48 protein-coding genes (1 of these 48 running past the window's edge) are annotated in these 57,671 nt (G+C 55.6%); 21 read left to right on the top strand and 27 right to left on the bottom strand.

Annotated elements, in window-relative coordinates:
- The 7 genes from BLR44_RS24135 to BLR44_RS24105 all read left to right on the top strand — a co-directional run.
- Positions 1-22, top strand: the 3' end of a protein-coding gene (locus BLR44_RS24135) for a ribulokinase (RefSeq protein WP_089687048.1). Its footprint begins 1,613 nt before the window's first position; the window shows 22 of its 1,635 coding nt (coding positions 1,614-1,635); its start codon lies off the left edge, out of view; it ends in the stop codon at positions 20-22.
- A 250-nt stretch (positions 23-272) separates the two neighbouring features.
- Complete coding sequence (gene araA / locus BLR44_RS24130; protein ID WP_089687046.1) at positions 273-1,763, top strand: L-arabinose isomerase; 1,491 nt, start codon at positions 273-275, stop codon at positions 1,761-1,763.
- 123 nt (positions 1,764-1,886) lie between these two features.
- Positions 1,887-3,422, top strand: a complete 1,536-nt coding sequence (locus BLR44_RS24125; protein WP_089687044.1) for an alpha-N-arabinofuranosidase — start codon at positions 1,887-1,889, stop codon at positions 3,420-3,422.
- Positions 3,423-3,522: 100 nt separating this feature from the next.
- Positions 3,523-4,224: an L-ribulose-5-phosphate 4-epimerase gene (locus BLR44_RS24120; protein WP_089687042.1), complete on the top strand. Its 702-nt coding sequence runs from the start codon at positions 3,523-3,525 to the stop codon at positions 4,222-4,224.
- Between the two features lie 39 nt (positions 4,225-4,263).
- Complete coding sequence (locus tag BLR44_RS24115) at positions 4,264-5,880, top strand: sodium:solute symporter (RefSeq protein WP_089687040.1); 1,617 nt, start codon at positions 4,264-4,266, stop codon at positions 5,878-5,880.
- A 311-nt stretch (positions 5,881-6,191) separates the two neighbouring features.
- Entirely contained in the window at positions 6,192-7,037 is an 846-nt protein-coding gene (locus tag BLR44_RS24110; RefSeq protein ID WP_089687038.1) for a glycosyltransferase family 32 protein, read from the top strand.
- A 77-nt stretch (positions 7,038-7,114) separates the two neighbouring features.
- Positions 7,115-7,768, top strand: coding sequence for an HAD family hydrolase (locus tag BLR44_RS24105; RefSeq protein ID WP_218127173.1), 654 nt, complete (start codon positions 7,115-7,117; stop codon positions 7,766-7,768).
- Positions 7,769-8,095: 327 nt separating this feature from the next.
- On the opposite strand, the gene BLR44_RS24100 is transcribed toward BLR44_RS24105, so the two are convergent.
- Complete coding sequence (locus BLR44_RS24100; RefSeq protein ID WP_089687034.1) at positions 8,096-8,512, bottom strand: DUF2116 family Zn-ribbon domain-containing protein; 417 nt, start codon at positions 8,510-8,512, stop codon at positions 8,096-8,098.
- 523 nt (positions 8,513-9,035) lie between these two features.
- Between BLR44_RS24100 and BLR44_RS24095 the strand changes: the two genes are divergently transcribed.
- Entirely contained in the window at positions 9,036-10,430 is a 1,395-nt protein-coding gene (locus tag BLR44_RS24095) for a sialate O-acetylesterase (RefSeq protein ID WP_089687032.1), read from the top strand.
- 16 nt (positions 10,431-10,446) lie between these two features.
- Entirely contained in the window at positions 10,447-10,944 is a 498-nt protein-coding gene (locus tag BLR44_RS24090) for a GNAT family N-acetyltransferase (RefSeq protein WP_176956190.1), read from the top strand.
- On the opposite strand, the gene BLR44_RS24085 is transcribed toward BLR44_RS24090, so the two are convergent.
- The 4 genes from BLR44_RS24085 to BLR44_RS24070 all read right to left on the bottom strand — a co-directional run bounded on the left by BLR44_RS24085 (position 10,936) and on the right by BLR44_RS24070 (position 15,198).
- Positions 10,936-11,844, bottom strand: coding sequence for a sterol desaturase family protein (locus tag BLR44_RS24085; RefSeq protein WP_089687028.1), 909 nt, complete (start codon positions 11,842-11,844; stop codon positions 10,936-10,938). The genes BLR44_RS24090 and BLR44_RS24085 overlap by 9 nt on opposite strands.
- 63 nt (positions 11,845-11,907) lie before the next feature.
- Complete coding sequence (locus tag BLR44_RS24080; protein WP_089687026.1) at positions 11,908-13,038, bottom strand: glycoside hydrolase family 18 protein; 1,131 nt, start codon at positions 13,036-13,038, stop codon at positions 11,908-11,910.
- Positions 13,039-13,230: 192 nt separating this feature from the next.
- Entirely contained in the window at positions 13,231-13,848 is a 618-nt protein-coding gene (locus tag BLR44_RS28960; RefSeq protein ID WP_089687024.1) for a DUF4190 domain-containing protein, read from the bottom strand.
- A gap of 159 nt (positions 13,849-14,007) precedes the next feature.
- On the bottom strand, positions 14,008-15,198 hold the full coding sequence (locus BLR44_RS24070; RefSeq protein WP_089687022.1) for an MFS transporter: 1,191 nt from the start codon (positions 15,196-15,198) through the stop codon (positions 14,008-14,010).
- A gap of 970 nt (positions 15,199-16,168) precedes the next feature.
- Between BLR44_RS24070 and BLR44_RS24065 the strand changes: the two genes are divergently transcribed.
- A complete protein-coding gene (locus BLR44_RS24065) occupies positions 16,169-17,239 on the top strand; it encodes a PAS domain-containing sensor histidine kinase (RefSeq protein ID WP_089687020.1) in 1,071 nt (356 codons plus the stop codon).
- A gap of 4 nt (positions 17,240-17,243) precedes the next feature.
- On the opposite strand, the gene BLR44_RS24060 is transcribed toward BLR44_RS24065, so the two are convergent.
- Positions 17,244-17,675, bottom strand: a complete 432-nt coding sequence (locus BLR44_RS24060; RefSeq protein ID WP_089687018.1) for a GNAT family N-acetyltransferase — start codon at positions 17,673-17,675, stop codon at positions 17,244-17,246.
- A 265-nt stretch (positions 17,676-17,940) separates the two neighbouring features.
- Here BLR44_RS24060 and BLR44_RS24055 point away from each other — a divergent pair, with 265 nt between their 5' ends.
- The 7 genes from BLR44_RS24055 to rplT all read left to right on the top strand — a co-directional run bounded on the left by BLR44_RS24055 (position 17,941) and on the right by rplT (position 25,773).
- A complete protein-coding gene (locus BLR44_RS24055; RefSeq protein ID WP_089687016.1) occupies positions 17,941-18,591 on the top strand; it encodes a SanA/YdcF family protein in 651 nt (216 codons plus the stop codon).
- A gap of 114 nt (positions 18,592-18,705) precedes the next feature.
- A complete protein-coding gene (locus BLR44_RS24050; protein ID WP_245706157.1) occupies positions 18,706-21,216 on the top strand; it encodes a DUF5686 and carboxypeptidase-like regulatory domain-containing protein in 2,511 nt (836 codons plus the stop codon).
- A gap of 99 nt (positions 21,217-21,315) precedes the next feature.
- Entirely contained in the window at positions 21,316-22,470 is a 1,155-nt protein-coding gene (locus BLR44_RS24045; protein WP_089687013.1) for a tetratricopeptide repeat protein, read from the top strand.
- A gap of 9 nt (positions 22,471-22,479) precedes the next feature.
- Complete coding sequence (gene thrS / locus BLR44_RS24040; protein WP_089687011.1) at positions 22,480-24,441, top strand: threonine--tRNA ligase; 1,962 nt, start codon at positions 22,480-22,482, stop codon at positions 24,439-24,441.
- A gap of 87 nt (positions 24,442-24,528) precedes the next feature.
- Positions 24,529-25,080 carry a translation initiation factor IF-3 gene (gene infC, locus BLR44_RS24035; protein WP_089687009.1) on the top strand — a complete coding sequence of 184 codons (552 nt, stop codon included), beginning with the start codon at positions 24,529-24,531 and terminating at the stop codon, positions 25,078-25,080.
- Positions 25,081-25,112: 32 nt separating this feature from the next.
- A complete protein-coding gene (rpmI, locus tag BLR44_RS24030) occupies positions 25,113-25,307 on the top strand; it encodes a 50S ribosomal protein L35 (protein WP_089687007.1) in 195 nt (64 codons plus the stop codon).
- A gap of 121 nt (positions 25,308-25,428) precedes the next feature.
- Positions 25,429-25,773 carry a 50S ribosomal protein L20 gene (rplT, locus tag BLR44_RS24025; RefSeq protein WP_089687005.1) on the top strand — a complete coding sequence of 115 codons (345 nt, stop codon included), beginning with the start codon at positions 25,429-25,431 and terminating at the stop codon, positions 25,771-25,773.
- Between the two features lie 104 nt (positions 25,774-25,877).
- On the opposite strand, the gene BLR44_RS28705 is transcribed toward rplT, so the two are convergent.
- The 12 genes from BLR44_RS28705 to BLR44_RS23970 form a co-directional block, all read right to left on the bottom strand.
- Positions 25,878-26,117 carry a hypothetical protein gene (locus tag BLR44_RS28705; RefSeq protein WP_143017445.1) on the bottom strand — a complete coding sequence of 80 codons (240 nt, stop codon included), beginning with the start codon at positions 26,115-26,117 and terminating at the stop codon, positions 25,878-25,880.
- A 160-nt stretch (positions 26,118-26,277) separates the two neighbouring features.
- Positions 26,278-27,357 carry a glycosyltransferase family 4 protein gene (locus BLR44_RS24020; RefSeq protein ID WP_089687003.1) on the bottom strand — a complete coding sequence of 360 codons (1,080 nt, stop codon included), beginning with the start codon at positions 27,355-27,357 and terminating at the stop codon, positions 26,278-26,280.
- A complete protein-coding gene (locus BLR44_RS24015) occupies positions 27,354-28,139 on the bottom strand; it encodes an FkbM family methyltransferase (RefSeq protein WP_089687001.1) in 786 nt (261 codons plus the stop codon). Before BLR44_RS24015 ends, BLR44_RS24020 begins: the two co-directional genes overlap by 4 nt.
- 36 nt (positions 28,140-28,175) lie before the next feature.
- On the bottom strand, positions 28,176-28,832 hold the full coding sequence (trmB, locus tag BLR44_RS24010; protein WP_089686999.1) for a tRNA (guanosine(46)-N7)-methyltransferase TrmB: 657 nt from the start codon (positions 28,830-28,832) through the stop codon (positions 28,176-28,178).
- Between the two features lie 71 nt (positions 28,833-28,903).
- Entirely contained in the window at positions 28,904-30,196 is a 1,293-nt protein-coding gene (locus tag BLR44_RS24005) for a bifunctional folylpolyglutamate synthase/dihydrofolate synthase (protein ID WP_089686997.1), read from the bottom strand.
- Entirely contained in the window at positions 30,197-31,162 is a 966-nt protein-coding gene (locus tag BLR44_RS24000) for a hypothetical protein (protein ID WP_089686995.1), read from the bottom strand.
- Between the two features lie 52 nt (positions 31,163-31,214).
- Entirely contained in the window at positions 31,215-31,607 is a 393-nt protein-coding gene (locus BLR44_RS23995; protein ID WP_089686992.1) for an ExbD/TolR family protein, read from the bottom strand.
- A 42-nt stretch (positions 31,608-31,649) separates the two neighbouring features.
- Positions 31,650-32,345, bottom strand: coding sequence for a MotA/TolQ/ExbB proton channel family protein (locus tag BLR44_RS23990; RefSeq protein ID WP_089686989.1), 696 nt, complete (start codon positions 32,343-32,345; stop codon positions 31,650-31,652).
- Between the two features lie 2 nt (positions 32,346-32,347).
- On the bottom strand, positions 32,348-33,463 hold the full coding sequence (locus tag BLR44_RS23985) for an HU domain-containing protein (protein ID WP_089686987.1): 1,116 nt from the start codon (positions 33,461-33,463) through the stop codon (positions 32,348-32,350).
- Between the two features lie 6 nt (positions 33,464-33,469).
- On the bottom strand, positions 33,470-35,203 hold the full coding sequence (locus tag BLR44_RS23980; protein WP_143017444.1) for a TonB-dependent receptor: 1,734 nt from the start codon (positions 35,201-35,203) through the stop codon (positions 33,470-33,472).
- A gap of 35 nt (positions 35,204-35,238) precedes the next feature.
- A complete protein-coding gene (locus BLR44_RS23975) occupies positions 35,239-38,268 on the bottom strand; it encodes a tetratricopeptide repeat protein (protein ID WP_089686983.1) in 3,030 nt (1,009 codons plus the stop codon).
- Between the two features lie 238 nt (positions 38,269-38,506).
- A complete protein-coding gene (locus tag BLR44_RS23970) occupies positions 38,507-39,184 on the bottom strand; it encodes a DUF1003 domain-containing protein (RefSeq protein WP_218127172.1) in 678 nt (225 codons plus the stop codon).
- Positions 39,185-39,388: 204 nt separating this feature from the next.
- On the opposite strand from BLR44_RS23970, the gene BLR44_RS23965 reads away from it, so the two are divergent.
- Both BLR44_RS23965 and BLR44_RS23960 read left to right on the top strand, forming a co-directional pair.
- A complete protein-coding gene (locus BLR44_RS23965; RefSeq protein WP_089686978.1) occupies positions 39,389-42,022 on the top strand; it encodes a phosphatidylglycerol lysyltransferase domain-containing protein in 2,634 nt (877 codons plus the stop codon).
- A gap of 1 nt (position 42,023) precedes the next feature.
- Positions 42,024-42,710 (top strand): DUF998 domain-containing protein, encoded by a 687-nt coding sequence (locus BLR44_RS23960; RefSeq protein WP_089686976.1) that lies wholly within the window; start codon positions 42,024-42,026, stop codon positions 42,708-42,710.
- 4 nt (positions 42,711-42,714) lie between these two features.
- On the opposite strand, the gene BLR44_RS23955 is transcribed toward BLR44_RS23960, so the two are convergent.
- The 8 genes from BLR44_RS23955 to BLR44_RS23920 form a co-directional block, all read right to left on the bottom strand.
- The gene (locus tag BLR44_RS23955; protein WP_089686974.1) at positions 42,715-43,683 is read right to left on the bottom strand and encodes a pectinesterase family protein; all 969 of its coding nucleotides are present in this window, start codon (positions 43,681-43,683) and stop codon (positions 42,715-42,717) included.
- A 16-nt stretch (positions 43,684-43,699) separates the two neighbouring features.
- Positions 43,700-46,024: a TonB-dependent receptor gene (locus tag BLR44_RS23950; RefSeq protein ID WP_089686972.1), complete on the bottom strand. Its 2,325-nt coding sequence runs from the start codon at positions 46,022-46,024 to the stop codon at positions 43,700-43,702.
- Positions 46,025-46,178: 154 nt separating this feature from the next.
- Positions 46,179-47,243: a signal peptidase I gene (gene lepB / locus BLR44_RS23945; RefSeq protein ID WP_089687342.1), complete on the bottom strand. Its 1,065-nt coding sequence runs from the start codon at positions 47,241-47,243 to the stop codon at positions 46,179-46,181.
- A gap of 137 nt (positions 47,244-47,380) precedes the next feature.
- Positions 47,381-48,652, bottom strand: coding sequence for an aminodeoxychorismate synthase component I (gene pabB, locus BLR44_RS23940; RefSeq protein ID WP_089686970.1), 1,272 nt, complete (start codon positions 48,650-48,652; stop codon positions 47,381-47,383).
- Positions 48,653-48,655: 3 nt separating this feature from the next.
- Entirely contained in the window at positions 48,656-50,179 is a 1,524-nt protein-coding gene (locus tag BLR44_RS23935; protein ID WP_218127171.1) for a tetratricopeptide repeat protein, read from the bottom strand.
- 3 nt (positions 50,180-50,182) lie between these two features.
- Positions 50,183-50,914, bottom strand: a complete 732-nt coding sequence (locus tag BLR44_RS23930; RefSeq protein ID WP_089686967.1) for a zinc ribbon domain-containing protein — start codon at positions 50,912-50,914, stop codon at positions 50,183-50,185.
- Between the two features lie 3 nt (positions 50,915-50,917).
- Positions 50,918-52,015: a Nif3-like dinuclear metal center hexameric protein gene (locus BLR44_RS23925; RefSeq protein ID WP_089686964.1), complete on the bottom strand. Its 1,098-nt coding sequence runs from the start codon at positions 52,013-52,015 to the stop codon at positions 50,918-50,920.
- A gap of 90 nt (positions 52,016-52,105) precedes the next feature.
- A complete protein-coding gene (locus BLR44_RS23920) occupies positions 52,106-53,002 on the bottom strand; it encodes a Ppx/GppA phosphatase family protein (protein ID WP_089686961.1) in 897 nt (298 codons plus the stop codon).
- 318 nt (positions 53,003-53,320) lie between these two features.
- Here BLR44_RS23920 and BLR44_RS23915 point away from each other — a divergent pair, with 318 nt between their 5' ends.
- The gene (locus BLR44_RS23915) at positions 53,321-55,246 is read left to right on the top strand and encodes a DUF3857 domain-containing protein (RefSeq protein WP_176956189.1); all 1,926 of its coding nucleotides are present in this window, start codon (positions 53,321-53,323) and stop codon (positions 55,244-55,246) included.
- An 11-nt stretch (positions 55,247-55,257) separates the two neighbouring features.
- Positions 55,258-57,225: a DUF3857 domain-containing transglutaminase family protein gene (locus tag BLR44_RS23910; RefSeq protein ID WP_089686958.1), complete on the top strand. Its 1,968-nt coding sequence runs from the start codon at positions 55,258-55,260 to the stop codon at positions 57,223-57,225.
- A gap of 256 nt (positions 57,226-57,481) precedes the next feature.
- On the opposite strand, the gene BLR44_RS29080 is transcribed toward BLR44_RS23910, so the two are convergent.
- A partial coding sequence (locus tag BLR44_RS29080) for a hypothetical protein (protein ID WP_218127170.1) occupies positions 57,482-57,671 on the bottom strand: 190 nt, incomplete at its 5' end.

Raw genomic sequence — 57,671 nt, 5'->3', positions numbered from 1 at the left:
CGGCGCATTTGTGGAGGGCTGATGCGCTCGGGAGGCCGGAGACGCAGCTATGTCACCTCGAATGCCAGTGAGTTGCTTCAGCATACCGGATTGCTTCCCGCCGTGGTGCGAGATCTGGTCACGAAACAAAGCATCCTTTTTTCTAGAAGTCAGAAGATCCTGGACAGAATGAGCCCGCCGGTTGGCTTTTGAACCTGCGACTTGAACGCTGCCTCTTGAGATCTTAATTCTGTTCAACGATAACGTATCAACCGATAACTTTTCCCTTATCCATGCTTGATCTAAAGCAATTTGAAGTCTGGTTTGTCACGGGCAGCCAGCATTTGTACGGCGAAGAGACCCTGCGTCAGGTCGCCGAGCATTCGCAGACCATCGCGCAATCGTTCGATCGGTCCGAGCACCTGCCGGTGCGGGTGGTGTTCAAACCCGTGGTCAAAACGCCCGACGAAATCACGAAACTGTGTCAGGAGGCCAACGTGGCCCCGAACTGCATCGGCCTGATCGCCTGGATGCACACGTTTTCGCCCGCTAAAATGTGGATCTCCGGCCTGAAATTTTTGCAGAAGCCGTTGCTCCACCTGCACACGCAATTCAACCGCGACATTCCGTGGGACAGCATCGACATGGACTTCATGAACCTGAACCAGTCGGCGCACGGCGACCGCGAATTCGGGTTTATGATGTCGCGCATGCGCCTGGAACGCAAGGTGATCGTCGGCCACTGGCAGGAAGAACACGTGCTGAAGGGCATCGCGATCTGGATGCGCGTGGCCGCGGCCCGGTTCGACATGCAAGGGGCCAAGTTTGTGCGCTTCGGCGACAACATGCGGCAGGTGGCCGTGACCGATGGCGATAAAGTGGAAGCCGAACTGAAGTTTGGGTTCTCGGTCAACACCCACGGCATCGGCGATCTGGTGCAGGTCATCAATGCGGTGTCGGAAGCCGACGTCGACCGCCTCTGCGAAGAATACGGCGACCGCTATACGCTGATGGACGTGCTCCTGAAAGGAGGCGAGCGGCACGAGTCGCTGCGCGACGCCGCCCGGATCGAGCTGGGCATGAAGCAATTCCTGGAAGAGGGCCATTTCAAAGGTTACACCGATACGTTCGAAGACCTGCACGGCATGAAACAACTGCCGGGGATCGCGTCCCAGCGCCTGATGGGCATGGGCTACGGCTTCGGAGGTGAAGGCGACTGGAAAACCGCGGCGATGGTGCGGGCGCTGAAAGTGATGGCGGTCGGGCTGCCGGGCGGCAACTCGTTCATGGAGGATTATACCTACCACTTCGATCCGTCGAACCGGCTGGTGCTCGGCTCGCACATGCTCGAAATCTGCGAATCGATCGCCGACGGCAAACCCAAGTGTGAGATCCATCCGCTGGGCATCGGCGGGAAAGAAGACCCGGTTCGGCTCGTGTTCAACGCGGCGGGCGGTCCGGCTCTGAACGTGTCGCTGATCGACATGGGCAACCGCTTCCGCCTGCTGGTGAACGAAGTCGACGCCGTACCGGCTCAGGAAGAACTGCCCAAACTGCCCGTGGCACGCGTCCTCTGGAAACCCCAACCCGACATGACGACGGCCTGTGCAGCCTGGATCTACGCCGGCGGTGCGCACCATACGGTGTACAGCCAGAACCTCACGACCGAATACATCGCCGACTTCGCCGATATGGTGGGCGTGGAACTGGTCGTGATCGACAAAGACACACAGCTGCGCCGGTTCCGCAACGAATTGCGCTGGAGCGAAGCATATTATCGCTAGGCGCGAAGTGCTTGGCGCAGAGCATCTATAAGGGGGAGCGCAGCGTGCTGTTCTCCCTACTTTTCCTTTTCATCCATCATCTGACTTTATACACATTTATCTAGTCCATTCCATCTTCCAAACATGAAACGCATTTGTTACACCTTGGGCCTGCTGATCGGCGTTTTGTCGTCCGCGTGGGCGCAGAACCGGGTCGTGGTCAACGCCGACCTGGCGAAAGACACCATTAGCCGCCACATCTACGGGCATTTTGCCGAACACCTCGGGCGCTGTATTTACGGCGGTTTTTACGTCGGTGAAGATTCCGACATTCCGAACACGAACGGAATGCGCAACGACGTGGTCGCGGCGCTGAAAAAAATGGGCGTGCCCAACCTGCGCTGGCCAGGAGGCTGTTTTGCCGATACCTACCACTGGAAAGACGGCATCGGGCCGAAAGAAGACCGTCCGTCGATGATCAACATCTTCTGGGGCGGCACGACGGAAGACAACAGCTTCGGGACGCACGAGTTCATGGAGCTATGCCAGCAGCTGGGGGCCGAGCCGTTCATCAACGGTAACCTGGGCAGCGGCACCGTGCAGGAAATGGTCGAGTGGGTCGAGTACCTGAACCATCCGGGCGGCGCACCGATGGCCAAACTGCGGTCTGAAAACGGCCGTGAACAACCCTGGAACGTACAATTTTTTGGCATCGGCAACGAAAACTGGGGCTGTGGTGGCGACATGACCGCCGAGTACTACGCCGACGTCTACAAGCGCTACAACAACTACATCCGCGACTACGGCGGTCCTCGTCTGTTCCGGTTGCCTTCTACGGCCAACTCGGCCGACTACCACTGGACAGAAACCCTCATGAAAAACGTGCCGCTGCACACCATGAGCGGTCTGGGCTTCCACCACTACTCCGTAATCAACTGGAGCGACAAAGGGTCGGCCACGAATTTCTCGACGGAGGAGTACTTCCAAACGATGGAAAAGGCGCTGCAAATGGAAGAACTGATTCAGCGGCACGGGGCGATCATGGACCGGTACGATCCCAAGAAACGCCTGGCCATGGTGGTAGACGAGTGGGGGGGATGGTACGACGTGGAGCCCGGCACGAATCCTGGCTTCCTTTACCAGCAGAACACGATGCGCGATGCGATGATCGCCGGTGCTACGCTCAACATCTTCAACAACCACGCCGACCGCGTTCGGCTTGCCAACATCGCGCAGACCGTCAACGTGTTGCAGGCCGTGGCGCTGACCGATGGCAACAAAATGCTGCTGACGCCGACCTATCACGTATTCGAGATGTACAACGTCCACCACGACGCGCTGATGCTGCCCCTGACCGTGGAAACAGCCAACTTCGAACTGAACGGGCGTGCGCTGCCGGCGGTGTCGGCTTCGGCCTCGAAAGACCAAAGCGGCAAGATCCACATTACGCTGACCAACATCGATCCGACAAAAAAACAGGAGGTACCGATTAACTTACGGGGCATGAAGGCCTCTAAGGTTTCGGGACGGGTGTTGGCTTCGGGCAAAATCCAGGATTACAACACATTCGACCAACCGAACAAAGTGCAGCCCACCGAGTTTAAAGGCGCGAAACTGAAAGGCGAAACCCTGACCGTATCGATGCCCCCGGCCTCGGTTGTGGTGCTGGAATTGCAATAAGTTGAACGTTAGAAGTGGAAAGCGTACGGTTAACGCGTGGTAGAAGTACCTAAAACCTTATGCTTTCCACTTTTAACTCCATCACTCAAAATTAAATCTCATGTCGAAATACCAATCCTTGAAAGAGGAAGTCTACGAAGCCAACCTGGAAATTCCGCGGCAGAAGCTGGCGATCTACACTTTCGGCAATGTCAGCGGCATCGACCGAAAGGAAGGAGTCATCGGCATTAAGCCCAGCGGCGTGGCCTACGACGACCTGAAGCCGGACGATATTGTCATTGTCGACTTCGACAATCAGATTGTGGAAGGAACGATGCGGCCCTCGTCCGATACGAAAACGCACGTACTGCTCTACCAACACTTCGACACCATTGGGGGGATTTGCCATACGCATTCGGCTTATGCGGTGGCGTGGGCGCAGGCGATGCGGTCCATTCCGAACCTCGGCACCACCCACGCCGACCACCTGGTGGCGTCCATTCCGGTGACGGAGGTGATGTCGGACGAGATGATCGAGCGCGACTACGAACTGGAAACCGGCCATCAGATCCTGAACGTGTTCCGCGACCAAGGGCTTTCGCCGCAGGAAGTCGAGATGGTGCTGGTGGCTTGCCACGGTCCGTTTGCCTGGGGGAAAAGCGCCGCCAAGGCCGTGTACAACGCCACGGTGATGGAGGAGCTGGCGCGCATGGCGTACCTGACGCTGACCATCAACCCGAATACGCCCCCCATCAAACAGTCGCTCATCGACAAGCATTATTTCCGCAAACACGGGAAAAATGCCTATTATGGGCAGAATTAATACGAAAACAACTACTTAAACCCTTTTAAGCAATCACTTATGCAGCGATTCGAAACCCTCGATTGGATTATGATCGGGGTGTATTTTATGATCCTACTCGGCGTAGCGGTCTGGGTCATTCGACAAAAAAACGAGAACACTGAAGATTACTTTTTGGCGGGCCGCAACATGGGCTGGTTCGTGATCGGTGCCTCCATTTTTGCTTCCAACATCGGTTCGGAACACGTGGTGGGACTGGCCGGCTCCGGGGCCGGTGGCAAAATTCCGCTACTCATTTACGAACTCCACGCCTGGCTGGTCATTACGCTGGGGTGGGTGTTTTTGCCGTTTTACCTCCGCAGTGGCGTATTCACCATGCCCGAATTTCTGGAGCGGCGGTTTAATGAGCGGGCACGCTGGTTTTTGAGCGTCTTCTCTCTGCTGGCCTATGTGCTGACCAAAGTGTCGGTAACGGTCTATGCCGGGGGCATTGTGATCGCCTCGCTGTTGCAAATCGACTTCTGGACCGGGGCGCTTATTACGGTGATTCTGACCGGGGTCTACACCGTGTTGGGCGGGATGCGTGCGGTGGTCTATACCGAGGCCATTCAGACCGTGATCCTCGTGATCGGAGCCGTAACCCTCACGGTGGTCGGTTTGGATGCCGCCGGGGGATGGGCCAACGTAAAAGCTTCGCTTCCGGAAGGCTACCTGGACATGTGGCGCCCGGCTACCGATCCGGAATTTCCGTGGCCGAGCCTGGTGATTACCAGCACAATCGTCGGGACGTGGTATTGGTGTACAGACCAGTACATCGTGCAGCGTGTGCTGGCAGCCGAAGGCATCAAAGAGGGGCGACGCGGTACAATTTTCGGCGGGTTGCTGAAACTTCTCCCCATCTTCCTGTTCCTGATTCCGGGCGTTATTTCCCTGGCGTTGAAAAACCAGGGCGAGTTGCAGTGGGATTCGGCCGATGAAGCCTTTGTCTCTCTGCTGATGAACAAAATGCCTGCCGGCCTGCGCGGTCTAGTAGCAGCGGGTCTGTTGGCGGCGCTGATGAGTTCGCTGGCGTCGGTCTTCAACTCGTGTTCTACGCTCTTCACCGTCGACATTTACAAGAAACTCTATCCGGATACGCCGGAGAGCAAACTACTGAACATCGGGCGGATCTCGACCGGCGTGGTAGTGGTGCTGGGCATCCTCTGGATTCCCATCATGCAGAACATTTCCGGTGTGCTGTACGAATACCTTCAGTCCGTGCAGTCGTACATTGCGCCGCCCATTACGGCGGTCTTTCTGTTGGGTATTTTCTTCAAGCGGATCAATTCGCAGGGTGCGCTGGCGACTCTGGTCTTCGGGTTGGTAGTGGCCATTTTGCGCATCGGATTGGAATTGATGCGCGATTCGCTGGATCCCGATGGGTTACTGCACGTCTTTGCGGCGACCAACTTCCTGACCTTCGCGGCGTGGTTCTTCCTGGTCTGCGTAACGGTCTGTGTCGTGGTGAGTCTTCTGACACCAGCGCCGGCTCCCGAAAAAATTCAGGGCCTGACGTTCGGTTCCATTTCACCGGAACAAAAAGCAGAAAACCGCAACAGCTACACCGTGTGGGATATTGTCACTTCGTTGATCGTGCTGGCGCTGGTCGCGTATGTTATGATTAGTTTTAATGGGTAACCTGAGCATCAGTACGTTACCTTTTTCTTGTACCCTGAAAGCCGTTTAGGCGAGGGTACGCACAAACGCTTTACCGGGCAGATTTCTTGGCTTATCAAGAAATCTGCCTATTTTTGTTTAGAGACAGTCAGCACAAAGCGGACGATGTAAGGTTATTCCTATTTTGAAAACCCTACTTTTCACCACGACTTGCTTCACCTATTCTCGTATAGCTGACTATCTCGCAAACTTACATTTCCAACGCGTGCTCCCTTATTCCCAACCACACCCTGCGAATATGGAACAGCACCAGCAAAGAGCGATATAAATTTATGGTTAGAAAAGTTCATTATTGCTGGTTCGGAAGTTCGCTTCCGCCCCAAGTGGCCGAAAACATCGCCGATTGGCAGCGGTTGAATCCGGAATTCGAGTTTTGTGAATGGAACGACAAAAATTCGGACATCACCGATTACCCTTATGCTCAACAAGCGTTAGCCGAGCGGCGGTGGAGCTTCCTGTCCGACGTGGTGCGTCTTCAGAAACTGTACGAACAAGGCGGATTTTACCTCGATACCGACGTAGAACTGATCAAGCCGTTTCGCCTGCTGGAGCACGAAAGCGACTGCCTGATCATGGGATATATTCAAAACTGTGCTTTGGGAACCGCCGTGATCTACAGCCCACCCGCTCATCCGGTGATTGGCGATGTGTTGGAAGAATACAAGCACATTCGGTCTGGCTGCTGGCCAGTGAACAACCGGGTGTTTACCCATTACTTCATCAACAACCTGCCTGACTTTTTGCTGAACGGACAACGCTGGAAAAGCGACAAGCACAAGATCTCCATTTATCCCAAGGAGTACTTTGAGAAACCTGCCTGGCAGCGCGAACAGGGGTTTTCCATTCACCATTGCAGCGGCTCCTGGACCAAAAGCAACAGCCAGCCCACCAATTTTACGACGCGCAAGCTGACGGCTTCTTACCGAATTACGTGGCTCACGCGCCAGTTGCGTTCGTTCCGCCGCATCTTCAGTTCCGAGTACCGTGATGTGTACTTCAACGCTTTGTTACTGCGGCGCAGAAAAACCTTGCGGCCCGATTGGCTGGATGAGGCTCGTCGCGTGGCGTTCCGTTCGCCGAAGAGCGCTTCGCCCGTAAGCCTCCAGGCCGGGAAGTAAACATCCCATACGGCTGTTCAGCAAATTCCAACAGAGTGGCGTAGGCGGTGATCTGCGTCAACGCTTCTTCAACATACGTGCACACAGGTCTTATTTTCGATATGGACGGCACCATGGTGGACAACATGATGGTGCACCACCGTGCCTGGCAACAGAAACTGGCGGAAGTGGGGTTATCCCTCTCGTTAGACGAAGTCGTGGCGAAGTGCCACGGAACCAACGACGACATTCTGGTGCGTTTGTTTGGTGATAAATACACGTTCGAGGAGCGCGACGCCATTTCGTATGCCAAAGAGGCGCTTTACCGCGAGGTATTCCTACCCGACCTGAAGCTGGTGGATGGCTTGCACCGTCTTCTGGACGAAGGAAAAAAGCGAGGCCTCAAGATGGGAATCGGCACGGCGGCGCGACCAGAGAATGTTGATTTTGTGGTGGATACCCTCGGCATTCGTGACTATTTTGGGGCTATTGTCACGGCCCACGACGTGACCAAAGGCAAGCCCGATCCGGAAGTGTTCTTGAAGGTAGCCGACCAATTGGGCGTAGCGCCGGAACACTGCTTGGTTTTTGAGGATTCGCCTACCGGCGCAAAAACGGCTTACAATGCGGGCATGAAGTGCATCGTCATTACCACAACCCACCGATCCGAGGAATTTACGTCGATCCCGAGCGTACGCCGATGCGTGCCTGACTATACCTCCGTCCGGTTGGAAGAAGAGCTGATAAGCTGAGCGGCCGGACTCTAGCGCGTGATTCAATTTGATTGGCAACCGAGCCGATGGTACTGCACTGTCGGCTCGGGTTCTTTTTAAAAGCTTCCGATTGCGGATGTCGGTTGCGGTACTTTATGACGTTGAACGGTGACTGCCTCGTCACCAAACGTGTGGAATTGACTTGTAAGAAAGCAGAAGAGAATAGAAAAAAACGGAGAGCCTATTCTTTGAAATATAAAAAAATAAAGGATCTTTGTGTTAAAGCGAGCGCATAAGGTAGCTGGGAATCCCTTATCCGTTTGCCGGGAGTAATTATCTGTCCATAAGCATTTTCTAGCAGTTACACTACTCGGCGGGTGAATCGAACCGGTTTTGGTAGAGTACGTCAGAAACTTCTTTAGGCATATAATCCTGCCAGGTAACCAATTTGACTTTATCGTTCTCCTTGACAAACGTATAGCCATACTCATAGCAGAAGTAGTAGACGCCACCTTTCTGTGTGCGGTACACGTGCGTAAAGAAGTGAAAGTTGTAGCCCATCTTCACCATCACTTCGCGTCGTACTTCTGTTAACCCAATGGGGTTCAACGTTTTAAGGATCGAACGGTTCTTCCGAAGGGCCTGGTTGACATTACCGATGGTGATCTCGCTTTCCCGTTTCTGCCGGTTGTTGTATAAAAAGCGACACTGGTCGGAGCAAAATTTCTTATCGATCCTCCCCACAATGGGGGTTCCGCACTGAGGACATTCTCTGGTGGCCATAGCTTCCGTGTTGAAATACGTGTATATCCGTATCTACTCGAGTTTTAACACGGCTAAGTTATTGTTTTTTCTGATCATTGCTGTACGAAACATCGCGCTTCATACAGCAATCTGAAACGCATAACCGCGGCCCCTGGGTCAGAGATTGGAGCACCTCTTACTCGTCTGCGGTCATACACCAGTCGCTTTTCACTGGACAGATTGTATAAAGCCAGTTCACCTGAGCAATCAGGTGTACACCTTTGGGGCATACCCGATCGGGCATACCCCGCAATTTGAGGCATACCACTCTGAGTGCATACGCAGCGACAGGGGAGATCGTTGGCCTACCGCATACCCTCAGACCGTATCCCTAAAACAGTAAGTCTATGTTGGGAGGCATACCCGCGAGGGCATACCTTTGACATAGGCTTTATTTTTTGCGCAGGTGTGCCCAATTTTCCGCGAGTTGTTAAGTTCGCCGTCAGAGGAAGGCCGTGCCTTTCGACTTTCCGCTATCTTAACGTTTTACTCCCCATCACTTATGAAAATCTTTCTTGCGCTGCTTTTGAGTGCATTTTCGGTTTGTTCCACCTACGCGAACGTAAACCTGCCGGCCATCATCGGCGAGCACATGGTGCTTCAGCAGAACGACACTGTCACCTTGTGGGGGTGGGCCAATCCCTTAGAGGAAATCACCATTACGCCGGGGTGGAAGGCCGCCCCCGTAAAGGTGACCGCCGACCACAATGCCACCTGGCGTGTTCAGGTACCAACACCTGCGGCGGGTGGGCCGTACTCGCTTACGTTTCAAGGGTACAATACCATCAAATTTGAGGATGTCCTGATCGGTGAAGTCTGGCTTTGCTCCGGTCAATCGAACATGGAGTGGACTGCCCGGGCGGGCATAGAAGGGGCCGAAGGGGCCATTCGGGAGGCAAATTACCCGGAAATTCGCTTTTTTAACGTTACGAAACGTACCTCTGCCGTGCCGCAATTGGATCTGGAAGGAGCGTGGGTCGTGTGCACGCCGCAAACCATGCCGGACTTTAGTGCGGTGGGCTACTTTTTCGGGCGACAACTGCACAAAAACTTGCAGAGACCCGTGGGGCTGATCAACAGCAGCTGGGGTGGGACGCCCGCCGAAGTGTGGATCAATCCTGATGCGCTGGCGCAAGATCCATCGCTCGTTGCCGCTGCGCGTCAGTTGCCGAAGGTGCCGTGGGGCCCCGAACAACCCGGACTGGCCTATCATGCGATGATCGCCCCGCTGATTCCGTACCGTCTGGCCGGTGCGCTCTGGTACCAGGGAGAAGCGAACACGGTTGTCCCGGAAAAATACGCCGATTTGTTGCCAGCCATGATCCGAAACTGGCGCACCGAGTGGGGGCAAGAGTTCCCATTTTATTACGTGCAGATTGCCCCTTACAAATACGATCGTCCTCTGGCGGGTGTGTTGCTGCGCGACGCGCAACGGCAAGCCATGGCCACCCCGCGAACCGGTATGGTGGTAATCAGCGACATTGGCAACGCGAACGACATCCATCCCCGCAACAAGCTGGACGTAGGGCTGCGCCTGGCCGGATGGGCATTGAACCAGACGTACGGCCAGGCACAGGTTCCTTATTCAGGACCGCTGTACCGGGACATGAAGGTAGAAGGGCGAAAAATTCGCCTTTACTTCGACCATGCCGAAAAAGGACTGCTGGCGAAAGGGGGGGCGCTCACGCACTTTGAAGTGGCGGGCGAAGACCGGGACTTTGTGCCGGCCCAGGCCAAAATTGATGGCAATACCGTAGTTGTGCGGGCCTCTGGCGTTAAAAAGCCGGTTGCCGTGCGGTTTGCCTGGAGTAATACGGCCGAGCCCAACTTGTTCAACACCGATGGTTTACCCGCTTCGGCGTTTCGTACCGACCACTGGGAAATTGATTCAAAGTAACTATCCGCATTTGACGATGACTGCGTATACCCTTCGCCCCGCAACTCTCACGGACCTGTCGACCATCGGCATGCTGGCCCACGATATCTGGTGGAAAACTTATCCGGGCATTATTTCCGAAGCGCAGATCCACTACATGCTGGACGCCATGTACAGTGAGAAGGCCCTCCAGGTGCAACTGGAGAACGGTTACACATTTTTGCTTTTGTACGAAGGGGCAAAACCCATCGGGTTTGTGGCGTATGCCCCCATGCGCCCGGATCAGACGGTTCGTATCGAAAAAATCTACCTGCATCCTGCCTATCAGGGCAAACGCCTGGGTCGAAAAATGATCGACGAGGTAGCGACCCTCACGCAGCGCCAGGGCGGAAAGGCGCTGGAGTTGAACGTGAACCGGAGCAATCCGGCCAAAGGATTCTACGAACGCTGTGGCTTTGTCATCACGCAGGAGGTTGACCTACCCATCGGGGAGTTCTGGATGAACGACTACATCATGCGCAAAGAATTAGCGTGAGCTAACGGGCTTTGGCGGCGAAGGATTGGCTTGTTGGCGCATCTGCCGGGCCGTCAGGGTAGAGCGGTCGGGGCTCCAACCGGGAGGCATCAGTGCGTAGCGTATTCGGTCGCGCCAGCCTCGGCTTCGCTTCAGGTCGTGCCAGAGTTCCCGGTACGCATGGGTCGCGATGTGCAGCGGATGGTAGGTGTGAATATTGGTCGTCAGGCCGTACACTGGCAATTCGCGCGGATCTTCCGGCTCAAATGTTCCGAACAGACGATCCCAGATGATCAGCATGCCGCCGTGGTTGCGGTCCAGGTACCGGAGGTTGCTGGCGTGGTGCGCCCGGTGGTGAGACGGGGTGTTGAAAAACCACTCCAGAGGCCCCAGCCGCCGTACCACCTCGGTGTGCAGAAAGAATTGATAAATCAGGCTGATCGACATCACGGTCAGGATCATCAAGGGCAGAAAGCCCACCAGCGGCAGCCAGAGCCACCAGAGGTACTTGTGCAGCAGTTCGCCCCACGACTGGCGCAACGCGACGGCCAGGTTGTAATGTTGCGACGAATGATGGTTGACGTGTCCCGCCCAGAACAGCCGGATTTCGTGGCAGGAGCGGTGGTGCCAGTAGAACGTGAAGTCGTCGGCGAAGAAAAGCAGCACCCAACTCCACCAGGTGTACCCCAATTCGAACAGACGAAACGTGTATAGCCAGGAAAAAGCCAGATACGCCCCGGTTTTCATCACCAGATTGATCACCACGCTGCCCAGCCCCATGGCAATACTCGCGGGCGCATCCTGCCGGTGGTACCCCTCGCGTCCTTCCAGATACAAAATCACCATTTCCAGTCCCATGAAAAACAGGAAGAACGGAACGGCGTATCCGATAACAGGATCGAGGGTAAACGGATTGGGCATGGTGGTGGTAGCCGACTCCCTACGAAGATAACGATTTTCGGGGCGGGTGCGAAATGTCCGGGCTTACCGAAGTCCTTGCACAATGGCGTCCAGCAGCGTTTCGGCAGGGTCCAGCGCGTGTTCCCAGTACATGATCCCGCCCAATTGGTGTTTTTTCACAAATGCTGCCTTGGCCTTCAGCGACTCGGGGTCATCGTAGGAAATGAGCGTATGCGTGTCGGGATTCCACAGGTAGGGCGCTTGGGCCGTGGCGTCCCAATGGCGGGTATAGCCCTGTTTGCCAATGAAATCGGCCAAGAGTTGCGGGTACGAGTGCGAGCCCGCGTATTTCTCGAACGGTTGGTTAACGCCTTTTTTCAGATTCTTTATCCCGGTCCATTCCCGGCTGTAAAACGCCGCCCCAATCACCAGCTTGTGCGGTGGAATGCCCGCGGCCAGATGTTCCTGAACCGATGCGTCCGTATGTTGGATGCCCGCTCCCGCCGAAGCGTAAAGCCCTGTATGGTGTCCAGATTGGTCCGTCAGGCTGTTGAACAGATCGTACGTCATGATGTTGATCCAATCCAGGTAGACGTGCAACTTGTCCATCTCCGTATGCTTGAAATATTCACCGTTCGTGCTGGCGATGGTAAGCGTGTAGCGGTCAACACCCGAACGCTGCCGCAGGTCGCTCAGCGAATCCAGTTGATGCCGCATCAATTGTAGGATCAACGTAAAATTCTGCTTGTCTTCCGGACGGAATTTGATGCCCGGTCCCGGTTGTCCAGGATATTCCCAATCCAGGTCGATGCCGTCGAGGGCGTAGTCGTTGAGAAGACGCAACGCACTCTGCGAAAACTTCTGGCGGGCGGCTTCGTCGACCACCGCATCCGAAAAGTGGTCGGCTCCCCAACCCCCGACCGAAAGGATGATTTTGAGCGCCGGGTTGCGGGCTTTGAGCGCTTGCAGTTGCGCTAAATGGGCCGGAGCATGTGGGTTAGCAAAATAGATTTCGCCTTCGGGATTGACCACCCCGAACGCATAGTTGATGTGCGTGAGCTTTTCGGCCCCGATCCGGAAAAAGTCTGTTCCGCCACCCGCATAAGCAATGACCCGATAGGGCGAGACGGCAGTACTGTCCAGTGTAGCGGCGCGGGCGGTGAGCAACGTGGAAAAAAAGAGGCAGCAAAGGGCAACAGCGAAGTAACGAGTCATACAGACAAAATGGGGAATTACAAATGAACTGACGGTATCCTGGCAAGTGAGGTGGGCGTGGCAATCCGGCCAAGTCAGGAAAGCGCGTGCAAGGATAGGCAAAAAGGTCCAGACCCAGGGACCTAAAAAAAGCGATTCGTCCGAACGAATCGCCTGAGGGCAGACCGGGGGCTACGCCCGGCGTCTGACGGACTAGTGGTTTCGGTTAGACATAATAATGAATGTCCCGAACGCATCGACGATGCCCAGAACAATGCCAGCCACCCCCATTCCCCGGCCCTTGAATCGAGTCGGGTCGTTCGAAATTTTATTGAGCGCAATGGCACCGAACAGGATGGCTAGCACGCCGGCCACAATGCCGATCACGAATAGGCCCACCAATCCGAATACCAAGCTGACTATGGCAAAACCTACCATTCTTTTCGGTCGCGAAGCAGCGTGTTGTGTGTGCTGCCGAAGCTGTACTTTCTCTACTTTATCCAACTGCCGTAGGTTTTTGCGGATTTCGCGTTGCATCTGCCGGGGCGATAGGGGCGTAGCCGGTACCGATAGCAATTTTGCCTTGGGTCGCTCGGGGAGCTGTTCCGGGATGGGAGCGAGGGCAACAGGCGCATCAGGCTGCGTGGACGCGGTAAAAACTACCTCCTCTACTTCGGATGCCGGTGGTGTTGCGGGCAGCACGGGGGCTTCGACAGGCTTGGACTGGCTTGTCGTTGCGGCTTGCGTCGCGAATGCGTAATACCTTGGTTTTGAGCATGAGTTCATCGCCATCAGCCCCAGCAGCACAAGCAACCCCATAAACGTCTTCATGAATCAAGTGGTCTTTAGTGAGTCAGGTTAAAGTTAACCCGGCCCTGAATGGAGGCCATCAGCCCGTTCTTCCGGGCACGTTTGCGGATGTAGGGTCGCTACTCTGCGTAGATCAAATAGGGAATGAAGATGGATAAATGTGTGTTTTCAGCCCTTCCGTTACTGGGATTGGGTAGAGCGAAGCCCGCGTTGCTGCCGTTGCCAGAAAACCAGGAAGACAAACGCCAGCGATGCCAGCCCCGCCGCTAGCCAGAAGGCTGGCCGGAAGCCCGTCGCTTCTCCGCCATAGAGCCAGCCCGACACCAGCGCCCCGACACCGATGCCCGCTTCCAGCGCAATGTACATGGTCGCCAGCGCCCGTCCGCGGTGCCGATCGTGTGCACGGTCGATGGTCCAGGCGGTGATGGTCGGGGAGTTCATGCCCAGCCCGGCACCCAGCAGCAGCGATGCCAGCAACAGGGTCATCTTCGTTTCGGCAAGGCCAATGAAAAACATGGCACCGGCGATGGACAGGCCCGCCGCTTTCAGCACAATGACACGTCCCCAGCGATCGGACACTTTTCCCGCCAGAATGCGCACGGCGAGCGAAGCCGCCGTAAACGAGGTAAAAAAGAGTCCTTTGTTTTCGATGCCCACATGGACGCTCAGATCCGGAATGAGCGTGAGCACCACGCCGTAGGAGAACGACGTGAGCAGCAGCACCAGCGCTGGTGGAAGGGCCTGCGGCTCGAACACTTCGTGCCGACCAATCCGCAGCATCCGGAGTCGGAAGGGTTGAGCCTGGGAAAGCGTCTCGCGCATGCCGGCCAGAATCAGTACCGACAGGATGGCAAAGGCCGAAGAAGTATAAAACATGACATTCAGGCCGAAGTGCAGCGCAATCCATCCGCCCACCGCCGGGCCGCAGGCCATGCCGAGGCTGCCGCATAAGCTGGAAATCCCCATGGCTTCGCCCCGGCGGTCGGTCGGTACCAGATCGGCCACGTAGGCCGACGTTCCTGTAGGTTTAAAGCCCGTGGAAAACCCGTGAAAGAACCGCAGGAACAGAAAACCACCGACGGTAGTAAGCAGCGGATAGAGAAAGCCACAAAAGAAACAAACTACCGCCCCCAGCACCATGACGGGAATCCGGCCCCACGTATCGGCCAGCTTTCCGCTGAACGGGCGCGACAAGCCTGCCGTCAGCGTAAACAGGGCGATGATCAGGCCAATGTACTGCTCACCCCCCAGGCGAGCCAGGTACGCGGGAAGCTCAGGAATGATCAGGTTGAACGACGCGAAAAATAGGAATGAACTGGTGCAGAGCAACCAGAACTGAACTGTATAAATGCGGGGTGTGGACGAAGGCATGCGTTGACGCCACCAAAGTGCAGGTTTCAGCCCGATTTTACAAAAACCGTTTTGGTGGAATCTGCTCTGCCCCTCGTCTGGAGCGGGAAAAGAAGAGGAGTCTCGTGAACAGCAGCGTGCTTAGAGGTTAAATGTAATTATTTTGATAAATAGCTGATTTAAAAAGGGTCGAAATTTTGGGTTTAAAATTGTACTAAAACAATTTTATTTTTTGATGTAAGGAAATGGTCAAATTAGGATGCTAGGTGATAAGTTAATTAAAGGTCAAAAAAAAATTGGTAAATTCTTGCTATATAGACCATTATGGCTATATTTATTTTCAATAACGAGGAAAAATTATAATTATAGTAAAGTGATTTTTCAGCGTTCTGGGCTTACGCCTATCTGCAAACAGTTTGCAGCAATGTAATCGAACTTGAATTTTTATTATACTTGTTAACGAAACTCATGGCCCTTACCAATCTTACTTAGGTTCTGTTCATCTGCCAGCCACGCTCTACCGGAAACCTGCGGGACTCCTCCCTATTGTAGGTAACGCATCCGGGACTAGTCAACCAGTATAATTTACCAAGCGCGAGCCTCTTTAGCACAAAGATCTTCCAATACGATTTCGAAGGATTCGTAAGGAACGTCGGTTGCGTATTTTGTGCCTCAGCCAGCGCAATTCGCCAATAAGGCGTTCCGGCTGACCACGCTTAAGTCGTTGTGTGATCGGGAAGGTTCGTGCTCCGGAGTATTACTTTAAACTCATTACCAATTCATCGATAAGCTACCTCAACAGAAGATTGCGGTCCCGTTGTTGACCCTGCCCCGATTCATCCACGCCAACAGAGGTCTTAGTCAGGCACGCCCGGCAGACCTGATGCCACGCAAGGCCGCCTTCCATGCGACCAAGGCGCTGTAACTGGAATTGTAAAAATTGGGTTCGATAACGGTATCTTCTTGAAGTAGAATCAGTTAACAGTACTGTATGGATAAATTAAATCTCTCGGACGAAAGATTTTACCAGATCTTCATGGCCTCTCCCTTTCCCATTACAGTCTCGCGTTTAGCTGATGGCTGTCTTCTTGATGTGAACCAAGCGTTTGTCGAAGCTTCCGGTTACACCTACGAGCAACTGGTGGGAAAAAGCGCCTTCGAGTTGGAGAGCTGGGTTTTTCTGGAAGAGCGACAGCGCATCCGTACACTCCTGGAACAACATGGGGAAGTGGTGCGCTTCCCCATTTCTATGCGTGACGGTCACAACCAGCCCCGCAGCCTGCTGCTGTCAGCACGGTTGCTGGAACTGTTCGACGAGCCGTGCATGCTCGCCATGTTCTACGACGTGACCGAATTTAAAAATACAGAAAGCCGGTTGCTGGAGCAGAATCAGGAACTGGAAACCTTCGTCTACCGGACTTCGCATAACCTGAAGGGGCCGGTTGCTTCGCTAAAAGGCCTGCTGCAACTGGCGGCGTTAGAACTGACAGACGAACCGGCACAGCGTTACCTGGGGCTACTGAACAACCTGACGCAGCACCTGGAAGCGGCACTGAATGAACTGATTGATTTGACGCGCCTGAAGCGCGGGCAGGTGCGGATGGAACCCATCAACTTGCGCGAAATCATTCATCACATCGTCGCCAAATTAAAGTTCCAGCCCATTTGGACGCAGGTAGATCTGAAAATAGAGCTGGAAAGCGAAATGATCTACAGCGACTATGATATGATGAACTCGGTCATGCAGAATTTGATCGAAAACGCCGTCAAATACCGGGCGGCCGATCGGCCCCTGCAGTTGCGCATCACTTCTTCGCGAACGCCTCATCTGACCCTCTGCGTGAAAGACAATGGCGAGGGCATGTCCGATGAAGTGCTGCACAAAGTATTCGAGATGTTTTATCGGGCTTCGGGCAAAACTCAAGGTACCGGTCTGGGGCTTTACATCGTGCAGAATACCGTCGAAAAGCTGGGCGGGAGCATTTCTGTCGAAAGCCAGCTCAACGTCGGAACTACCTTTACGCTGACACTTCCTCAGCCCCCGGAGCAAGCGGCGTCGTAAGCGATTAGTCGGGAAGCGTTTCGCCCGCCCGCAAAAGATAACAGTGCGGGTGGCGGCCCATCCCGATTTTCGGGTAATACCCCTCGGCCGCCGGTGCCGACAGCAACAGCAAGGTCGCCTGAGGCGCAGCCGCCTGCGTCCGGCGAATCAGTTCTTTCCCAATTCCCTGATGCTGGCACGACTGCCGCACCGCCAGATCCGACAGGTACGTGCAGTAGGTAAAGTCGGTGATGGACCGCGCCACTCCCACCAAAAGACCCTGCGCATCGCGGGCCGTGACAATAAGGTTCGCACCGCGCAGCATCTGCGCCAGCCGCGGCAGATCGTCGATCGGGCGGCGCTCTCCGAGCGTCGATGCGATTAGCAACTCACGAAATTCAGCAACCGTCAAATCCGATTCCTGAGCAAACTGTAGTTCCGGCAGCAGCATGGGCATGGGGTAGTTCGCACCAAAAATAGAGTTTTGAGCGCGCTTGCGGAAGGCGCATCCGCCAAAGAAATCTGGCGGTAATAAGCTGCGTCAGAAGGATTTTGTGCGTTATACTTACAGAAACGTGTCCGAAAACAAGGCTGAGCTTTTGGTCGGAAGCCAAAACATCAGGCCAATTCCTGTTGCTGTAAGAAATGCCGCGGGATCGTGACCCGGAATTACCCTAAAAAACGGATTTTTGATACCTTAATTCGTTAGCCCTGAGCGAACTATGAAGCGACCCTTGCAGAAAAAGATTTTACGTTGGACAACCGGCTGCCTGGCGGGCGTGCTGTTGTTCTGTTTGTTCTGCAACCTCTGGGTCGTGATGAGTACGCGTGCGTATGTCTATAACAATCCCGAACACATTCCGGCCAACTCGGTAGGTTTGGTATTAGGCACAAGCCCCTGGTACCGCTCCGGCCACGAAAATCCGTTCTTCAAGCACCGGATCGAAGCCGCGGTCGACCTCTATCGTCGGGGGAAAGTACGCCACCTGATTGTCAGCGGCGACAACGCCACCATTTACTACAACGAACCGGTGTACATGCTCAACGCGCTTTTGCAGGCGGGTGTGCCGCGCGAAGCCATTACCCTTGACTACGCCGGTTTCCGGACCCTCGATTCGGTGGTGCGCTGCAAAGAAGTGTTCGGGCAAGATAGCGTCACCATCATTTCGCAAAGCTTTCACGATTTCCGTGCGCTTTTCATCGGCAAGCATTACCTCAAAGACCCGATTGCCTACGCCGCTCCCGCGCCCGCCGAGGCCTCGCCACGCACCGCCGTTCGCGAGATGTTTGCCCGGGCGCTGGCCGTGCTCGATCTTTACGTGTTTCACCAGCAACCGCGCTTTCTGGGGAAGCCAGAAAAATTGCCTGTTTAGCAATTCAACCGTAAACTTTGCGGATTCAGTTTTGTTCTTTTGCTAACAGGCCATGCCACACCTACCTTCCTTCCCACCTGCCGTACAGTAGTTAGTTCGCAATATGGAGTTACTGTGATACGAATCGTTGGTTTATGCTGCCTGTTGGCGAGCTTCTGGAACACGTGCGTGCTGGCGCAAGCGCTTCCGATGACGGTGATTAATGGGAAAGTGACCGACGCCGAAACGGGCGAGGGTATGCCGTTTGTCAACGTTTATTTCCAGGGAACCCAAATTGGAACCACCAGCGATTTCGAAGGAAATTATACGCTGAAAACCGAGACACCGACCGACTCGGTCGTGGTGTCATACATCGGTTATGTGCCCCGCACGAAGGCCGTGCAAAGAGGCGTGACGCAAACCATCCTGTTTCAGTTGCTGCCCGACGCCAAAACCCTCGACGAAGTGGTGGTGGAAGCGGGCGAAAATCCGGCGTTTGCCATCCTGCGCGACGTGGTGCGGCATAAGAACGACCACGACATCCGTCGCCTGTCGGCGTACGAATACGAGAGCTACAACAAGATCGAAATTGACATCGACAACCTGTCGGACAAGTTGCGCAAGCGGCCAGTCATGCGGCAGATCAGCCGTGTGCTCGACAGCCTCGACCAGATTGCCGGCGACGATGGCAAGCCCATCCTGCCGATTTTCCTGTCCGAATCGGTCTCTACGTTTTATTACCGGGACAGCCCGCAGAAGAAGCGTGAAGAAATTCAGAAAACGAAGGTAACAGGTGTGGGCATGGACGACGGGACGTTACTGGCGCAGGTCACCGGGGCGTCGTTTCAGCAGTACAACTTTTACAAAAACTGGCTCAACATTCTGGGCAAAGATTTCGTCTCGCCCATCGCCGACGGCTGGAATTTGTACTACGATTACCTGCTGGAAGACTCGCTCTACCTGGGAGAGGACTATTGCTACCGCCTCGATTTTGCGCCGAAACAGGTAGGGGATCTGGCCTTTCGTGGGTCGGTCTGGATCACCAAACACGATTTTGCGCTGAAACAGGTCGACGTAACGGTCGGCAAAGACGCCAACCTGAATTACGTCGAGAAAATCAAGATTCAACAGGAATTGGTGCGCACAGAGGCGGGACCGTGGCTGCCGGCCAAGAACCGCGTGGTGGTAGACATCGCCGAACTCACGGAAAACTCCGCGGGGATGATCGCCAAGTTTTACAACTCGAATCGCGCGATGCGCGTCAACCAGCCGCACGACGTGCGATTTTACGATAGCGCCATCGAGCTGGCCCAGGATGCGCTGATCGAAGAGAAAAATTACTGGCAGGAGCACCGCCACGATTCGCTGACCTCCACTGAAGTGGCGGTTTACGAGATGATCGACACCATCCGCAACCTGCCCGTGGTGAAAACCTACGTAGAAGTGGCCAACGTGCTGGTGAACGGCTACAAGAAAGTCGGGATGGTAGACATCGGGCCTTACCTCGACGCGTATGCGTTCAACAGCGTAGAGGGACAGCGCTTCCGGCTCGGGTTCAAAACCAACATCGACTTTAGTCGGAAGTTTATCCTGAAAGGCTACGCCGCGTACGGCACACGCGACCACCGCTGGAAATACGGAGCCGGTGTGGACTACATCGTCTCCCGAAAACCGTGGACGCAGGTCGGCGTGCGGCGCACGTACGACATTGGGCAGGTGGCCTTGTTGGACGTTGACGTTGCGGCCAACCCGATTTTTGCCACGTTTATTCGCTTTGGGAACCTGCGCAACACCCGGCCCTTCTTCGATACGGAAAACTACGCTTACTTGCGCACGGAACTGGTGAAAGGCCTGTCGCCCATGATTGAGTTGCGCAATCGGCACTTCGATCCGCTCTACAACTTCGCGTACTATACCACCCCCGAGCACGACGAAACGGCACCCATCGCTTCAGAAATTACGGTATCAGAAGCTACCCTCAGTTTGCGCTATGCGCGCGACGAGATGTACCTGCAAAACGACAACGAGCGCATCCAGATCACCTCCGACAAGTGGCCGGCCGTTACCCTTCGCTACACGCAGGGCTTTCAGGGCGTAATGGGCGGCGATTTTAGTTACCACAAATGGAATTTGAGTGCCTCGCAAACCATTCCGATGAGCTTCCTGGGGCACGGCTATTACCAACTGGACCTGGGCTACATTCCTTCTACGTTGCCGTATCCTTTGCTCAAAAGTCACATCGGCAACCAGTCGATCTTTTACAGCACCGCCGCCTTTAACCTGATGAATTACTTTGAGTTTGTCAGCGACACGTGGGCTTCGATGCAATACCAGCATTCGTTCGAAGGCTTTTTTCTGAACCGCATTCCCCTGATGCGTCGCCTGAAGTGGCGGATGGTGGCCACCGGAAATGTTCTTTACGGAAGCCTGCGTCCGGCCAACCAGGCGCTCTCTTACGAGTTCGACGGGGAGGGCACGGCGGTGATGGCGCGTTCGCTCGGGCGTGCCCCTTACGCTGAGGTCGGCTACGGCATCGAGAACATCTTCAAATTGGTGCGGGTCGATTTCGTGCACCGCCTCACCTACCTGGATAATCCGAATGCCCGGCGTTTCGGCGTCTTGGTTTCGATGCAGTTTAAGTTGTAAAGTCGCTGAAATCCAACATGATTGGATTTTTTTACCTCAATTCCGGGTTGTATTCGTGTCAGATTTTCTACTACTTTTGGTTGATACTATACATCACCCATGAAAGGCGGGCTACACCACGTATGGATTTGTTTGCTGACCGGACTTCTGCTGGCCTGCCAGGGGAGGACCGATCAGGCGGAACGCATCCGGGATGTGCCCGTTACGGACGAGGAAAAAGTGGCGGCGCGGCTGCGGGCCATGAACGACGCCATCGCGCGCAATCCCGACGAAGCGGAGTATTATTTTCGCCGGGCCGATCTGTACCGACAGAAGGGGCAGGACGACCAGGCCCTGACCGATCTGCAGTCGGCCGTCCGGTTGGACAGCAACGAGGCGCGGTATCATCTGGCTTTGGCGCAGCAGTACCGTACGCAGGCTGACATCCGCAAAGGCATGCGTGCCGCCCGGAAAGCAGAATCGCTCGGCATGGAAGCGCCGGAGTTGTATTTTACGCTGGGCGAGATGTACCTGATTGTGCGGGAGTACCAGCAGGCGCTCGATGCCCTGAATCAGGGGCTGCGGTTGTCGCCTTTTTCGCCGCAAGGCTACTATTACAAAGGACTGGTGTACGCCGAGTCGGGCGATACGGCGCTGGCCATCTCCAGCCTGCAAACGGCACTGGAACAGGACGTGGCCTATGCCGAAGCGTACAATTCCATCTCCAAGCTGTTGCTGGCGCGCGAACAGTACCGCGATGCCCTCTTGTACCTGAACGCCGGTACCCGCTTCACACCCGACGACCCCTTTCTGTATTACAACAAAGGCGTGGCTTACAAGGCGACCGACCAACTCGACAGCGCCCGGCAGAATTACGAACGCGCCCTGTCGATCGATTCTACCCTGCATTTGGCCTGGTACAACCTTGGGGCGATGGATCTGAACGATCGAAATTACGCCGAGGCCGCCTCAAAATTTGAAAAGGTTGTAAACTTGCAACCGGAAGAGGCCCGTGCGCACTATTTCCTGGCGTTGGCATTACGCCGCCTGGGACGCAAAGAGCAAGCGGCCACCCATTTTTCACAGGTGTTGGCATTGCAGAAGGAGTATGTACCCGAAGCCACGCAGGCGTTGAAATGGTTACGCCAACCCGCGTATACCCCCAGTCAGCCCAAACCGGCGCCCGAGGCCATCTCGACGACGAAACCTGAGCCTGCCAAGCCTACAACACCCAAATTGGCGCCCGTGGCGGAAAAAAATCCGTCGGAATTATAGTCTTAGAACATGAGCAACATTCATATTACCCTGCCCGATGGTTCGGTGCGGGAATATCCTGCTGGCTCTACGAGCCTCGACATTGCCCGAAGCATCAGCGAAGGCCTGGCGCGTAACGTGCTGGCTTCCAAAGTAAACGGTGAAATCTGGGACGCCACCCGTCCCCTCGAGAAGGATGCAACGGTACAGTTACTGACCTGGAAAGACGACGACGGGAAATATGCCTTCTGGCACTCGTCGGCGCACTTGCTAGCCGAAGCGTTGGAAGCGCTCTACCCGGGCGTAAAGTTCGGCATCGGTCCGCCCGTCGAAAACGGCTTTTATTACGATGTAGACCTAGGAGAGCAGACGCTGTCGCAGGAAGACTTCCCGAAGATCGAAGCCAAAATGAAGGAACTGGCGAAGGAGAAAAACCCGTTTGAGCGGCGATCCGTCTCTAAAAAAGAAGCCATCGACTACTTCACCCAAAAGGGCGATGAGTACAAACTGGACCTGATTGAAGGCCTGGAAGACGGGTCGATCACGTTCTACGAGCAAGGAAAATTTGTAGACCTGTGCCGCGGACCTCACCTGCCCGATACGGGGCCGATCAAAGCCATCAAGTTGACCAACGTGGCGGGTGCGTACTGGCGTGGCGACGAAACGCGCAAGCAGCTGACGCGCATTTACGGCATCACGTTCCCCAAACAGAAAGAGCTGGACGAGTACCTGTTCCGCCTGGAAGAAGCCAAAAAGCGGGATCACCGCAAATTGGGACGCGAGCTGGAGCTATTCACGTTCTCCGAAAAAGTAGGGATGGGGCTGCCATTGTGGTTGCCCAAGGGCACGATGCTGCGTGAGCGGCTGGAAGGCTTCTTGCGGAAGGCCCAGACCAAAGCGGGCTATTTGCAGGTCGTGACGCCCCACATCGGAAGCAAAGAGCTGTACGAAACGTCCGGGCACTACGCCAAGTACGGAAAAGACTCGTTTCAGCCTATTAAAACGCCCGATGGCGAAGGCGAATTTCTGCTGAAACCGATGAACTGCCCGCACCATTGTGAAATATATAAAGCACGTCCGCGGTCGTATCGGGAACTTCCCTTGCGGTTAGCAGAGTTTGGTACTGTGTATCGTTACGAACAAAGTGGCGAATTGCACGGCCTGACGCGCGTTCGGGGCTTTACCCAGGACGATGCACACATCTTCTGCCGGCCCGATCAGGTGAAAGAGGAGTTTAAGAAGGTGATCGACTTGGTGCTTTATGTATTCGAGTCGCTCGGTTTTCACGATTTTACGGCTCAGATTTCACTGCGCGATCCCGAAAACAAAGCCAAGTACATCGGTTCCGATGAAGCCTGGGAGATTTCCGAACGGGCCATCATCGAAGCGGCTGCCGAGAAAAACCTGCCCACCGTTACCGAACTGGGCGAAGCGGCCTTTTACGGGCCGAAGCTCGACTTTATGGTGCGCGATGCCCTGGGACGCAAATGGCAGTTGGGAACGATTCAGGTAGATTATAACCTTCCGGAGCGATTTGAGTTAGAGTACATAGGAAACGACAACCAGAAGCACCGTCCGGTGATGATCCACCGGGCACCGTTCGGTTCGCTGGAGCGTTTTGTGGCCGTATTGCTGGAGCATTGCGGCGGCAATTTTCCGCTTTGGCTGGCACCCGATCAGATCGCGGTGCTGCCCATTTCTGAAAAATATTCTGACTACGCCGATAACGTGTACAAGGAACTGGAACTGGTTGATATCCGGGGATTTGTGGACAACCGCGACGAAAAGATCGGCCGGAAAATCCGCGACGCCGAGGTGCAAAAAGTGCCGTTCATGCTGATTGTGGGCGAAAAAGAACAGGCTGAGAACCGGGTGTCGGTCCGCCGCCACGGCGAGGGCGACCTGGGTAGCATGACCCTGGACGAGTTCACGGCATATTTCCGCAAAGCCGCCGACATTACGCAGCGGAAACCGGTAGAAGATCCGGCCTGACGGAAGAAATTTTTATCGCGCTGAAAATGGCGTTTTTACAAGTAAAATCAATTAACGATATTTGCAAACTTAAAATTAGGAGGTACCATCAGTAAATTTAAGAAAAGACCCCCACGCGGTCGAGTCGAAGAGCCCTACCGTGTCAACGAAAGGATTCGAGTGCCACAAGTCCGTGTCGTAGGCGATAACATTGAACAAGCAGTGTATCCTACCGACAAAGCACGGCAACTGGCGAAGGAACAAGGCCTGGATTTGGTGGAAATTGCACCAAATGCGAGCCCACCTGTCTGTAAAATTGTTGACTACTCGAAGTTCAAGTACGAGCAGAAAAAGAAGCAGAAAGAACTGAAAGCCAAACAGCACAAAGTGGTGCTGAAGGAAATTCGTTTCGGTCCCAACACCGACGACCACGATTTTGAGTTCAAACTGCGCCATGCCGAGAACTTTCTGAAAGAGGGATCGAAAGTAAAAGCCTACGTTCACTTTGTGGGGCGTACTATTGTATTTAAGGAGCGCGGCGAAATTTTGCTGCTGCGTTTTGCGCAAGCGCTGGAAGAGGTAGCTAAAGTTGATCAGATGCCGAAGCTGGAAGGCAAGCGGATGATCCTGATGCTGTCGCCCAAATCCAGCAAAAAATAGCGTTTAATTTACCGTTTATAAACCAAGGAGTCATGCCAAAGATGAAGACCAAGTCGGGAGCGAAGAAGCGCTTCAAGTTGACCGGGACTGGCAAAATCAAGCGCAAGCGCGCTTTCCACAGCCACATCCTGACCAAGAAGTCAACGAAGCGGAAGAATCGCCTCGTACAAGCAACGCTTGTCGATCGCACCGACGTGGGGCGTGTCAAAGACATGCTGAACCTCTAGTACACAGGGAATTGACGAACCTCCCTTCAAATGGATCGTCTGGTTTTACCATGTTTCACCCGGTGAATGGCTTTAAAGATCCTGCACGGCAGGACGCCTATTACCAAAAAAGCAGCACAAAATGCCAAGATCAGTAAACTCGGTGGCTTCCAGAGCCCGCCGTAAAAAAATGATGAAGCTGGCCAAAGGATACTTTGGTCGCCGTAAAAACGTTTGGACCGTCGCTAAAAATGCGGTTGAAAGAGGATGGCAGTTTGCCTACCGTGACCGCAAGCAAAAGAAGCGCAACTTCCGCGCCCTGTGGATTCAGCGTATCAACGCTGGCGTACGCGAACACGGTCTTTCTTATTCGCAATTTATGGGCCTTTTGAAAGGTGCGGGAATTACCCTGAACCGTAAGGTGCTGGCCGATCTGGCCATGAACCACCCCGGCGCTTTCAAAGCCATTGTCGATAAAGTCAAGTAATTGCCTGTCAGGCAGTGCTAAAGCGAAAGGCCGCAATCTAGAGATTGCGGCCTTTTTCTATATACGCAGCGCAGAGAGACAACGGCCTACGACCAGCATAGGCACTACTTTTGGGTCAGACGCGCAAGCATCCAACCGGCAAACCCACTTCCCAACCCACCTACGAGAAGAATCGCAATGGAATCCCGGATGGGCCAGTAAAGATTTAAAATAGGTTGTGACATCAGAACAAGAAGGCAAATGGCGACATGGAGCAAAGCCATCCAGATGATGAGCAAACGGGCAGGCATTGGATCATGAGGAGCCAGGGCAGAGGGAGCTTTGGGAGCAGCGAGCGGTTTCATGGCGAGCAGGAGTTTAAGGATGAGATGCTACGGAGAAGTAACCTTATGCTCCAAAGATACTACTTATTTTTAAATTAAGTAATAATACGTAATTTATTTACGTATGTCGTCTTGACTATTTCGGATTGTTGTGTACAATGGGCTAGGTGTATTTCCTGATTCAGTGCGCTTCCCAAAGTTTCTGGTATACCTCGTACGTGCTTTGGGCAGTGCGCGACCAGGTAAACGCAAGGGCGCGTTGCTGGGCGGCATCCAATGCCGTGTCTGCAACCGTAGCGATCTTTTCTAAACCCTCCCGGATGCTGTCCACCTCAAAAGGATCAACAAGCTGCGCTGACGCATCCACGACTTCCGGCGCGGCTCCCCGGTTCGACGTTACAATGGGCAGTCGGTGGATCATCGCCTCAAGGAGAGGGATGCCAAAACCTTCGTAATAGGTAGGAAACAAAAAAGCCGCTGCGTGGTGGTACAACAACGGCAACAGCGCATCCTCGACGTAGCCCAACAGGCGAACCTTGTGGTGCAGACGCAGACGCGCAATCGCTTCTAGCACGGCCGGCTCAGCGGTCCCCGCCAAGACAAGTGTGTGTTCTGTAGCGTGGTGCGCAAACGCCTGCAGCAGGTTCAACATATTTTTGCGAACGGAGATGCTTCCTACAAAAAGGTAGTACTGCTTGGAATGCAATTGCCACGCTGGGGGCAGGGGAGGAGCTTGGCGTCCGAGCGGACGCTGTTCCGTGCCCAACGGCACGACCGAAATTTGTGCCTCCGGGTAATCGAAAAAGTGCAGCAGATCGCGCTTGGTAGCCTCGCTAACGGCAATCAGATGATCCGCATGGCGCACCATCTGGCGCATGCGTGCCCAGCTTTTCTCCCGGAATTTATCGGACGTATATCCCTCCAACTGATGTTCTGGCCGGAACACCGCCAGATCGTGGATGGTGACCACGGTTCGGATGCCCTTTCCGTAAATCAAGACCGAATCGAGGCAATGGACCAGGCGCTTCCGGGCAGAAAGCGGAAAATACGCTCCTAAATGCCAGTCCGTTGAAGCTTGTGGCGGTGCGTAGCGAAATGCTCTTTTCGAGAAGCGAGACAGCTTGTACAGCAACCGCAGGCGAAAATCGTGACCGTAAGCAGGGAGCGTCAGCAGATGGTCAATAAGTTGACGTCCGTACCGGGCAATGCCTGTGGGATGCGCATGGAGCAGCGTAGACGCTTCGAGGTCGACCCGTTTCATCGCGACATCCACAGCATCGGCGGAACATCGACTTGCGTACGAAATCCCTGATCTTTCAGAAAAGCGACCAGAGCCTCGTGTTGCCCCCGTGGGTCGTCGGGCAAGGTATGCGTTTCCATCGTCACCGCTCGGATGCGTTGGCGGGTCGTCTCGGACGAATGGTACAGAATGTCGTATTCGCTGCCTTCGCAATCGAGCTTTAGCAAATCGATGTGTGGCAATGCAAATTGCTCGATCACCCGATCCAGCGGCACGACGGGCACTTCTACGGCCTGTTGATTGCCTTCGAAGCCTTCGATGGTCGAGGCATTGGGTGAAAACGGGCGATCCGGATCAAAGTACAGATGCAACGAGCTGGTCGTAACCCCCGATACGGCCTTCCCTTCGATGTGCATTTGCTGCGCCAGGGTAGGGTTCAGCGCCAGATTCTTCTGCAACTGAGAAAGGTTGGCAGGATGCGGCTCGAAACAAAAAATGCGGGCATCCGGGCGTTGATCGAACAATTGCAAGGCGAAGAAACCAGCATTGGCCCCTACATCGAGCACAATAGGATTCGGAGGAAGCTGACGAGCCAGCGTGCGGATCTGGTAAAAATCGGTGAAAAACAGTTCTTTGAAAATGCTGCGCAACGTTTTGGGTACCTGCATCCGGATCCCCTGACGGCGCGTAATGTACGTCGCCACTGACGAAAGCTGTGTCTGACTCTTTTCGATGAAGTAGGCGGGCCAGTTGTCGATGAATTGAATCAGGTTACGGTAGCGTCGGATCGTGGGGATGGGCATAAGTGAGAAGCAGGAGGCGGGTACAACAATGAACGATTAGGCAAACCGAAAACGCAGGTAATGAATGGGCAGCCCCTGTGCCAGAAACATTTCCTCGTAACGTGTTTTGATTCCTTTATGGTCGGCCGCGTACGGCGAATTATACAAGTCGTGCGTGTGGACCAAGTCTTTGATGGCGGTTTCTGCCAGCACCTCAAGCGTATAGTCGAACAGCGGAGCGTTGTCGGTCTTCAGGTGAATCCAGCCTTCGGCCGGCAGCAATCGCCGGTACATTTCCAGGAAACGGGGGCTGGTGAGACGGCGTTTGATGTCGCGGTCGCGGGGGCGGGGGTCAGGAAACGTAATCCAGATTTCCCGGAGTTCACCCGGTGCAAAGAAACTCTCCAACCCTTCGATGCGGGTCCGCAGAAAAGCTACGTTGTCCAGGCCCTCTTGCATCGCAATGGTGCTTCCTTTCCAGATGCGCGCACCTTTGATGTCGACACCTACAAAATTCTTCTCCGGAAATTCCCGTGCTAACCCGACGGTGTATTCACCGCGCCCGCAGGCTAACTCCACCACCAGGGGATGCTCGTTCTTGAACTGGGTAGCATGCCACTGGCCTTTGATGGTTTCATAGAGCGGCTTTCCCGCTTCAAGGACATTTGAATTGGCTTGATTGGCAGCAAAACGTTGCTGTTTATTTCTTCCCATCGGGAACGTATATCGGTTGGTTACTCAGTACTTAATTTCGGAACGACTCCTTCGGTTCGTGGCGCTACGTCTTATAGCTCGTCCAGATCGGCGACGACGAAGGTGCTTCCGCCCACAAAAATAACATCCTTTGGCGAAGCGAGCTGGCGCGCCCTTGCCAGCGCCGCGTTGACTTCGGGCACGGTTTCGCCCCGCAGGCCGTGGGCTTGGGCGGCTTGCGCCAGTTCGGAGGCGGGCAGGGCGCGGGCCACAGAAGGTTGTGTGAACAGGTAAAAGGCTGTAGGGGGCAGCAAAGGGAGAATTTTGGTCAGATCTTTTTCTTTGACCACTCCCAATACCCAGTACAACTGCGCGTACGACAGGGCTTGCAACTGCGCGACGATCTGCCGAAAACCGCCTTCGTTATGACCGACATCGCAGATCGTCAGCGGAGACGATGCCAGCACCTGCCAGCGCCCTTTCAGCCCGGTACTCGCCCGAATCTGACTTAGACCGGTCAGAATAGCTTCATCCGAAATTTGATAATCTTCCTCACACAAGAGTTCCAACGCTAGCAGAATGCCGGGCAAATTCTGGCGCTGGTAGCGCCCCGGCAAATCGAGGAATAAGGATTCGTAGACCGTTTCGTCGCCGCTCTCTACCCGGAAAGTCTGACCGTCCAGCGTCTGGCTTAGTGGAGTCACGTGGTACACGTCCGAGCCAAAGGCCAGGGGTGCACCCCGATGGCCTGCCTCTTCGCGAAACACCTCGGCCACTTCGTCCTGATACTCGCTGACAACGACGGGAACGCCTGGCTTGATGATCCCCGCTTTTTCACGCGCAATGGCGGGTAATGTGTCGCCCAGAAGATCGGCGTGGTCCCAACTGATGTTGGTGATGACCGACAGATCGGGCGTAAGCACGTTGGTGGAATCGAGGCGGCCGCCCAGCCCCACTTCAACGACGGCGACCTCAATCTGGTGCGCCGCAAACGCCGCGAAAGCCATCGCTACGGTCGTCTCGAAAAACGAAGGTTGGATGCGCTCTAGCAGCGATTTGTGGGTTGCCACGAATTCGACAATGAATGCCTGATCGATCTCCTGCCCGTCGATTCGGATGCGTTCAGTGAAGTTCTTCAGGTGAGGGGAGGTATAGAGACCGGTGCGATAGCCCGCGGCCTGCAACACCGAGGCAAGCGCATGAGACGTGCTCCCTTTGCCGTTGGTCCCCGCGATGTGAACGGCACGAAACTGATGGTGAGGGTTGCCTAGTGCTTCGCAGAGGGCGAGCGTGTTGTCCAGGCCTTTTTTAATGGCAGCATTGCCCACCCGCTGAAACATGGGGAGGGTCTGGTACAGGTACTCAAGCGTGGCTTCGTAAGTCACTTAGCGGGAACGAATCACGATGGTGACGTAACCCGTCGACAGGGGGGCGGCGGGTGAATTATCGGTTTTACGTAATGCCTGACGCATGATTACATTTCGGTAGGCCGTTACGATCGAGGGGCTGACGGTCTTCTCGACCGCCTCTACGTTTTCCACTTCTCCCAGATCGTTGACGGTGATTTTGAAGCGAATGCGTCCTTCTTCCTTCGGCAGGTTATCGAAGTTCGGGGAGCCGTCCCAGGTCCAGCCCGACATGCTGAGCGAAGCGCCACCGCTTCCCCCGCCAGCCGTGCCGTACAGAGCTTTGGCTTCGGGTTTTCCTTCCGGGCTGCCCTGATCGCCGGTCGCTCCCGCGCGGTCGCCGTTGTTGTTGGCTTGTGCTTGGTCGCTGGTACCACTTTTGCCGTTGGCTCCTGATGTATTGCTTGTGTTGCTGGCCTCGGTACCGGGGTACAGTGCCCGGGGCTTGGGTTGTGGCTTGGGTTCAGCCGGTTTGGGCTTCGGCTCTTCGGCTGGCTTAGTTTCTTTGACCTCGGGTTGTGGCTTGGGCTTGGGTTTCGGCGTCTCTTTCACCACCACCGGGCTTTCTTCGGCCGGGGCTGTTACCGGCGTCTCTACCGGTTCCGGCGTGGGATCCGTCATCGGCTCGGCAGCGGGAGCTTCCGCAGGCGTTGTTTCCGTAACGGGCTCGGGAGCCGATTCCGAAGGCGCTTCCTCGCCGGCCGAAGGCGGTTCGGGGCGTGCATCTTCTTGGTTATCGGTATTGGCGGCGGGGGCCATGCTCTGCACATCGCCACTACCCGCTGCATCCAGCCCAAAATTCAGTTCGATGCCGTACTCGGGCAGGGGCGGATCGGGCGGTTGCCAGGCCAACAGGAAGAAACACAGCAGCAGAAACGCCGCGTGCAGGCCGATCGAAACGATCAGTCCAGTGCGCTTGTTCTGTTCTTCCTTGTTAGTAGCCATAGTTCAACGGGTTATCGGTACAACGCCATTCGGCACCGAAATAGTTTACGCTTTATTCGGGACGGGTAGCAATCGACACTTTCGCTTTCAGTTCCGTGGCGGCGCTGGCAACGTTCACCAGATTTTCGACCGGCACGTTTTTGTCGATGTGGAGTACCACCACGCCTTCTTCCGATCCCTGCAATTCTGCGGCCAAATCGTTTTTCAACGTGGCGGCCGACGACGGACGGTCGTTGACGAAGTATTGCAGATCATCGGTTACCGTCACGCTGACTTTCTGCATGACGATGGTCGACGCCTTGCTCGAAGGCAGGTTGACGGGCAACCCTGAAGGCGTTACGAAGCTGGCGGTCAGCATGAAGAAGATCAGCAGCAGAAAGATGATGTCGGTCATGGACGACATGCTGAACGCCGGATCTACTTTATTGCGAGAACTAAGATTCATTTCTTGAGCGAGTTAGGCAGTCTGCAAATCCCGAAAGGGCCTCTAGTGCGTTTCCTGCAATAGGTCGATGAACTCCACGGAGTTGTACTCCATGTTGTGAATGACCTTCGAGACCTGCGCCACGAGGTAGTTGTAGCCGATGTAAGCCACAATGCCGATGGCCAGCCCCGTGGCAGTCGTGATCATCGCTTCGTAAATCCCGGAAGAGAGCAGTTTAGGACTGACCGAGCCTTCTTCCTGGGCGATGGCGATAAATGCCTGGATCATCCCCGTAACCGTACCGAAGAAGCCAATCATGGGCGCGGCTCCCGAAATGGTGGCCAGTGTCGGCAGGTTTTTCTCCAACTGGTAGAGCTCGATCTTGCCGACGTTTTCGATTGACGTCTCGATATTTTTCAGCGGACTTCCGATGCGCGACACGCCTTTTTCGATCATACGGGCGATGGGTGAGTCGAACTCTGCGCAAACCACGCGCGCGCCATTGATGTCGCCGTTCTGCACCATCATCTTCACCCGGTCCATAAAGGCATCGGGGTCGCGTGAGGCTTTGCGCAGCGTCAGGTACCGCTCCACAAAAATGTAAATGGCCGCAATGGACAGCAGTGCCAGAGGAATCATGGCGAACCCGCCGGCCAGCAGCAGGTCAATCAGTCGTACGGAATTGTCGGTCGGCGTAGCGGCTACGCCTGTGGTGTCTACGCCGCCAGTGTTAATCTGCAGCAGAAGGTGTTGCAACATGTTTAGTATTTCAGAATCCAGATATCTTGTTTAAAACGGGCCTGCATCTCCTCGCGGGCGGTGCGGGCTTCTTCAACAGTAGCGTATTTTGCGATAGACACTTTAAAGTTATTTTTTTGATCTGGATTAAGGATCTCGGTCGTTAAGCCTTCGCCCTCGAACTGTGCTACCAGTTTCTGCGCATTGCGGGCGCGTGAGAAGCTACCGGCAATCAGGTGATAATATTTAGAAGGAGTAGGCGTCGGCGTGGCTTTTTCCGCGGCGGGTGCCGAGGCTACGGGAGCCGCCGCCGGGGTAGTTTCTTTCGGAGCAGCGGTAACCGGCGCGCTTTCGGTTTCGGCCGGGGCCTCGAACTCCGTCGCTACAGCCTCGTCGGTAACCGCAGGTGTTGTTTCGGTTGCGAAGTCCTCGTCCGAAGCGGCAACCGTCGTTTCTTCCTGAGGGGGCTCTTGGGGCAGGGCTGCCATGCCCTCCTCTTGGGGCGCTGGTGCTGTGGCCCTCTCGTCGAATAGCGCGAAGGGGTTGGTGTTACCCAGGCTGGCGCCGTTGTCCTGACGAAGCACTACGAAATAGGCGGTGACGACCCCGATCAACAGCAGCGGAACCAGGGCATATACCCAGACGGGCAGTCGGCTGACGCGGCGCTCCGGGGCAGGAACCGGTTTCCGCGATTTGGGTTGTACCAGGCGCTGACCTTCGCGTTCGCGCAGAATGGGCTTAAAGAAGAGTTCCGGCAGGCCGAAGCTGCCTTCGTTGTAGTTGACCTTGTTCTCCGGCTCGAACTGCAGGTTGTACTCCTGATTGATCGAGAAAGTTCCGATCTGCGGAAGCATAAATCGGTTGTTTTCGCGGATTTGCTGGCGAATATCATACACAAACTCACGCACGCGCCGGGTGGCATCTTCGATCGAGATGCGTTCGTGGTTGGCGACGGAACTGATCAGCACACCGTCGTTGTGCTTCAACTTTTCGTTGAAGGCGATTTTCTTCGTGGCAGGGACGAACGTATGGCGCACCGGATGTACTTCAGCCGACTGGTAGCTGGTGATGAATCCCCCTAACTCGGGAATGATGACGCAGTCGTGTTGAAATAAAAGCTCTTTAATGTATTGCTCCATAGGTTTTTAGAAGGAGTAGGTTCCACCGAACATAATCATCCGCCCGCGGGTGGGGTAGTACAGAAAACGCTGGTTTTGCTGGTTGATCAGGTTGTCGAGCGAGAGAAAAATCGATGCCCGCTCCGACAGCAGGTACTCTGCACGTGCGTCCCAATCCAGCATCCCATCCAGTTTCACAATCGCGTCGGTCGTGGGATTTCGAGCAAATATAGCGCTATTGTAGAAAACATCGGTGCTCAGCAATACTTTGTCCATTACATTGTAACGAACGGTTACACCGGTCGTAAAAGCCGGGCGATGCCAGGGTTCTTCCAGCTCGCCGGGGCTGTACGCGTAGGCATCGGCCTTCCAGCCGAGTTGCAGTTTGGGGAGCGGTTCGTAGGTCAGTTGGGTGCTGAGGTTGAACAGCGTGGTGCCGCCATCGCCGTCGTATACGAGGTTGAATTTGGCCGTATCGCTCGGGCTGTTCAGATAGTAGTGGTAGTTTTTGTAGTTCCGGAAACTGGCCTGTACCTGGTACGCCAATCGTGAAACCACTTGGCCGCGGATACCGCCGTACACGTCGAACCGCTTGTTGGCGTGACGCAACTCTACATTGGGGGCCAGAAACGGATTTTCGGCGACGACCGTACGCAAGGTGGTTTTTTCCAGTTCGCCGTTCAGGCCGGCGAAAGCGGTGAGTTTCTCGGGCAGCAGCGCGTACTCTATGTTGGCCCGCGGGTAGAGGTGCAGGTCCGAGTCGCCAATGGTGTCGTTCTCGTACCCGATATTAGCCCCCAGCGTAATCAGAAATCCGTTGTTGAAATACCGGTAGGCCGGGCGTACCATCACCCAGTTCCGGTTCTGCTCCGTTGCCTCGTCCTGGCGTTGGGTGAACGACGTTTCGACATCGACCAGAATGGTCGATCCGCTTTGCAGATCGTATGTGGTTTTGAGGTCGACGTTTAGCTCCGATTCGCGGGCGGCCAGAAAATCGGCGATGCGTCCGAACCGGACTTCCGCCTGGTAGTCGAGCGCGGCGTCGGTGTCGTTGTTTTTCAGGTTCACGCCGACTTCCACCGTATTGAACACCTGCTTGACCGAGTCGTCGGGCAGTTCGGCCTCCGGGGCAAATCCGTAGAAGTTGTACCGCTCGCGCGTGTAGCCGAAGGTGCCGCCCAGGGTCGCCTTCTTACCGAACATGTTGCCGTACAGCTTCACCATGTTTTCGCCCGAGCCAGAATACGACTTATTGACCGGGCCGCGTGCCGACGCCAAGTGCCGGATGTGGGCACCGTACTGGTAATTTTCCGTTCGCTTGCTGTTGAAGAAGCCTTCGGCGTAGGTAGTGGCGTAGTTGCCGACGCCTACCTTGATGTAGTTGCCGTACAGCTTGTTAAGTGGCTCTTTGGGCAGCGTTTTTACGCGCAGGCGTGGCTCCAGGTTGGGCAGATTGGAGATGCGGAACGTCGAAAACTGATAGTCCTGCACCTTGTTCTCGACGGGGCGGGTCGTTTCCGGTACCTTCTGAAAACGGCGGTTGGCCGGCGGCAGCTCGTTTTCCCGACTCTGCACAATCTCAAATTCTGCCTCTTCGACTTCTCCTTCTCCAAACGGTTCGTTCGGGCGCGTTTGTGCAAACGCCTGGGTGCTCAACAAACCGGTGAATACCGCGGCATACAGCCAGGGCCGTGCCGAAACCGGCGCAACGGCGCGGTGATGGAAAGGAGAGGAGAGACGGAGCAAGTGGGTTAGCCTCATAGAAAATGGGGTACTTTGGTTCGGGAATCTCCCGGTTAGTTGCTAAAGGTGGTGTCTTCTTCGGCAGGAGTGGCCTGTTTCTCCTGTTCTTTCTGTTTCACGACCAGAAGTTTGGCCTGCGCCGCCTTCTTCGTTTCCGGGTTCGGCGAGTTTTCGGCGATCGACTCCAGCGTGGCGCGTGCCTGGTAGAGTTCGTCAGTCGCAATGAAGTTATCCGCAATGAGCAGGAAGCCACGGTCGAGCCACTGCGTGTACTGCGAAAACTTCTTGTTCAGGTCGTAGAGCGTCTCCAGCGACTGCTCGTATTTGCCCTGTTCGAAGAAAATCCGGGCCATCAGGTACTGTGCTTCGGCACCGTTTTCGTCCTTGGCCGAGTTGAGGGTCTGCAGGAAGTAGTCGACGGCGTCGTCGAGCTTTTTCTGCGCATACGCCGACTTTCCGGCGTACAGCAGCGCTTTGTTCTGCGCGTCGATGCCCGCGTTGTTGCCCTGCATGATCTGCCCGGAGAAGTAGTCGACCGAATCCCACTTTTGCAGGCGGTAGTAGCTTTCGAGCAAGCCGACCAGCGCGCCCGACTCCTGGCGGCGGTTGCTGGCGTTGGCCAGAAGCTGACGGTAGTACGAGGCCGCCCCCGGGTAATTGCCGGCGTTGAAGGTGAGTTCGGCCACCCGTTCCAGCGAACGGCTGGTAAACGTGCTCCGGTTTTCGCGGATCACGTCCTGATGGAAGCGCAGCGCCTGTTTATTGTCGCCCGCCCGGTAGTACGATTCCGCCAGGTAGTAGCGTGCGTCGGGCAGGTTGGCACTGTTCGGGTAGTTCTTCATGTACTCCTGCAGCCGTTGGATGGCTTCCATGTAATTCTGCCCCAAGTACAGCGACTTGGCCGACTCAAACTCGACGCTTTCCAGCGCGGTGCTTTGCGGATTGGCCTGCTTGTAGCGGTTCAGGTAGGCGGTAAATTCCTGCCCCCGGTTCACGGCATTCAGGTTTTCCTGCAATCCCAGCAGCGCATCGTTGGCCGTTTCGTGCTTGGGGTAGGCATCCAGAATTTTTTTGTAATCGTTGATCGCCTGCTCGTGCTTTTGCAGGTTGCTGTACGAAATGGCCCGCCGCAGGTACGCGAACGGCACCAGCGTGCTGTTGCTGTTTTTCTGGATCAGCGTCGTGAAACCGTTGATGGCCGCCGCGTACGATCCCTGTTCAAACGCCAGTTGCGCCTTCTGAAACTGTGCGTCGTCCAGGTAACGCGAACGCGGAAACTGCTCGGTAAGCGTCTCGAAACTGGCCTGCGCCTTGTTCGACTGGCCCATCAGGTCGTAAACAATGCCTTTCTGGTACAGAACGTAGTCGCGCACGGACGCATCGGCCTCGGCGGCCTGATCGTAGGTGCTGATGGCCTGAGCGTAGTTCTTGGTGGTGTAATAACAGTCGGCGAGGCGGACTAGGGCGTCGTCGTAGTGCGTTTGCGCTTTCCCTGCTTCAACGTAGGCCCGGAAGTGGGGCAGGGCCTTGGCGTATTCTTTCGTATTGTAATAGGCGTAGCCGATGCCGTAACGGGCGGGCAGGTAATGCTCGGAGCGGGAGTCGGAAAATACGGCGGCGTAGCTGTTGATGGCTTTGTCCCACTGTTTCCCGATCGACCACGTTTCACCGGTCCAGTAGTGCGCGCCCATCGTCAGGTTCTGGTCGACTGGAAAACGCAGCGACTTCTCGAACATGTCGATGGCCGGAAGGAATTTCTTGTCGTTGAACAGCTGCGTCCCCCGGTAAAAGGTCACCTGCTGGTAGGCTTTGCGCAGGCGGGGCGAGGGTTGCGCGGTCCGCTCGATGTGGGCGATGGCCTCTTCGTAGTTGTCGGTGTTCAGGTACGATTCGCTCAGCAGATCGTTCGCCTCCGAAAGCGACGCATTTTTAGGATACTGTTTGACAAACTCCTGAAAGGCCGCGATGGCGTCGGCATAACGTCCCAGGTCGTAGCTCACTTTGCCGTAGTTGAACAGCGCGTTGGCCCGCACCTGATCGTCGTACGAAGCACGGCGGGCCTGGTCGAAGGCCGTCATGGCAAACTGCTTGTTGTCCGTTTTCAGGTACGCGATGCCCAGGTGATAGGCGGCGTTTTGCGCGAGCGTATCGTCTTTGGCGGCCAGGGTTTTGAATTGGGCAATGGCCTCGTCGTTGTTGCCCGTCATGAAGTTGCTGTACCCGATGCGGTACCGCACGGCCGCGTCGATCGAGCGGTTTTCCTTGGCGTAGTCGTTGAACCGGGAAGCCGCGGCGGCGTAGTCTCCCTTGCGGTAGTAGGCCTCGGCCACCAGTAGGGCTACGGCGTCGGCGTCGTTGATGCGGCCACGTTTCAGGGCGGCTTCGCCGTAGTCGATCACCTTGTCGTACTGTTGCTGCTGGTAGTAAATGTGGGTGATCATGGCGGGTACCAGTGCCTGGTATTCGCCGTCGCTTTCGGCCTTGCGCAGGTCTTGTAACGCCTGATCGTAGTTGCCGGCCTGCAGGTGTACGTAGCCGCTGTAGTAGCTGGCCGCCGGCGCTTTTTCGTACTTCGTGTTTTTGACCTGATCGAAGGCCTTACCTGCCTCCGTAAAGTTTTTCTGCGCAAAATGCGCGTAGCCCAGCCGGAACAGCGCTTCGTATCGCTGATTCTCCGACAGGTTGGCCTGCGAGGCTTTCTCGTAATACTCCACGGCTTTGTTGTACTTCCGCTGGTCGTAGTAGAAGTTGCCGAGCTCGTAATACGCCAGTTGCGCCTTGGGGTGGTTGGGGTACTTCTCGATGAACGAGGCAAATTTGCTCTCGGCGTCGGCATGGTAGAGGTTCATCGCCGCCATCGCCAGGTAATACTCCGCTTCGACCGACTGCAGGTCGTTGCGTTTCAGGTCGAGGTATTGCTGGAACGCGTTGCGTGCCGCCCCGTATTTTTCTTTTTCCAGCAGATCAAGCGCATTCTGAAACTGCGCGTAATCGCTCGTTTCTCCTAACGTACGTTGTCCGAAACCGTCGTTCGGCAGGCTCAGCAGCAGGCCCGCTACCACGGCTGCGTGTCGGATGTTCATAGAATCGTATATTAAAGATCAGTGTAGCTGTGGGTCAGGGCATTCCGTTGAGGTTTCACCATCGGATTGACTCCGCAAGTTGCGTGAAATCTTTTTGGTTTGCCACCCAACCGGGCAAACCAACGGAAAACTTCTGCACAAAACGGTAGCGGTGGGACGATAGCGGGAACGGGAATCAGGTTTCGGCGTATGTTCCGCTAACGTTCGAATCGCCGCCTCAGTATCTGGCACGACGGAATTAATCCCGCTCGTTAGCCGCTGGTGAGGTTTTATCGACAATCTCCTGGAGAATTTCCAGTTGGATTTGCTGGGTTTCCATCAGCCGTTGCCACTGGTGCATCAACAGATGATCCATCTTTTCGTGCAGGTGGCGGATTTCAATTTCCGCTTTCAGGTTCACCTGATAATCATTCTCGGCGCGCAGGCGGTCGCGTGCTTCCATCCGATTCTGGCTCATCATGATGATGGGGGCCTGAATGGCCGCCAGACACGACAACACCAGGTTCATCAGGATGAACGGGTAAGGATCGAACGGCCGGGTTAACAGCGTAGCGTTGAGGAGGATCCAGCCCAGCAGCACGGCAAAAAAGACGACGATGAAATTCCAGCTCCCGCCGAAGTTGGCAATGTGATCGGCCAGCCGGTCACCGAACGATTGCCGCTGGTTCAGTTCGGCTTCCGTATTGCGGGTGATGTTTTCCTGTTCGCGGAAACTTTCCAGAATGCCTTTTTCCAGATCGGTCAGTTCGCCGGCTTCGCGGCGTAAGGCTTCCTCCACGTATTGGATGCGGAATTTGTTGAGCTCGCCCAGGCTTACATAGCCGCTTTCGTCCAGGGCAAGCACCTGCCGGCGGATCAGCGCCAACAGGGTTGGACGTAACGAAGAAATAGCTACCAGCTCGCTAAGAGGAACCATGCGGCCGGAGAGCTGGCAGCGGGATAGGTTTTTGGGAGAAGATGTCATGAAATTCAAATATTTTGACACTACATGAGAGAAAATACGGAAGGAAAAAGAGGGAAGGATAAGTTGGATATTAAGAAGTGGTTAAAATACAACACCGCCGCTTTCCTGTGCGTAAATCTCTTCTAGATTCGCATCGGTCCTTTGACATGAGTTCGTATGGCTACCGCTATTCAACTGGTGCAACGCGTTACAGAAAAGCTGCCTCCCGTCCGGGTAAGTGGCCGCGTCGGGCAAATCCTGCTGGCCTTGGTGGGGCTGGTTTTTGCCCTCTTTTTCATACACAGCGAGTGGCACGAAGTCGGTCAGACGCGTACGTTGCTACGCCACGCAGATGCCGGCTGGATCGCGGTCGGTTTACTCCTCACGGGTGGCTACCTACTATTGCAGGCGTTGATGTATGTCTTCAGTTTTCGGGCCTTGGGGGGGCGCGTCTCGGTGGGGGCGTCGCTGGTCGTTTTTCTGAAGCGCAACTTGTTAAGTGTCTTTTTGCCGGCGGGTGGGTTTGCGTCGCTTGCGTTTTTTACCCAACCGCTGAAACGCGAAGGCGTCACCCGCACGCAAATTCACGTTGCTTCTTCGCTTTATGGTCTGTGCGGGCTGGTGTCGGTGGTGGTGGTGGCGGTGCCCGCCTTGGGCTGGACGCTGTGGCAGGGCGAACTCAACGTGACGGAGATCGCGGCCTTTGCGTTTCTGGTATCTCTGACAGTCGGGTTGGGTGGGGGGCTTTACTCCCTCTGGCAGCAGGGCCGGGTGTACCAGTGGTTGGTGCAGTTGCGCCCGTCGCTCACTGTGGCATTCGACGAGTTGCGGGCGCAGCAGATTGGTGCGTCTGCGTTTCTGGCTGCGCTCGGCATGTCGGTGTTAATCGAGGGCATCGGCATGGCCCATGTCTACGTAGCGGCCCATGCGCTGGGCTTAGCCCTGCCGTTTGCGGCGGCTGTACTTGGATACGTGGTGATGGTGATGCTGTTGATCGCCTCGCCTTTTTTACGCGGGTTGGGAGCCATCGAAGTTTCCATGACGTATCTGTTCACCCAATATGGCCTGTCGACGGCCGAAGCGGTTTCGGTGACGTTGCTGTTTCGGTTGCTGGAATTCTGGCTGCCGCTGCTGGCCGGTGTTTTCAGCTTTGTGGCGCGCCGCGACCATTTGCTGGTGCGTGTGTGGCCTGCGTTGGTGATGCTGACATTGGGCGTAATCAACGTGGTTTCGGCGGCCACACCTGCGTTGGCTACGCGGCTGCATCTCCTCACGCAGTGGGTTCTGCCGAGCGTGATTCATACGTCGAAAGGGTTGGTACTGGTAAGTGGCCTCTGGCTGATGGTGCTCTCGGCTTATCTGCTGGTCGGGACGCGCCGGGCGTGGATTACGGCGGTGCTGCTGACGTCGCTTTCGCTGGTGGGGCACTTGCTGAAGGGCATCGACTGGGAGGAGGCCACATTAGCCGGGCTTTCGCTGATAACATTGGGTGTGGCGCGTTCGGCCTATCGGCTGCGGGCGAGCCGTCGGTCGACTCGTCTGGGATTGGCTACCTTTGTAGGGGCGCTCGTAGCCGTCCTGATCTACGGGGTTTTGGGCTTTTACTGGATGGATGCCCGTCATTTCGGCATCGCCTTTACCTGGCAACAGGCCATCGCCGCTACTTTCCGGCTTTTCTTTCTGTTCGACAGCAGCGGACTGACCCCCCGAACGTCGTTTGCGGCCACATTTCTGACTTCCCTGTACGTGGGCGGCGCGGCGGTGGTCCTCTTCGTCAGTTACCACCTGTGGCGTCCGTGGGCAGGATCCCCCCCGGATGACTCGGATGAGCAGCAGCGGGCAGAGCGCTTTGTGGAAACCTATGGCCACGCGTCTCTGGACTACTTCAAGACATACCTCGACAAAAATTACTGGTTTTCGGAAGATGCGCAGGCGCTGGTGGCGTATCGGGTGGCTCATCACTACGCGGTGGTGCTGGAAAACCCGGTCGTCGCGCCGACTAAGTCGCTCCGCGCGGCCGTGGAAGAGTTCGACCAATGGTGTCGGGAACAGGGGCAGGCTTCGTTTTACTACCGGGTTAATGAAGAAGACCTGCCCGTTTACGAAGCGTTACGAAAGCGGGCCCTGCCCATCGGACAAGAGGCGGTGGTAGACCTGACACAGTTTACTCTAGAGGGCGGAGCGATGAAGTCGCTGCGCAATGCGCTGAAGAAGGTCGAAAAAGAAGGGTATACGTTGCGTGTGTATCCGCCACCACTTGCGGGCGGAACGTTACAACGCCTGCGGCAAGTCTCGGACGAATGGCTCCGCAGCAACGCACGACAAGAAGTAGGCTTTACCGACGGATGGTTCGATGAGGGCAAACTGCGTGTTTGCACCGTGCTGGCTGTCGAAAATGCCGAACAGAAGATTGTCGCGTTTCTGAATCTCATTCCCGATCGTGCCTTTGGCGAGGCGACGTACGATTTAATCAGACGTACCGACGATGCGCCCAACGGCGCGCTCGATTTTCTCCTGGTTCACCTCTTTCTTTACCTGAAGGAAAAGGGCGTTCGGCAATGCAACCTGGGACTGGCCCCGCTGGCCGGCCTGGAAACGGCAGAAGGATTGCCGGGGCGAACCTTGCGTTTTGCGTACGAGCACCTGCCGCGATTCGAAGGTTTTCACGGGCTGCGGCATTTTAAAGACAAGTTTCAGCCGGTCTGGAAAACGAAATACCTGATTTATGATCAGGATTTCGACCTGTTGCGGGTGCCCAGTGTGCTCACGCGCGTGTCGCGTACGACCGATTCGGTGACTGTTGGAGCGTAGCATGAAGAACGTATCACTATTTCCCTTACAACCCCGCCCGGTTGCTGCTTTCTGGAGAAAAGGGGCCGCCTGGGCCTGCTGGTTGGGATGTGGGGGCGACTTTCTGGCGACCTACGTAGGAGGAGCGTTCTACCCCGGTTACAGTCACCTGCGTCAACCCATGAGCGTGTTGGGCACGGCGGCCAGCCCGTTGGCCACGGAAATGTCGGCCTGGTGGATCCTCTTGGGCGGACTGCTTCTTTGGTTCGCCGTGGGCTTTCGCAAAACCTTCGCGGCCTACGGAAAACCTGTGCGCAGAGCCAGTGAACTCATTGGCCTCTATGCCGCAGGCGAGGGCATCGGTTCCGGCATTTTTCCGGCTAACCGGGTGGACGGTGTGTTGACCCCCCTGGGATACATGCACAATGCGGTCAGTGGCATCGGGGTCATTGGGCTGATGCTGATTCCGGTCGTGCTCCTGCCGCTCTTTCCCAAGGCATGCTTCCCGCGTATGCACAGCTTCACGTGGGGGGTACTGGTGTTGGGGACGAGTGCCATTGTGCTGTTTCTCACCTCCAGGTCCGTTCCGGCATGGGCCTACGAAGGATTGTGGCAACGCTTGTTTACGGCAGTTTATTACCTGTATCTGGTGGTGCTGGCCTACTTTATGCGAGACGGTACCCAGAACGGGCATCCCGTTCCCGTATAAAACATCACTTCAGTTCTGCCAGAGGATTCCAGTCGCCGAAGATGTTGCTGAGGGTATAGGCCTGCGCTTCGGGTGGGGTCAGCTGGTGTGACCAGCGCACGCGTTTTTTGGGCGCGGCACCGGGCCCTTTGCTGTTATACTCAGCATAGAAACTGGTCTGTTCGGCCTCGGGTTTGTTCCAGTTGTGCCAGCCTTCGGGTTTGATGTGCGGTCCCATGGTGCAGTCGACAAATACGGTTTTGGCATAAGGTCGCCACGGACGACCCAGGTAAAAGGAATGGGCGGGCGCGCTGCCCGTGAGGTTGCAGCGCAGGAAAACAAAGCCGTAGGGCGTTTCTTCCAGCGTAGAGGCGGCGGTGATGTAGCCGCTCTCTTTACAGAAGATTTCGCAGTCTTCGAATACGGCCGTCGACCAGCCGAAAATAAAATCGACCGTGCCTTCCACGTAGCAGTTGCGGTAGTACTGGCGGCTTTTTTCGCCGTGCGGGTAGAGGGTGTCCTGAAAACCGAGGAAGCGACAATTGTCGAAAATAACCTGGTCGCCATCGACGCGCACCGCCACGGCCTGTCCTACGGGTCCCGCCGAGTTCTGAAAGGTAAGGTTGCGGGCAATGAAGCCATCGCCGAACACGAAAAATCCTGACGAACCCGACGTGCCGATCTCTTCGCCGAACCGGTTCTTTTTCGAAGCGTAATCGTCGTAGGTGATGACCGTAGTGTGTGGATATTCGCCAATCAGCGAAACGTTCGTTTTGTTGGCGGGTAGCGTGAGTTTTTCTTTGTACGTACCGGGTTTGACAAAAATCTGCGTTCGGTTTTTGCGCAGTGCGGGCACGGCATCGAATGCCGCCTGGATGGTGGTGAAGTCGCCACTGCCGTCGGCCGCCACTACCAGGTCGTAGGACGTTTGCGCGTGAAGGGCAGCGGAAGCAAGCAGCGTGATTAGGAAGAAGACGAACGTTTTAAAAGGCATAATGAAGCGGAAAAGGTTAAAAAGACCAGTTGACGCCCAGCGTCGGCAGAATCGGTAACTGGTTGACGCGCTGGTAATTCACTCGATCGAAGTAAAATAAATTCTTTCGGTTGTAGGCGTTGGTCACCCCGGCGTTGATCTCAAACTTGGAGTAACGATTCAGTGTAAACGTTTTCTTCAGAGAAAGGTCCAGGCGGTGGTAGTAGGGGAGCCGCCCGGCGTTGAGCAGCGTCGGGTCGAAGTCGCTCGTGTAAAGAATGCCCAGATTCCCGTTCAACTGACTCAGGTCTACGCTCAGGTCGTTCCCGAAACTCAGGTTCTCGTAAAATCCCTGGGTTTGCGTAAACGGAAAACCGGAGCCCAGATTCCAGCGGGCGCTGACTTCCCAGTCCTGCCGGGCGCCGAACGATAGCACGCCGAGCAGGTTCACGTTGTGCCGCCGGTCGAAGTTGGGGTAGTACGTAAGGGGGAGGCCTTCGCGCGTATCGTACTGGCGCGTCACTTCCGCCAGCGAATAAGTGCCTTGCAACAGCAGAGAACCTTGCACGTAGCGCAGCGACACATCGACCCCACGTGCGAGTCCCTGCTCGACAATAAATTCCGGATCGCTGGAGCGGAGCCGTTCCCGGTTCACGTTGATCACCTGCCCGAACTGTTTCAGGTAAGGCTCTACGTTCAGTTCCAGGTCGTCGTTGAGATCCCATTCCACCCCCGTGACCAGGTGAAACGCCCGTTGCAGCCGGTCGCTGACGGTTTGGCCGTCGGCCCCGGCAATGCGATCCGGACTGGAAACGAAGCCGGTAAACAGGTTGACCACGTCGCGGTCCGATTGCGTCGCGATCAGGTTCTGCGAGTAGAGCCCCGTCGCCGCTTTCAGGCGTACCCGGTCGGTCAGGTTGAATTTGGCACCGAGGCGCGGTTCTGGCGAAATCTGGTTGAGCGAGGCGTAATAATGCACCCGAAAGCCGGGTTCCAGTACAAAACGCGGGTGTACAATCCGGTAGCGGGCGTACCCAAAGAGTTCGGTATTGAAGGCCTTGAGGTCGTACAACAACTGCCGCTGCGTGGGCGTACCGGCCGAGGTAAAACTGGTGTTGTTGCCAATCACCCCGAATCCATATTTCAGGTCACTCTTGCCCAAGTAGTAGGTGAAATCGAGCCCGCCGTTGAAACTCCCGATGCTGCTTTCGCGGGGTGCGGCCGTGGCTTCCGTCAGGCCAATCTGGTACTGGCTGTAAGCAAAGCGCCCTTCCATTACCACCGACGAGCCGTTGAACAGAAGAAGGAAGTTGGAACCCGCTCCCCACGAATCCCAGCCAAAGCTGAACGGATAGCCTAGGTCGGCCCGGTCGTTGAAGTTGAACCCGAACAGGCTAAGCTTGCTGCCCCCCGCCCCCGAAAGGGTCACCTTGCCGTAGAAATCGTTGAACTGGTAAGGGAGGCCCGCGTTCGACTGCACGGCGTTGCTGGTTTGGGCGTAGTCGTAGAGCGTGGTGGACGTGCGATTCAGGTAGGAGGTGCGGCCGCTCAGCAGAAACGTGATGGCGGTGCCGTTGGCGTCAGCTTTTTTCAGAGGCCCTTCCAGCGTCAGTTTGGCAGTAAACGGATTGGCCCCGAGTTGGCCCGTCAGGCGGTTTTTGTTGCCATCGGCCGTGTGCAGGTCCACGACCGCCGAGGTACGGGCACCGTATTCTGCCCCGAAACCGCCCGTATAGACGTCGACGCTTTTCAGAATGTCGGTATCGAATACGGAGAACAACCCGATGGAATGCAACGGGTTGTAGATGATCATGCCATCGAGCAGAAACAGCGACTGCACCGGCGTACCGCCCCGGATGTAGAGCTGACCGCCCTGATCACCGGTAAAAATCACGCCGGGAATGGTTTGGAGGTATTGCGCTACGTCGGGGGCACCCCCGACGCTGGGCAACAGTTTGATCTGCTGGGGCGTGATGGTCGTGACCGAAGCGTTCACCACGCTTTCTTTCGGGATGCGCGTGCTGCGGACTTCAACCGTCTGGAGTTCTTGTACCTGTTCGTTCAGGTAGAGTTTGCGCGTCAGGATTTGCCCGGCCGTAACCGAGACCGCTTCGGTTAGGGTGTCGTAACCGAGCGAAGTCGCCCGTAGCGTGTAGTCGCCGGGCGGGATGCGGTTGAGGCTGAAGTAGCCGTTTACGTCCGTAACTGCGCCGTACGAAGTGCCCACCAGAAAAACGGGCGTATACAGAAGCGGCTCACCGCTGGCCGCATCGTACAGAAACCCCCGGATTTCGGACGTTTGGGCGTAAGCCCCCGCCGATCCCAACAGACCCAAGAGGCAAAAGAGAAGACAACGCACCATAGCGATGGGAAAGTAGCAGTTCTGTGAAGAGACGTATTATATAGGTATTCAGGTATAGAGAAACACGAGTCGTGGCCTTTGTACTCAATTTTAGAGATAATCGGGCGCTGAACAGGTTGACTTCATGCGACGAGTCGTAATCAGCGCCTTCCATTCACCGGATGGCCTGGAAAATCCGGTTCCACCGCACGCCGTCGGTGCCTTTGTTTTCCCGTTCCATCGACATCCAGATAAAAATGGCTTTGCCGACGATGTGGTCTTCTGGCACAAAGCCCCAGTAACGCGAGTCGAGCGAGTTGTGGCGGTTGTCGCCCATCATAAAATAGTAGTTCTGTCGGAACGTATATTCCTGCACCGGTGCCCCGTCGATCAGCAGTTGGTTGTCTTTAAGTTCGACTTTGCGCAGATGTTCGTACCGGCGGATCGTCTCCCCATAGAGTGCCACGTTTTCTTTCGTCATCGGGAGGGTGCCGCCCTCGGCCGGAATCCACAACGGCCCGAAGTTGTCCTGATTCCAGGGAAAAAGGGCGGCGGCGTTGGGAAAAACGTAATTGTCGGCGACGCCGGGTTGTTCTTCCAACGGCTCCAGGCGCTTGACCTGTGCTTCGTTCCGCAGCGAATCGGCAATGGCCGGCGTCGTGTAGATTTTGAAACCGCCCGGTACCCGCTGCCACTCCCGAATGTCCCACTGCTTGAAGAACGCGGGTTTGAGTTCGACCGTCCCGACCTCGAGCAGGTAACTGAATTGCATCTCTGTCGGATTGGGCGCGGCTTCTCCGTTGATGTACACCTGACGGTTCCGGATTTGGAGCGTATCGCCTCCCACGGCCAGACAGCGCTTGATGTAGTGCGTTTTGAGGTCGACGGGATGATCGAGCTCGGGCGGAAAGTTGAAGACGACTACGTCGTTGCGCTGCACGTGCGAAATGCCCGGCAACCGGAACATGGGCCACTGGAGCCTGGTGGAATAGGAGGGCTGGTCGGTACCCCAGAGCGTCTGGTGAGTCAACGGCACCTGGAGGGGCGTCTGGGGCGTGCGTGCTCCGTAATGAATTTTACTGACAAAGAGAAAATCGCCCACGAGGAGCGTTTTTTCCATGGAGGGGCTCGGAATGGTGAAGGCTTCTAAAAACAGCCATCGGATCAGCGTGGCGGCGACTACTGCAAAAAGAATCGCTTCAGTCCATTCGCGGGCAGAAGATTTGGGCTTTCGGGCCATAAGCAGGTAAAGGGCCAAAGCTAACCAATGATTGCTTATTGGTTGAGCGGTTCATGGCGTTAATCGGTGATTGAATCAAAAGTTATGGTACGCCAATACAAGATCGGTCTTTGCATCCTATCGTTGGTACTGTTTACCTACAAGCGCTTTTCCAGCACCTCGCGGATGGCGCGGGCTTTTAGCTGGCACTCGTCCCACTCGCGGGCGGCCACGGAATCGTAGGTAATGGCGCTGCCTACCTGAAACGAAAGCGTTTGTGTGGTAGTGTGGTAGAACAGACTGCGGATCACGACGTTGAAATCGAAATCGCCTTCGGGGGTCATGTAGCCGACCGCGCCTGAGAACAGTCCCCGGCGCCGGTTTTCGTACTGTTCGATCAACGCCATCGCTCGGATCTTGGGTGCTCCGGTCATGCTGCCCATCGGAAAGGCGCAGCGAATTGCGTCGACAAAAGAAAGGTCAGGACGCAGTTGCGCGCTGATGGTCGAAATCATCTGGTGAAGATGGCGAAACGGGTAAATGCCGAAAAGCTCGTCGACCTGAACGGTGCCGGGTTGCGCACTCCGGGCCAGATCGTTGCGCACCAAGTCGACAATCATCATGTTTTCCGCCCGCTCTTTGGGGCTGTGGTACAGGGCGTGGCGCAGACGGGCGTCGGTCATGGTGTGGCGCGAGCGCGGGATGGTGCCTTTGATCGGCTGCGAAATGATGTGAGCGCCTTCTTTTTTCAGGAAGCGTTCGGGCGAGGCGCACATCAGGTACCGCTCGCCAAGTCGTAGAAAAGCTGAAAACGGCGTGGGCGACCGGGCGTTCAAAGCGAGGTACGTGGCCAGCGGATCGAGCGTAGCTTCTTCAGCAAAAAATTCGGTGCAGTAATTCAGTTCATACACATCGCCTTCCTCGATGTGCTGCCGGATGTGGGCGACGTTTTGCACGTAGGTAGCCCGGTCGACAGAAGCCCGAAGCTGTACGGGGTTGTTAGTGGCTTTGGTTTCAGAACGCGGTTCCGCCCGAATGGCTTCGTAAATGCTTTGCGGCTGATCGGACCCAATGCCGACGCGAGTTTCGTCCAGGAACAGCAGCACCAGCGGTTCAAAGAAAAAGGCGTCCGGAAAACCGATGCGGTCGGGGTGGTGGCTGTGCAGGCGTTCGAGTTGGTTCTTCAGATCGTAGCCAAAATAGCCGAAGAGCCACCGCCCTTGGTGAAAGTCGGCCAACCGATCGAAGAACTGTGGCGTGACGGGCAGCACGCGCCGTGCGCCGACGGCCAGCAGGTGCCGGAAGGCACCGTGCGGATAGGCAAGGTCGTTGGGATTCAGGTAGAGAACCGGCTCCTGCCGACTGGCCCACCGCAACGCCTGCTGGCGGAACGTAGCCAGATCTTCAACCGGGAAGTACTGCGTTTCCATAGACTAGCGATGGCGAAGCTGCTGTAAGGCGGCGCGGGCTTTGTTGTCGATACTGTCTTTATACGGATGATCCGGGAACGAGAGGGCCTGCCGAAACGACTGCTGCGCTCCTTCCAGCTCGCCTCGCGCCAGCAGAAGATACCCCGATTGCAGCGCGGCGTTGGGCGCATAGTACCAGGGGTGTTCGCCGCCCGTGCGGATGGTCTGTGCGTACAGCTGCAGCGCCTCAGCGGACTTGCCCTGCAATTGATAAATCCGTCCCTGACGGTAATAAAACTCCGTTTGGTCGCGCAGGTTTTTAAAATCGTCGGCACGCTTCGTACGGAGCGTCGCCTGGGCTTCCTCATAATATCCGCCGTCGGAAAAGAGGCGGGCGCGCAACAGAGCGCGGTGGGGCAGGGGCTGATCCTCGGCGAATCGTAGCGCGTAACGGTCGGCGTCCGTAAGTGTGGTCCCCATGTTTTTGATGTGCGCCAGTGCTGCTTGGGCCGCCGTTTCCTGGTGGCTGAGCCAGTAGGCCAGAAACAGTTTGTAATAGCCGTCTTTCAGGTGATTGTGGCCGGTATAGCTGCCCACAAACTGCGCCAGTTGAGTTGCCGCAGCGTCGTAATCCCCCCGGTAGAGCAACATTTCCCCGCGCAGGTACGGGTAAAACGGCAATGGCAGATACGTGCTGTCGAAGCGTTCCGGCCGGTACAGCGCCAGCGCTTTTTCGTTCTGCGACGACTTCAGGAGCGAATTGAGGTAGAAAAAGTCGATCAACTCGTTGTCAGGATGGCGTTGCCGCAGCGAGTCGAGCGCCTGAAGCGCTGCCTGGTCCTGCCGCAAAACGTAATGCTGTAGCAACGCACGCAGAAAGGCGGCTTCGGTTTGTGTGGGGCCGGTGGTTTCGGCGGCGCGGACCAGTCGGGCCATGCCTTCCTGCACGTCGCCCCGCAAACCGAGCAGTGCCATCATCCAATCGTATTTCTCGGGAATGGAGCCGAGCAGCACGTGCAGAACACCCAGCGATTTCTGATGCAGGGCAAAGTCCGGAAACTTGCGGTCGTTTTCTTTCAGCCACTGCCAGGCCTGCCAGATGCCCCGCGCGGCGGCCCAGTTTTCGCCGAAACGGTAATGAACAATGGCCCACTGAAGTTTGACTTCCGCCTGCGTAAAGAGGTAATAAGGAGAGCGGGCGTCGAGCTGGGCCAGCGCTTTGAGACGGGCCGCTTCGTGCGGTTTGCGGCGTTCGTATTCGTGGTGCTCTTCCCGGGTCAGCAACACAGCCACGTCGGCGTAGTTTTCGAGCCAGAGCACCATCCCGTTAGAGGGCTGCTGAGCACGCAGCCCGGCCAGTTGGCGGCACGCCTCGTCCAGACGCAATTGCAGCAAGGCCTCGTGGGCGCGTTGGAGCGGTACGTCGTAGCGGAAATCGGACGATTGGGCCAGCCCCACCAACGGCAGCAATAAAAGGAAAAGAGGGCAGCACACGGCTGCCCTCTTTCGGGAAATAGCAAATACCTGCCCTACCAAAAGGGATGGCATGGTTTAGACTTCGACGCTTTCTACATCGGCCAGAATACGACCGCAGTGTTCGCAAACAATGATTTTTTTCTTGTCGCGAATGTCGGCCTGCCGTTGCGGTGGCACCTGGTTGAAGCAGCCACCGCAGGCATCGCGACGGACTGAAACAACGGCCAGTCCGTTCCGGGCGTTTTTGCGGATACGGTTGTAGGAATAGAGCAAGCGATCTTCGATCTCACCCACGGCTTTTTCGCGCTCGTCCACAAGCTTCTGCTCGTCGTGCTCGCTTTCGCCAATGATGTTGTTCAGTTCGTTTTTCTTGTTGTCAAGATCCTGTCCCCGTTCTTCCATCATGTTTTTCAACTGATCGATCTCTTCTTTCTTACGATCGATCTTGTAGTTGATTTCCCGGATGCGTTTCTCCAGAATCTGGATTTCGAGGGTTTGCAGTTCGACCTCTTTGCTGATGGCGTCGTATTCGCGGTTGTTGCGGACGTTCATCTGCTGTTCCTCATACTTCTTGATGAGTTTTTCGGCCGTCTTGATTTCCTGCTTGCTGCGGTTGATCTCTTCGTTCAGATCAACCAGTTCGTTTTCAAATTTCCGAACCCGTGTCTCATAACCAGCAATCTCGTCTTCCAGGTCACTCACCTCTTCCGGAAGGTCACCGCGAATCTTTTTGATGGCGTCGATTTGAGAGTCAATATCTTGGAGATGCTTGAGGGCATCTAATTTCTGGGCGACGGTTTTTTCCATGAATCAGAAGAAATAATGTACGGGGTTGGTCGGGGTTTCCGAAAAATAGGTCGCAAAATTAGCAATTTTTTCCGACAAGTAGTCGCCTAGTAATTCTCGCGTAAAGGTTTCGCTCTCAAAGTGGCCGATGTCGGCAATGACGATTTTTCCGTCCGCATCGAAGAACTCATGGTATTTGAAATCGGCCGTGACCAATACGTCGGCCTGTTGGCGCAGGGCGGGTTTAAGCAGAAAGCTGCCCGCCCCGCCGCAAACGGCGACGCGCTCGACCGGCCGCTGGCGTAGGGCCGTATGGCGAATCACCTGCAACTGCATCTTTTCTTTCAGGTAGGCCAGGAAATCGCGTTCGGACAGGGGCGTGGGCAACGTGCCAATCATCCCGGCGCCTACTTCCTGCCAGGTGTTTTCGAGGGGCGAAAGGTAATACGCCACTTCCTCGTACGGGTGGGCCTGGCGCATGGCGCTCAGCACGGCCCCGCGTTGCCAGGTAGGCAGAATCACCTCGATGCGTTCTTCCTGAACCTCCTCCAGGTGGTGGTGTGTGCCGAGGTGCGGGTTGGCCCGTTCGTTGGGACGAAACGTGCCCATTCCGTCGGTCCGAAAGCTGCACTCGGAATAGTTGCCGATGTTGCCGGCTCCCGCCTGGTGAAGCGCTTCACGGAGGGCGGCGCTGTTTTCGCGGGGAACAAACACCGTGAGTTTCAGCAACATTCCTTCTTTGGGGGACAAAATGCGCGGTTGCTGTAAGCCCAACCGTTGAGCAATGCGGGCGTTGACGCCTTGGTGCACATGGTCGAGGTTGGTGTGGATGGCGTAAACGGCAATGTCGTTTTTCAGCGCGGTAATCACCGTCCGTTCCACGTAATTGCGACCGGTCAGGCTTTTCAAACCGCGGAATACGATGGGGTGGTGGGCGATAATCAGGTTGCAGCTCTTTTGGAGGGCTTCTTCGATCACCGGCTCGGTACAGTCCAGCGTCAGCAGTGCGCCGGTTACTTCCCAGTCGGGATGGCCGGTGATGAGCCCGGCGTTGTCGTAACTTTCCTGTAGGGCAGGCGGAGCCAGGGCTTCCAGGTGGTGGAGAACCTCTTTGATTTTCATGCACTAATTAAGTTAAGGTGGCGGGCCGCCGGGTGAAGAGCAACGCGCGTCCGAACGGCCGCTACGGGCGGTTGCGGCGCGCAACGGCACTCATTCGGTAACGCGCTTTTCCAGTTGGCGTTCGTAGAGTACCTGCAACATGCCGTCTTTCAATCCAATTTCCGGGGCCTGAATCTTCTTGGCTTTCGCCAGCTTCATTACCGTCAGGTAAATTTCCGAAGCCGGTACAATGACATCGGCACGGTCGGCAGGGAGCATCAGCACGTTCAGACGTTCCTCAAGCGTGAGCATTTCCAGGCGGTGCCGGACGTTTTTCATCTCGCTGAGGTCGATCGAGCGGTTACGCAGGTTCTTCTTCGCGGCCAGTTCGTAGATCGCCAGGATGTTGCCCCCGGTGCCCACTGCCGTCAGCGGGCGGTATTCTTCCTTCACTTCGTTCTGAATCCAGTCGGTCATCTCCTGCCACACTTCGCGAAGCGCTTTGTTTTGCAGGTTCCGGACCGATCCCAGCCGGAACGATTCCGACGCCACTTTCTGCTGGCGGTAGTAGACGTTAAGTTCGGTGCTGCCGCCCCCTACGTCGATGTGCAGGTAACCGCCGTTCGTCAGGGTCCGGATAATGGCGGCATTGGTAATCTCGGCTTCGCGCTTGCCGTCGATGATTTCGATGTCGATGCCCACTTCTTCGGCCACCCGTGCTACCAAATCGTGTCCGTTGAGGGCTTCGCGCATGGCCGACGTCGCGCAGGCCATCACGTCGTCTACATTATAGAGATCGATCATGATTTTGAAGGCCTGCATCAGGCGCAGAAACTTCTCCTGCAACATGGGGCTGATTTCGCCCCCGTTGAACACATCAAGCCCCAACCGCAGCGGAAAGCGAATGTATTCCAGTCGTTTGAACGTAGCGTTGCCACGGTATTCGATTACTTCGGTAATCTGGAGGCGGACGGCATTAGAGCCGGCGTCGATGGCAGCTAGTTTCATGTAGGATTATTAAGTTAATCGTAGGCAAAAATAGGCAGGAATCGGAGAAGACCTCTATGCAGACGTTTGCCTAAAATGACGCTTCCCTTTCAATGGGGGTAAGAAGCCGGTAAAAATCAAGAAAACTTCAACAAAATAAAAATAGGATTTATGAAGTAATGATTATTTATTTGCCTATAATTCTTAACTGTGTTCACTCTTTAACATAGCTAAATGCATTTTTTATCGATCCGTAACGGACTCATAACGAGTCTGTTAGTCTGCCTATGGGGGACGGGAAGAGCGCAATCGCCTCAGCAAAAGTTCGGGAAAATCGAAGTGGAGGATTTTTCAGTAGCCTTACCCGCCTCCGATTCGGGCGCGGCCGCCGTGGTACTGTTCGACGTAGGACAAAGCTATTTCGAATGGGCTAATGGTCTGGGGCTTCGCGTCAACTTCGAGCGCCATACACGCATCAAGATCCTCACCAAAGCCGGTCTGGACTACGCTTCCAGTTATGTAACGCTGACCGAACGTAGCGGCGACAAGGAAGTGCTGCCCACGCTGAAGGGCTACACGTACAATCTGGTCGACGGAAAAGTAGAAAAGGAAAAGCTGGACAAGTCCGGCATCTTTTCCGAAGAGCTATCGAAGACGATCCAGCGGCAGAAGTTTACGCTGCCCAACGTGCGCGAAGGATCGATCATCGAATTTACGTACCGCATACAATCGCCCTTCTTGTGGAACCTGCGCGACTGGGCATTTCAGTCGGACATTCCTGTATTATGGTCGGAATACAACGTGACCATTCCCGACTGGTTTGTGTACAAGCAACTGTCGCAGGGGTACGAACCTTTCTTTGTGGCGGATCAGAAGCGCGCCTCGACACAACTGAACATGACCTATAACAACGGCCAAGGACGCTCCGGTCAGTCTTCGTTGCAGAGTCACGTGCAAAACATTCCCAGCGTCGAGTACAAATGGATCATGAAGGAGGTGCCGGCGCTGCATGAAGAGCAGTACATGACGACCTTCGCCGATTACATCGCGAAGATCGAGTTCGAGTTGACGGGAGTCGAGATTCCTGGGCAAATGACGGACAGCTACGCCCGGAGTTGGGCGACCTTAAATAAGGATTTGCTGGAGAGCGATGATTTCGGGCAGTCGATCAGCCGAACCGGGTACTTTAAAAACGAACTGGCGTTGATCAAAACGCAGCACAGCCAACCGGCCGCACAAATGGCCGCCATTTTCAACCACGTCCGTAGCAAAGTGAAATGGAACGGCGAGATGAACCACATTTTTCTGTCGAACGGCTTGCGCAAGGCGTACGACAAAGGAGTTGGCAACGTGGCGGAGGTGAACCTGATTCTGACGGCGATGTTGCGCGAAGCCGGCTACCAAGCTGATCCGGTGATTCTGAGCACCCGCAGCCACGGCCGCGTTAACCCGGCCGTACCGCTGATCGCCCGGTTCAATTACGTAGTAGTCGCGGTGCAGCACGAAGGTGCGGAATTTTTGATCGATGCCACCGACCCCCTGTCGATGCCCGACATGCTGCCCTTCCGGTGCCTGAACGGAAACGGCTGGCGGGTTTCTACCACCCGGCCGGGATGGGTAGAGACTCAGGGCAACGCGCGCGCCTCTTTGATGACGCAGGCGCAGATCGAACTGGACGAAGCGGGGCAAGTGGTCGGCCGTATGAACGTGTCGAGTGCCGGACACGCCGCCATGATTACCCGCAGTGCCATTCTGAAAGAGGGGAAAGACGAATTTACCGATGCGTTTGTCAAGAAGCACAGCGACTGGAACGTCAGCAATCTGGCGATCAGCAACCTGGAGCAAGCGGACGAAGCCCTGAAACTGGAGTACGACATCGCGACGGAAGGGGGCATGGCCACCGGGGACATGATCTACCTGACGCCCATGATGCTGGAAGGCATCACCGAAAATCCGTTTAAATCGGAAGCGCGCAAGTTCCCGGTTGACTACGGAATGACCAGCGAAAAGGTCCACATCGTTTCCATCAACATTCCAGAAGGCTATAGCGTGGAGGAGATGCCCAAACCAGTGTTGGTAACGCTTCCCGACAAAGGCGGAAAGTTTACGTACAGCGCCACGGTGATGAACAATAAGGTACAGGTCATCAGTAAGGTTCAACTCATGAAGCCGATGTACTTTGGCGAGGAGTATACCTACCTGCGCGAGTTCTATAATATGATCGTCGCCAAGCACGCCGAACAGGTGGTGTTGAAGAAAAACTAAAGCCCGACACCATGAAAACGAACACGTTCTTATTTCGATTATGCATGGGTTGCGCGATGCTGTGGACGGGCGTGGCCCAGGCTGCCGATCCTATGTATCCGGTTGCGGCCATTCCGGCGGCTTTAAAGGAAAACGCTTACGCCGTAATCCGCGATCACGAAACGTTCTTCGACGTCAAGTCACGCGGCGAAGCGGTATATCGAGTTCATTACGCCGTCACGGTGCTCGACAAACGAGCCAAAGATTACGCCACGGTCGTGGTAAACTACGATAAGCTCATGCGGTTCAAATCGTTGTCGGGCACGTTGTACGACGCAGAAGGTAAAGTGGTGGAGCGGTTAAAGAAATCGGATATCCGCGATTTCAGCGCCTTCGACGGGTTTTCGCTCTACAGCGACAACCGCATCAAGGTGGCGGAGTTTCAGCGGGAGCAATATCCCTACACCGTTGAATTCGAATACGAATGGGATTGGCGGGCAACGTTGTTTTATCCGGAGTGGGCCCCGCAGGATGAAGAAAACCTGGCCATTGAGAAGGCACGTCTGGTTATTTCCATGCCGTCGGGGATGACGCTCCGCTACCACGAAAACGTACCGCAGCCAACGGACCGGACCGGAGGTGAAGCGGGCGATCCCACGTCGCCCCTGACCAGAAAAGTAGAAACTCAGGACGGCAAACACGTGCACACCTGGACGTTGCAGGACCTTTCGCCGGTTAAAAGAGAGCCGTTCAGCGGTTCGTTCGAGCAGTATGTGCCCATCGTCAGAACCGCGCCCGTCGAGTTTGAAGTCGACGGTTACGCCGGTGATGCGTCCACCTGGGCTTCTTTCGGGCAGTGGAGCAACGTATTGAACGAAGGGCGCGACCAGCTGCCGGCCGCCACCGAAGCGCAGGTTAAAGCTCTGGTGGAAGGCACTGACGATCCGTACGAGAAGATTCGCCGCGTGTACGAATTCATGCAAGGCAAAACCCGTTACGTGAGCATTCAGCTCGGCATTGGCGGGTGGCAGCCGTTTCCAGCCAGCGAGGTCGATGCCAAAGGCTACGGCGATTGCAAAGCGCTTTCTAATTACACAAAAGCGTTGCTGCGGGCCGCTGGCATTACGAGTTACTATACCCTGATTGCCGCCGGGGCGGACGAAACCGACATGCTCGTCGATTTCCCGAGCCGGCAGTTTAACCACGTGGTGCTTTGCGTGCCGCTCGCCGCCGACACCGTATGGCTGGAATGCACCAGTCAGAGCAACCCCATGGGCTATGCCGGGCGCTTTACCGGCGACCGTCATGCCCTGATGATCACGCCCGAGGGCGGTAAGGTGGTGCACACCCCAGTGTACGATGCCCAGAGCAATCGTCTGTCGCGCACGGCTGAGGTGCAGTTGCAGGCGAGCGGACACGCCACTGCGCACATCAAGACGGTGTATACGGGCCTGCAGCAGGACTCCTACCACCGGGTGATTCATGGCGAGACCCACGACGAACAGCGTAAGTGGTTATATAAGAGAATCGACATCCCAAGTTTCGAGATCAACAACTTTTCGTTTGAGGAGCACAAGGCACGCATACCGGAAGTGACCGAGGCGCTCGACCTCACGGTACGCAACTGCGCCGCCAGCAGCGGAAAGCGCTTGTTTCTGAAGCCCAATCTTATGAATCGCTTCGACATGCGCCTGGAAACCAAATCCGAGCGCCGCGGCGATGTCTTTCTGTCAATGAGCTTTTTAGATGCCGACACGATCCGCTACCGCTTGCCCGAAGGGTACAAGGTAGAGTTCTTGGGAGAGGGTGCGCAGTTCCAGTCTGCATTCGGACGCTATCAAGTTGATGTAAGCCAGGAGGGAGATCAGATTGTATACATGCGGACGTTGGAGATGAAAAAAGGACAGTATCCGGCGACTCGCTATAAAGAGTTTGCTGAGTTCTGTAAGAACGTAAGCAAAGCTGATCAGCTCCAGCTCGTCTTGGTCGCTACCGAATAGCCCGTGATTGATATCAAAACCGCCCCCGCTCTGCCAAGGGTAGCGCCGGGGCGGTTCTGATCTTCTATACCTATATAATAGAAAGCAAAAGCTGCGGCCGCACAGGCAAGTGCGCTGCGTAAGAAGCCTTGAGTAGGGGAGGTAAGTAGTTGAATTAAAAGGCATTCGGTGATTCTCATGGCCGAAGGTAGCAACGCAGTGTAGTGGCATAGTCATCTTACCGTCAGGCTGAGGAAAAAGGAGGGCTGTAAAAAGGTTACATTTTTTTGAAGTGAGGTATTGCGGGTGTCGGGCCTTTGCTTACCTTTGCAGCCCCTTCGACGGAGAAGCTGGCGAGGGGAAGCGGAGGGAAGGCGAGCGAAAATATTTTTGGGTAGAGGGGTTGACAGGAGGGAAAAAGGTTACTAGTTTTGCAGCCGCTTTTGATCGAAAGGTCACACGCAAAG

The sequence above is a fragment of the Catalinimonas alkaloidigena genome, assembly GCF_900100765.1.
Taxonomy (GTDB): Bacteria; Bacteroidota; Bacteroidia; order Cytophagales; family Flexibacteraceae; genus Mooreia; species Mooreia alkaloidigena.
The sequence above is the reverse complement of the archived record's forward strand: the minus strand, read 5'-3'. Positions and strand labels throughout refer to the sequence as shown.

Excerpts from the sequence above, each read along its gene's own strand:
- BLR44_RS24015 (WP_089687001.1), bottom strand. The coding sequence starts at position 28,139 with ATGCCCATCCCCACGATCCGACGCTACCGTAACCTGATTCAATTCATC.
- BLR44_RS24120 (WP_089687042.1), top strand. The coding sequence starts at position 3,523 with ATGTCGAAATACCAATCCTTGAAAGAGGAAGTCTACGAAGCCAACCTG.
- BLR44_RS28705 (WP_143017445.1), bottom strand. The coding sequence starts at position 26,117 with ATGAAACCGCTCGCTGCTCCCAAAGCTCCCTCTGCCCTGGCTCCTCAT.
- BLR44_RS24110 (WP_089687038.1), top strand. The coding sequence starts at position 6,192 with ATGGTTAGAAAAGTTCATTATTGCTGGTTCGGAAGTTCGCTTCCGCCC.
- BLR44_RS23960 (WP_089686976.1), top strand. The coding sequence starts at position 42,024 with ATGAAGAACGTATCACTATTTCCCTTACAACCCCGCCCGGTTGCTGCT.
- BLR44_RS23990 (WP_089686989.1), bottom strand. The coding sequence starts at position 32,345 with ATGTTGCAACACCTTCTGCTGCAGATTAACACTGGCGGCGTAGACACC.
- BLR44_RS23925 (WP_089686964.1), bottom strand. The coding sequence starts at position 52,015 with ATGAAAATCAAAGAGGTTCTCCACCACCTGGAAGCCCTGGCTCCGCCT.
- BLR44_RS23910 (WP_089686958.1), top strand. The coding sequence starts at position 55,258 with ATGAAAACGAACACGTTCTTATTTCGATTATGCATGGGTTGCGCGATG.
- pabB (WP_089686970.1), bottom strand. The coding sequence starts at position 48,652 with ATGGAAACGCAGTACTTCCCGGTTGAAGATCTGGCTACGTTCCGCCAG.
- BLR44_RS23985 (WP_089686987.1), bottom strand. The coding sequence starts at position 33,463 with ATGGAGCAATACATTAAAGAGCTTTTATTTCAACACGACTGCGTCATC.
- BLR44_RS23920 (WP_089686961.1), bottom strand. The coding sequence starts at position 53,002 with ATGAAACTAGCTGCCATCGACGCCGGCTCTAATGCCGTCCGCCTCCAG.
- BLR44_RS24045 (WP_089687013.1), top strand. The coding sequence starts at position 21,316 with ATGAAAGGCGGGCTACACCACGTATGGATTTGTTTGCTGACCGGACTT.
- BLR44_RS24000 (WP_089686995.1), bottom strand. The coding sequence starts at position 31,162 with ATGGCTACTAACAAGGAAGAACAGAACAAGCGCACTGGACTGATCGTT.
- BLR44_RS24090 (WP_176956190.1), top strand. The coding sequence starts at position 10,447 with ATGACTGCGTATACCCTTCGCCCCGCAACTCTCACGGACCTGTCGACC.
- BLR44_RS23935 (WP_218127171.1), bottom strand. The coding sequence starts at position 50,179 with ATGCCATCCCTTTTGGTAGGGCAGGTATTTGCTATTTCCCGAAAGAGG.
- BLR44_RS23955 (WP_089686974.1), bottom strand. The coding sequence starts at position 43,683 with ATGCCTTTTAAAACGTTCGTCTTCTTCCTAATCACGCTGCTTGCTTCC.
- BLR44_RS24115 (WP_089687040.1), top strand. The coding sequence starts at position 4,264 with ATGCAGCGATTCGAAACCCTCGATTGGATTATGATCGGGGTGTATTTT.
- BLR44_RS24080 (WP_089687026.1), bottom strand. The coding sequence starts at position 13,038 with ATGACTCGTTACTTCGCTGTTGCCCTTTGCTGCCTCTTTTTTTCCACG.
- BLR44_RS23975 (WP_089686983.1), bottom strand. The coding sequence starts at position 38,268 with ATGAACATCCGACACGCAGCCGTGGTAGCGGGCCTGCTGCTGAGCCTG.
- BLR44_RS24055 (WP_089687016.1), top strand. The coding sequence starts at position 17,941 with ATGAAGCGACCCTTGCAGAAAAAGATTTTACGTTGGACAACCGGCTGC.
- BLR44_RS23965 (WP_089686978.1), top strand. The coding sequence starts at position 39,389 with ATGGCTACCGCTATTCAACTGGTGCAACGCGTTACAGAAAAGCTGCCT.
- trmB (WP_089686999.1), bottom strand. The coding sequence starts at position 28,832 with ATGGGAAGAAATAAACAGCAACGTTTTGCTGCCAATCAAGCCAATTCA.
- BLR44_RS23950 (WP_089686972.1), bottom strand. The coding sequence starts at position 46,024 with ATGGTGCGTTGTCTTCTCTTTTGCCTCTTGGGTCTGTTGGGATCGGCG.
- BLR44_RS23980 (WP_143017444.1), bottom strand. The coding sequence starts at position 35,203 with ATGAGGCTAACCCACTTGCTCCGTCTCTCCTCTCCTTTCCATCACCGC.
- BLR44_RS24070 (WP_089687022.1), bottom strand. The coding sequence starts at position 15,198 with ATGCCTTCGTCCACACCCCGCATTTATACAGTTCAGTTCTGGTTGCTC.
- rplT (WP_089687005.1), top strand. The coding sequence starts at position 25,429 with ATGCCAAGATCAGTAAACTCGGTGGCTTCCAGAGCCCGCCGTAAAAAA.
- BLR44_RS23970 (WP_218127172.1), bottom strand. The coding sequence starts at position 39,184 with ATGGTTCCTCTTAGCGAGCTGGTAGCTATTTCTTCGTTACGTCCAACC.
- BLR44_RS24095 (WP_089687032.1), top strand. The coding sequence starts at position 9,036 with ATGAAAATCTTTCTTGCGCTGCTTTTGAGTGCATTTTCGGTTTGTTCC.
- BLR44_RS24125 (WP_089687044.1), top strand. The coding sequence starts at position 1,887 with ATGAAACGCATTTGTTACACCTTGGGCCTGCTGATCGGCGTTTTGTCG.
- BLR44_RS24020 (WP_089687003.1), bottom strand. The coding sequence starts at position 27,357 with ATGAAACGGGTCGACCTCGAAGCGTCTACGCTGCTCCATGCGCATCCC.
- thrS (WP_089687011.1), top strand. The coding sequence starts at position 22,480 with ATGAGCAACATTCATATTACCCTGCCCGATGGTTCGGTGCGGGAATAT.
- rpmI (WP_089687007.1), top strand. The coding sequence starts at position 25,113 with ATGCCAAAGATGAAGACCAAGTCGGGAGCGAAGAAGCGCTTCAAGTTG.
- BLR44_RS24085 (WP_089687028.1), bottom strand. The coding sequence starts at position 11,844 with ATGCCCAATCCGTTTACCCTCGATCCTGTTATCGGATACGCCGTTCCG.
- BLR44_RS24060 (WP_089687018.1), bottom strand. The coding sequence starts at position 17,675 with ATGCCCATGCTGCTGCCGGAACTACAGTTTGCTCAGGAATCGGATTTG.
- lepB (WP_089687342.1), bottom strand. The coding sequence starts at position 47,243 with ATGGCCCGAAAGCCCAAATCTTCTGCCCGCGAATGGACTGAAGCGATT.
- BLR44_RS23930 (WP_089686967.1), bottom strand. The coding sequence starts at position 50,914 with ATGGAAAAAACCGTCGCCCAGAAATTAGATGCCCTCAAGCATCTCCAA.
- BLR44_RS23995 (WP_089686992.1), bottom strand. The coding sequence starts at position 31,607 with ATGAATCTTAGTTCTCGCAATAAAGTAGATCCGGCGTTCAGCATGTCG.
- araA (WP_089687046.1), top strand. The coding sequence starts at position 273 with ATGCTTGATCTAAAGCAATTTGAAGTCTGGTTTGTCACGGGCAGCCAG.
- BLR44_RS28960 (WP_089687024.1), bottom strand. The coding sequence starts at position 13,848 with ATGAAGACGTTTATGGGGTTGCTTGTGCTGCTGGGGCTGATGGCGATG.
- BLR44_RS24100 (WP_089687034.1), bottom strand. The coding sequence starts at position 8,512 with ATGGCCACCAGAGAATGTCCTCAGTGCGGAACCCCCATTGTGGGGAGG.
- BLR44_RS24065 (WP_089687020.1), top strand. The coding sequence starts at position 16,169 with ATGGATAAATTAAATCTCTCGGACGAAAGATTTTACCAGATCTTCATG.